The following is a 55,856-nucleotide window of genomic DNA, read 5'->3' on the forward strand; positions in this document are numbered from 1 at the left end:
CCTGGCATTGCCGACCATTCGTAACCGACATCGAAGCTGATCGTCTACGGGCTATGTGTATGAACGTTGATAATCATCTCGCAACTTCCGGAACTCTCGCGCCAGACCGGGCAAACCACCATCAACTCGCCGGCCCCGAAGGAAGATGGCTGGTCGGCGAGGTAAGAGGAAAGCTCGTTCAGAGGGGCCGGGGTGGCGGCTCTCGGGTATCCCGCACTGATCCTTGCTGACGATGGCGACGCGGTACGGGTTCACCGCTGATCTGCCTCCGCGATTGGCCTCAACGCCGGCGGAGCGCTGACCTATACGGCCCGTGTCTTCGACACGATCGCCGCCCTGCCGAAAGAGTATCAAAGGCTAACGAGGGCCGGTCCGCCGGCCCTCGCCTCAGCATCCAAAAGCAAGCGCCTTGAACAAGCCAGGTCCTCGTCATTGAGAGTGATTTTGCGCCGTTTAACGGTCGCATGCATCGGTGCGCGATGCAAATTGATCAACTTGAATGCTTTCCGAGCGCAGCCTCGCCCGACCTCCATCTCAATTGGAGAAGCGACCGACGCAAAGGCGCGCGGCGGCCGGGGCGAGGTTCCGTTTCGGCGCAAATGGACAGGACGTTAGCGTTTCCACGCGAACGTTCACCGCAATTCGCGAAGCTGAAGCGGCGGTGACCCGTCCACGTCGGTACCCAGCTTGTCACTACTCTACATAGTTTGTCAGTTTGTCGAAATACAGACAATTCGCAATCCGGTATAACCGCCATAATGCGATGCGTGTCCGATCCTGGAATGAGGAACCTGCCATGACCCACCTCGACAGCCGCGGCCTTCCCCTCTCGACGACGTCGGACCTCGCGGCCGAGCGCTACCGACATGGGGTCGATCTGCTCCTCTCCACTTGGCCCGGCGCCGCGGAAATCCTGGAGGAGGCAATCGCGGCTGACCCCGACTTCGCTCTCGCTCACGCGGCGCGCGCGCGTCTGCACGCCATCCGTACTGAGCTTGCCTCGGCCAAGGCGCGGATCGCAGCGGCGGAGGAGATCGTTGCCCGGCGCGGAACCGAGCGGGAGCGGAGCCATGTGGAGGTCCTTTCCCTCGCCATCAATGGTCAGCCCGCCAAAGCGTTGGAGCGGGCGCTCGCGCACGCCGACGCTTGGCCCCGCGACATCCTGATTCTCTCGCTGCCGCTCGGTGCCTTCGGACTCCTCGCCTTCTCGGGGATGGCGGATCACGACCAGGCGCGCGTGGATCTCTGTGAGCGCCACGCGCGGCACTTCGACGCCGATGATTGGTGGTTCCTCACCTACCGGGGCTGGGCCCATGCCGAGAATGGCAACGTGACGCTCGGTCGAGCGCTCACGCAACGCGGCTATGATCTGCGGACCGAAAACGCGAACGCGGCGCATGCGCTTTCGCATGCGATGTACGAGGGCGGCGCGGGCGAGGAGGCCGAGAGGCTGATCGCAGACTGGCTGCCTCGCTACGACCGCACCGGCATCCTCCACGGTCACATCGCCTGGCACTCGGCATTGGGCGCCCTGGAGCGAGGTGATCCGGAGAGCGCTCTCGCGATCTACGCGGATTACATTCAGCCTTCGGCTACGGCCGGAATGCCAGTCAACGTGGTCAGCGATACTGCCTCCTTCCTATGGCGGCTCCAGGCATACGGCCACACGGTGCCGGCGGGACTGTGGGCGGCGGCAGCAGCCTATTCCGGCGAATATTTCCAGAAGGCCGGCTTCGCTTTCGCGGATGTCCACATGGCCCTGATCGCGGCCGCGGTCGGCGACAGGGCTGCGGTCGAGCAGCGGGTGCAGGCGTTGACGGACTTGCTCGAGGCAGGAGCCCTGGCCGCGGGGCCAGTCGTGCCGGCGATCTGCCGCGCTGCCTTGTCCTTCGCGAATGAGGACTACGCAGGCTGCGCCCGCACCCTGGAGCCGATTGCGGCCGAGGTCGTGCGCATCGGCGGCAGTGGCGCCCAGCGCGAGTTAGTCGAGGACATGCTCCTCCTGGCCCTGATGCGTAGCGGTGAGGCTGTGAAAGCCCGTGAGCTGCTCGACCGCCGCCTGCACCGACGTCCATCGCCGCGCGACACGCGCTGGCACGCCCTGCTTGCAGCCTGACGATCCCCCTTCGCATGCTGATGCCCGCGTTGCCACAAGGTCACGCAAGTTGGTCGGGGATGCCGATGTTCCAAGGCTCGCGGTAGTTCGGCGGTGGCGTATGCTGGCCATCGACGGCAATACGCTCGACGGAGCAAGCCGCTGGCGGAGATGCTACTTTCGACCGCAAATGGTCGCGACGGCCGTTCCGAGCGGGTGATCAGAATGAACAGGAAGTCGCCAGTATATCTCAATGCTCTGCGCGCGTTTGAAGCTAGCGCGCGTCACGGCAGCTTTTCGGGCGCTGCCGATGAGCTCAGTGTGACAGCAGCGGCGGTTGGGCAGATGGTGCGGGGGCTCGAGGATTGGCTGGGAATGCCACTATTTCAGCGTAGCGCTACCGGGAAAACCAGACTCACTTTAACCGAAAGCGCCGAGCGCGCGCTTCCGGATATCCGAGCGGGACTCGATCTCCTCGGGATTGGACTGGACCGGCTTCGAGAATTGACAACGAGCGGCATTCTGAACGTTACCGTCAGTCCCGCTTTCGCCGCCAAATGGCTGCTACCGCGCATCGATCGCTTCCAAGCGAGGTGCCCGGAAACAGATATCCGGCTCGAAACAAGCTTGAGGCTCGTCGACTATAAGGCGCATGGTATCGACGTCGGTGTGCGCTACGGAGAAGGCTCTTGGCCGGGTCTCGTTGCAGAGAAGCTGATGGAGGAGGAAATCTTTCCCGTCTGCTCCCCTACCTACTCCGATCTGGCCAATTTGACCGAGCCCGCAGATCTCACGCGAACCACACTCATCCACGATCTCTCTGTCGACCCCGCGATCGGTTTCGTCACCTGGGACATGTGGCTGCAAGCTGCCGGTGTGCCTGAGGGGCAACCGCAGAGAGGGATGAGGATCGACAATTCAGCGGCGGTGCTTCAGGCCGCGATCGAGGGGCGAGGCGTGGCTCTGGCACGCAGCATTCTGGCGAACGATGATCTGGCGGCGGGGCGAATCCTGCGTCTGTTCCCCGAAGTCAAAGTGCCTTCGAAGTTGGCCTACTATGTCGTTTATCGGGCGGAATATTCGTCGCTTCCGAAACTCCGGGCGTTCCGGGATTGGCTGATCGATGAGGCGACGTCCCTTCGGTCCTGATTTGAGCATCAGTTAGCATATCTCAGAGTCCCTGGAGAAAGCCCGGCGAAGTTTTTCTTTGCCGCAGGCAAGAAACTCTCATTTGTCAAGGCAGGCTCTCAGCGGCATTTCAAGTGTCCATGGCGCACGTGCTTGCACTGGAAAATCTCCACCGGGACGGCTCCTCATTGAGGAGTCCACTGACCACGTGGGCAACTTATGCTAGGCGACGCTAGAGAGGATGATCATGGCTTATCTTGAAATCACGATGCAGATCGCTGCTGAGAACCGCCGCGCTGCCGCAGGCGTCTATCAGAAGTACAAGGAGCCGTTTCTGTCGCAGATCGCTGGCGCGACATCCAAAGAGCTACTCATCCGCGACGACGACGTTCAGGTTCTCCATGGTTTCAACAGCGTCGAGGACGCAAAGGCCTATCTCGAGAGCGCACTGTTCACCGATGATGTTTTGGCCGGGCTGAAGCCGCTTCTGGCAGCCTCACCGGAAATCCGCATCTACGCCGTGGCCTAAGCCACAGGGAACGGGTCGGATCGCCGGCCCTTCATCTTTGCAATGAGCTCATCTGTGTCACAAATCATTCTGATCGTTGGCGGCGGGCTTGCGGGCCTGACCGCAGCCAGTCTCCTCCATCGAGCCGGTGTCGGCTTCAAGCTTCTTGAGGCTCGAGATCGCCTGGGAGGCCGAATTCTGTCCGTCGACGCCACCGGTGAGCCATCGGGCGACGGCTTCGATCTGGGCCCGTCCTGGTTCTGGCCCGGCTTGCAGCCGGCTATGGGGGACCTCGTCCATCTTCTCGGGCTTCACTACTTCGAACAGAACAGCGATGGCGACGTGATCTTCCAGCGGATGTCCCGCGAAGCCCCTCAGCGCTATCGCGGAATGCGACAGGACCCGCAGTCCATGCGGCTCGTCGGCGGCACGGGCGCGATCATATCGGCGCTTGCCGAAAGCCTGCCCGCACAAAGCATTCAGCTCAGTGCGCGGGTGACACATGTCTCGCTCGAAGGCCAAGAGGTCGTTGTGCAGTATGTCGATGGAAGCGGATCGTCCCATAAGCAGCGGGCGTCGCATGTTTTGTTCGCACTGCCGCCGCGTCTGCTCGAGGCAAAGGTGTTGTTTTCCCCCTCGCTCGACTTCGCGACATCCGAGCGATGGCAGCGAACTCCGACCTGGATGGCGCCCCATGCAAAGTTCTTCGCCCTCTACGACCGCCCATTCTGGCGCGACGCCGGCCTCTCCGGCACGGCGCAAAGCCTGGTGGGCCCACTGGTAGAGATACACGATGCGACAACCGCTTCGGGCCGGGCTGCTCTGTTCGGCTTCGTCGGCCTTCCGGCCGAGCAACGCGCAGCCGTCGGACGCGATGCGATCGTCGCGGCTTCGGTCCAGCAACTCGCGCAGATGTTCGGCCCGCAGGCCGCCAGCCCGCGCGCGACATTGTTCAAGGACTGGACGGACGACCCCTTGACCGCGACCGCCGACGATAGGGCGGGCGGCCATCCCAGTTCCGATCGACGGCCATGGGTCAATGGAAAATGGCGGGATTACATCTCGCTGGCTGGCAGCGAGACCAGCCTGAGCGAACCCGGTTACCTGGCCGGCGCGGTTGAAGCCGCCACTCGAACGGCGAACGAAATCATCAGCAGACTGGGCAGGTCCGAGCGACAGGCGTTCGCCCCGTCGTCCGAAGTATCCCGGGCATAGGGACTGAGAACCATGAAGGCCACCTACCGAGCCATGCAGGTGAAGACGCCCGGCAACCTTGAACTGGTTGAGCGACAGACGCCTGCTCCAAACCCGGGTGAAGTGCTAATCGCCGTTGAGGCCTGCGGCATCTGTGGCGCGGATGCGAGCGACATCGACAATGCCGATCCGGCGCTGCAGCCGCGGGTGCCCGGTCACGAAGTGGTCGGCCGCATCGTTGCCATTGGTGCAAACACGCCGTCTATCTGGAAGGTCGGACAGCGCGTCGGAGTCGGTCGTCTCGGCGGCCATTGCAACGAATGCACCGAATGCCGCCGAGGCCGTTTCAACCTCTGCCGCAATCAGCCCATTGTCGGATCCTCCTGCGATGGTGGCTATGCCGAGATAATGATCGCGCGAGCAACAGGGCTTGTCTCCATTCCGGACGAACTGTCGTCCGAGGAGGCCGCGCCCATCCTCTGCGCCGGCATTGCCACGTTCAACGCGCTGAAGAAATCCGGCGCCGAGCCCGGCGATACCGTTGCCGTTCTTGGCATTGGCGGTCTCGGCCACATGGCGCTGCAGTACGCCCGCAAGATGGGATTTCGGGTGATCGCAGTAGGCCGCGGCGAGGATATCGCCGCGGACGCCGCGAGGCTTGGAGCACATCGATACATCGACACCTACGTGGAAAACCCTGCCGATGCAATCAACGCGATGGGCGGTGCCAAAGCGATCCTGACCACGACCGCCAATCCGACGGCCGTTAGCGCGTTGATGCCCGCGCTTGCTCCGGAGGGGCGTTTGATCGTGCTCGGAGTCGGCAAGGATCCGCTGCCCGTTTCGACGCGATCCCTTGTAGGGGCCGAACGCAGCATAGTCGGATCGATCACGGGCTCTCCCTACGAGAACGAGAAAACGTTGGATTTCAGCGTTCTGACGGGCGTGCGACCGATGATCGAGACCATGCCGCTGGCGCGGGCTGAAGACGCAGTTCAAAAAATGAGGTCCGGTGACGCGAAATTCCGGATCGTGCTCACGATGGGAGACCAGACCGATGCGCATTAATGAAGACCTGACGAAACCGGTGATCGTTCACTCGGCAAAACTCGACTGGATTCCCAGTCCCTCCGCAGGCGTAGATCGCCGCATGCTTTACCGCATCGGCGGCGAGATGGCGCGCGCGACCACGATTGTCCGCTACGCGCCGGGAAGCATGTTTCCGCGCCATGTCCATAGCGGCGGCGAGGAAATCCTCGTGCTTGAGGGCACGTTCCAGGACGAGCATGGCGACTATCCGGCGGGTTGCTATTTCCGTAACCCGCCCGGCACCTCGCATGTGCCGGCGGCGAAAGACGGCTGCACAATCTTCGTGCGTCTCTGGCAATATCGTGAGGGCGACGATGCGCAGATCGTTCGCCAGCCCGGCGAGGGTGAGGCAGCGCCGTTGCGCGACGGGGCCGACGCCGCGCGTATCCTTTTCGACGACGGGAAGGAACGCGTTTCAATCGAGGAATGGCGGCCCGATTCCGCCATTACGATCGAAAATCAGCGTGGTCTCGAATTCCTGCTGCTTTCCGGCAGCCTCGTAATTGGCGCCGAACAACTGGAGCCGCAGAGCTGGGGCCGGCTGCCCGCAGGCGAGCCGCTTAAGGCGACGACCGGACCTGAGGGCGCTGAGATCTGGATCAAGGAAGCACCACTTCAGCACCCGGACGTATTGCAGATTCCCGGTTGAGAGCCGCAGCTGGGATCTCGTAGAGACGGTCACCACATGCGGATGACCGCGTCGCCGGCATGGTGGAAAAATAGTAGCGGAAAATCGCGCATCCCGTTCTGCAAGATCTGGGTCCCAATAGCATAAGCGCCCTGTGCCTGCGTCCAACAGCGCGCCGCCGGGGCAATTCGATTTTTTGGCCAATCAAGACAAGTGCGAATTCCATTCATGAGATATAACCGCGTTGCGTTTGCCACTGGGGCAATGATGGCCGCTGCGATATTCCTGTTCTCCATGAGGTCGGAGGCCGGGCCACTTTGTCCGAAGGGCGATGAGCTGAAGGTGCGTTTGCCGGACCCCGTTTCGGGCCGTCAATATGAGATCTATGTCAGCCTGCCCGCAGACTATGCGATGAACTCCGATAGATCCTATCCCCTGGTAATCATTGCGGATGGCGGCCGGGCGTTTTCGAAGCTCAAGTGCGATGCCCGCACGCTCGAGAACAGCAAGGCCATTAGGCAATCGATCATCGTTGGTCTCTCCTATGCGCTCGGCGATGATCTTCAGGACAGCAGACGTCGCGACTACACACCTGCGGCGCTCCCGAAGGGGGGAAAACTCTATGGGGGCGCCGCCGCCTATCAACGCTATCTTCGTGATGTCGTCCTCCGGTATGTCGAGGACCACTACCGTGTGGCCCCCACGAACCGCATTTTCTGGGGGCACTCATATGGCGGTCTTTTTGGCGCGCACATCCTGCTGACGGAGCCCTCGCTCTTCAAGACCTATGTCCTTGGAAGTCCGTCCTTCTGGTTCGCGAACGAAGCGATATACGATCTAGAGGCGCGCTACGCTGAGACAAACCGGCAGCTTCCAGCGACCGTTTTCCTCTATGTCGGAGGGCTGGAGACCGCACGTTATGATCCTGCAAGAAAGGGAAGAACCCGCGACATGATCTCAGGGATGCAGAAATTCGAAGAGCGACTCCAAGCACGCCGTTACGAAGGCCTTCAAATCTCCTCGATCGTCATCACCGGAAAGGATCATGTCAGCTCTGTAAGGCCCGGATTCGGTTGGGCGTTGAAGGCGGCACTCCGAGATTGACCGATTGCCGCTCCGCGTCTTGAACAGACTGCCAGCAAGCGCATTCACGGCATAACCACGGTCAGTACTCGCGAAGCAACTGAGGAGCGGTCGGTCTCGGCCGCATGGCGCTGTAACTCTTGGGATCTAAGCATCGGCCCGAACAAGAGATGCATGCCTGGAAGGCGCAGACAGGCTGTCGATGCTGACCTTAACGAACGCCGCAATTCAGTCCTAGTCACCGGAAATCCTGCAAACTGCAGCCTTTAGCCGGACAATCGCCTCGTCGACCGTTGCCCGGGCGCAGCCGAGGTTCACGCGCATGTAACCGTGGCCCTCCATGCCGAACTTCTGCCCCTTGTCGAGCCAGAGCCGCGCCTCGGTCAGCATGAATCTTTCCAGTGCTTCGGCATCCAGACCCAACGCCCGGCAATCCATCCATGCGAGATAAAGCGCGTCCGCCGGAAGCACAGTGAGCCCCGCATTCCACCCGTTGATCTCGGCTGCGAAATGGGCGTGGTTGGCGCGGACGTAGGTGATAAGGCTATCAAGCCATGCCTCCCCGTGGATATAGGCGGCTTCGGCCGCAACCATGCCCATTGAGTTCACACGAGGATAAAGGTTGCGTTCCAGCTGGCGCTGGAATTCCGCGCGTAGACGCGGATTGGGGATGAAGGCATTCGCGCACTGCAAGCCCGGCAGGTTGAAGGTCTTCGAGGGCGCGGTGCAGGTGATCGAATTTTTGGCGAACGCCTCGGACAGGCTGGCGAACGGCACATGCCGGCAGGCGGGATTCATGACCAGGTCCTGGTGGATCTCGTCGGAGACGACGAGAATTCCGTGACGGGCGCAGATTTCGCCCATGCTGCGCAGTTCGTCTTCGGTCCAGACATTGCCGGTCGGGTTGTGCGGGTTCGAGAGGATGAAGATCTTCGTGTTCGGACGGATCGCGGCCTCGAACACGGCGGCATCATAGCGGTAGCCAGTCTCGGTCCGGGTGAGCGGCGCACGCGCGGGAAACCGCCCATTGATGAGAACGTCGTCGTGGAAATGCGCATAGACCGGCGGCTGGATCAGAACGGTATCGCCGGGAGCCGAAAAGGCTTGCACGATGGTCTTGAGCGCGGTGATCACGCCGGAGACCGGCACCACCCAATCGGGCGCGACCTCCCAGCCGAAGCGACGCTGCTGCCAGCCGGTCACGGCGGCAATATAGCTGTCACGCGCGCCGAAGGAATAGCCGAAGACACCATGCTGCGCAGTCTCGACAAGCGCATCGCTCACACATTGGGGTGCGCGAAAGTCCATGTCGGCAACCCACATCGGCAGGGGATTGGCAGCCGCCGCTTCCGCCGGAAGGAAGAACCTCGCGCTGTCCCATTTGAGCGAGTTCGAACCGCGACGGTCGGTCGCCTCGTCAAAGTTGATCACCTGAGCATGCATATTCATGAGTACCTCGTCTGAAAACTGTGGGAGCGCTGGGCAAGGCGTCGCCTCAGTGGCGGAGGATCTGGCTCAGGAACAGCCGTGTGCGCTCGGATTGCGGGTTGTTGAAGAAGTCGTGCGGATTGTTCTCTTCGACGATCTGTCCCTGATCCATAAAGATCACGCGATTGGCCACGGCTTGCGCGAACCCCATCTCGTGCGTGACACAGAGCATGGTCATCCCCTCCTCTGCGAGCTCGATCATCGTGTCCAGCACCTCCTTAATCATCTCGGGGTCGAGCGCGGAGGTTGGCTCGTCAAAGAGCATGATCCGTGGCTTCATGCAGAGCGAACGGGCGATGGCCACCCGCTGCTGCTGGCCGCCCGAGAGCTGGCCGGGGTATTTGTTGGCCTGCTCGGGGATCTTGACCTTTTCCAGGAAGTGCATTGCCGTCTCGATCGCTTCCCTCCTGGGGATCTCGCGCACCCAGATGGGGGCGAGCGTACAGTTCTCGAGGATCGTCAGATGCGGGAACAGGTTGAAGTGCTGGAACACCATGCCCACCTCCGAGCGCACCTTGTCGATGTTTTTGAGGTCCGATGACAGCTCGATCCCGTCCACCACGATCTTGCCCGCCTGATGTTCCTCAAGGCGGTTGATGCAGCGGATCATCGTCGATTTCCCCGATCCCGACGGACCGGCGATGACGATGCGCTCGCCGCGTCTCACAGTAAGGTTGATGTCGCGTAGTACGTGGTAGGTCCCGTACCACTTGTTCATGTCCTCGATCCGGATCGCGACCTCCTCGGACACCCTCATGCGGCTGCGGTCGATCTCGGTTTCTAAATTGAGTTCCATCAGGTGGGCCTCCTTAACGGTGGTCGGTTTTCAGGCGGCGCTCGAGATGCATCGAGTAGCGCGACATGGAGAAGCAGAAGATGAAGAAAAGCCCTCCGATGAAGATGAAGAGCTCCCAATAGATCCCCTGCCAATCGGTCGTCGCCCGGATCGAATTGGAAAGCGCGATCGGGTCCAGGAGGCCAATGAACACAACGAGGGTCGTGTCCTTGAAGAGGCCGATGAAGGAATTGACTATCCCGGGGATCGATATCTTGAGCGCTTGCGGCATGATCACGAGCCGCTGCGCCTTCCAGTAGTCCAGCCCCAGTGCTTCGGCCGCCTCGTACTGGCCCCTCGGCAGGGCTGCCAGACCGCCGCGGATCACCTCGGCCATATAGGCGGTGGCGAACAGGGTCACCATGATGATCACCCTCAGGATCAGGTCGAAGTTCGTCCCCGGCGGCAGGAAGTAGTTGAGCAGCAGCGAGGCTGTGAAGAGGAGCGTGATCAGCGGCACGCCGCGGATGAACTCGATGAACACAACGCTGACGGTTTTCACGAGCGGCATTGTCGAGCGTCGTCCCAGTGCCAGAACGATGCCGAGCGGCAGCGATAACGAGATCCCGGTGACCCCGATGACGATCGACAGCAGGAAGCCGCCCATCTCGCGCGAGGTGACGGCGGGGAGCGACAGCGGAAGGAGCTGCTCGAGCACCGTCGTGACCGGGCCGGAGGCCAAGAACCACCAGGCGAGCGCCCCGGCGAATGCCAGCCCGACGGCAACGCCGCTTCCGAGCCGCGTCGTGAGCCGCAAGACGATTCCGCCGACGGTAAATCCAGCGTAGGCCGAGACGGGAAGCCAGAGCGTCCCGCCCCAGATCAGCCAGTACGCGAGGCCTGGGAACACGGCGCTGAACCAGAGCAGCCTGCGCGGCACGGGCGGGAAGAGGATAGGCGCCATCGCCACGAGCATCAGGACGAAAGCAAGCACCGGCCGCCAATACTGGGCCGGCGGATAAAAGCCGAACAGAAGCTGCGTCCAGCGATCACGGATGACCGCAAGGCACGCGCCCTCCGCGCCACCCAGGATCTGGCGGCACTCACTAAGCGAGTTCGCGCTCCAGACGGAGTTGAAGAGCCATGGCGATAACGACCGCGCGATCCAGACCAGCGCGATCAGCGACGCCACGGTCAGGAGCGCACTAAGCCAGTTGTTAAACAGCTTCTCCCGCAAAAGCTTCACAATGCCAAAGTGGTTGGTAGGCGGCTCGCGGGCAGGCAGCATCTCGCGGCGGACAAAGGTAAGGTTTCGGTCGCTCATATCAACGCTCCTTCAGCCCGACCCGGGCATTGTAGACGTTCATCGACCCGGAGATGGTGAGGCTCAGCGATAGGTAGATCAGCATGAGCAGCAGCATGCCCTCGAGTTCGCGGCCGGTCTGGTTGATGGTGATCCCGCCGAACGTCGAGCGCAGGTCCATGTAGCCCACCGCCAACCCCAGCGAGGTGTTCTTGGTGATGTTGAGGTATTGCGAGATCAGCGGCGGCACGATCACCCGGAGCGCCTGCGGCAGGATCACCAGCCGCATCGTCTTCCCCGGCCGAAGGCCGAGGGCGTGAGCGGCCTCCGACTGGCCTTTGGAGATCGCAAGGATGCCTGCTCGCACATTTTCGGCGATGAAGGCGCCGGTATAGATACCGAGCCCGAGCCACATGGCGATCAGCGCATTGCGAAGCTGGAGCCCGCCCTGGAAATTAAAGCCGCGCAGTTCGGGATAGCCGAGATGAAAGCCGAGCGCCCAGAGAAGCAGGAGTGGCGGACCGGAAAGGACGGTGATGGTCTTCCACCAGGTCACCGGTCTGATGCCGGTCTGGCTCTGTACCCGTTCGGCATGCCGCACCAGTGCTCGATGGACGAGCCAACACAAGATCACGACCACGACGATGGCGACGACGCTCAAGCTTGGCTGAATGATCCCGAGATTGAGCGTCCCGAGGTCGCGGGTAAACAGCGGCTCGGGTACGAAGACGCCGCGATTGGTAATGGCCACTGCGCCGAAGATCATGCTGGCCGTGGCATTCTCGCCCTTGAACGCATTCGGCGCGGGCACGGCTTCACTCATGATCGCACCGAAGACCAGGATCCAGAGCAGCAGCGGAATATTGCGGAAGACCTCAACATAGACCGTCATCAACCGCGCAACGATCGGGTTACCGGACAGTCGCAACACGCCCGCAGCGACGCCGATGATCGTGGCCAGAGCACAGGACAGGACCGCGAGGACCACCGTATTCAAAAGCCCGACGAGCGCTGCGCGGCCGTGCGTCATCTGGGTGTCGTAGTTGATGAGCCGCTGGTTGATGTCGTAGCCGGCGGTGCTCCATAGAAACGAGAAGGAGAAATCCTTGCCTAGAAGCGCGAGATTGCGGACCGTGTTGTCCACCAGCCAGGCGATCCCCAGCATGAGGCACATCAGAACGAAGATCTGGATCGTGTAGGAGCGGTAGCGGCTATCGTTGAGCAGCATGCTCAGACGAAAAGCACGGTGCGGCTCGCGGGTGGAAAAAGTGATTGCGTGTGCCATTGGCGAAATCCCTGCAAGTCCGTCGCAACAGTCTTCGCCCGCGCGAAATTCGGGCGGAATGAGCGCTGTCATCGCGTTTCGTCAGGAAAGGCGCGCGGCCTTAAGCCGCGCGCCTCATGGGGTTCTCACCGGAACGGCTGGGAGTACATCAGACCGCCCTTGGTCCAGAGCGCATTGAGCCCGCGCGTGAGACGGATCGGCGTGTCGTCTCCGAGGTTGGCGGCGAAGATCTCGCCATAGTTTCCGCCGGCCGCGATGGCGCGCCTGGCCCAGTCGGCATCAAGTCCCAGCATTTTGCCGAGATCGCCTTCCTTACCGAGAAGGCGGTTGATTTCCGGATCGTCCGAGGCATCTGCAAGCTGGTCCACATTGGCCTTGGTCACGCCCAGTTCCTCGGCGGCAAACAGCGCATTCTGCGTCCAGTGCACGATGTCCGCCCACTGCTCGTCCCCCTGACGGACGATCGGCCCGAGCGGCTCCTTGGAGATGATTTCGGGCAGGATGACGTGGTCCGGCGGGTTCTTGAAGCTGGCGCGGACGGAGGCGAGATTGGAGCCGTCGCTGGTATAAACGTCGCACGCTCCCGCCTGATACTGACGCTCTCCTTCGGCGCTTGAATCAACCGGCACCGGCTCGTAGCTCATCTTGTTGATGCGGAAATATTCGGCCAGGTTGAGCTCGGTCGTGGTGCCGGACTGGATGCAGACGGTGGCGCCGTTGAGGTCCTTGGCGGAGGACACGCCGAGTTCCTTCTTCACCATGAAGGCTTGCCCGTCGTAGAAGTTGGTGCCTGCGAAGGTGAGCTTCAGGTCGGTGTCACGCGAAAAGGTCCAGGTCGTCGCGCGCGACAGCACGTCGATCTCGCCGGAAGCCAAGGCGGTAAAGCGGGTCTGGCCTGTGGTCGGAACAAACTCGACCTTCATCGGGTCGCCGAGCACGGCCGCGGCCACTGCCCGGCAGAATGCGACGTCGAAGCCCTGCCAGACGCCCTTGGCATCGGGAGCGGAAAAACCCGCCGTACCGGAACTGACGCCGCAGTTGAGCTTGCCGCGTGCCTTTACCTCGTCGAGCGTGCCCGCCATTGCCGTGCCGGACAGTAGAGCGACTGCGCTAAGTGTTAGCAGGAATAGAGATTTCTTCATTTTCGTTCCCCATTGGTTTTGTTACCGAACGTGAATTTGAAGCTGTTTCTGTGTTCTGTTCATTCCTCCTGTTTTTGAGTGCCGCATAGACTGACCGCGGCTATTTCCATGCGCGCTTCCGCATCCTTCCTCAGCTTCATCCCGAAGCCCGGCGCGGTCGGCACCTTCAACCGGCCGTCAACCGGCTGAAGGTCTTCCTCGAACAGGTCGCGATTGCACGATTTCAGCGAGAAGGTGTGGCCCGGCGGCCTTGCCCTTGATCTCCCAGAGCGCTGCATCGAGCGCGCTCATCGCGCCAAAGATCACCGGCCCTCCGCCTTGCGCCCAGAAAGAATGGCGCAGCATGTGCTCCCATAGGGTCTCGGTGTCGTTCGGGTCATTGCCCAGCACAAAACGCTCGGCAAGCTTGCGTTTCATCGGACCGGCCGCTTCGGATGCCGTGCCAAAAGCCAATGCAGCCTCGCCTAGTCCGGTGATGCCCTCATCGGTGTGGATGCCCGCGAAGATGGGACGCCAGAGTGCGATACCATTCTGCCCAGAGAGGTCGATTTCCAGGGTCTCGACTTTGGTTATCTTCATTGCGACCACTCCTGCTGGGTTTCATCCGGTTGCTGAGGTTGCGGGGATCGCAGTCATCGCGACCCGCGCACATAAGTCCCGCCAAGCGCGAGAAGGGCCAGCACGAGGGGAATGAAGGACAGCGCGAGGATGGTGTTCCAGCCGTAGGCCGTCAGCAGCCCCCCGGAAAGAAACGAGCCGAGGGTCATCATTCCGAACACGGCGAAGTCGTTGAGCGACTGGACGCGCGCCTTCTCCTCGGGACGATGGCATTCGAGCACCAAGGCCGACGCACCAAGGAAACCGAAATTCCAGCCGACACCGAGCACGATGAGGGTGATCCAGAAATGCGCCACATCCACCCCCGTCAGCCCGACGGCCGCGGAGATGCCCGTCAACACCAGGCCCGTCATGACCACGCGGGGTGCACCGAAGCGCGTGATCAGGCGCCCGGTGAAGAAGCTCGGGGCATACATGGCAACCACGTGCCACTGAATGGCGAGGTTGGAGGACTCTTGGCTCAGACCGCAGAGCTGCATTGCCAAGGGTGCCGCGGTCATTAGGAAGTTCATGAGCAGGTAGGAGACGACCCCGCAGATCACAGCCGTGATGAAGCGTGGCTGCCGGGCGATAACACCAAGGGGGCGGCCGCCCGCGGCCTCCACCTTAGTCGGCGTCGGAAGCCGAACTCCGATCAAAAGCAGCGCCGAGAGTGCCGCCACTGCAGCCTGGGCAAGGTAGCTCGCCGCGAACATGTAGGGCATCCAGAGATACATGGTGTGATTGACAAGCTGCGGCCCGATCACGCCGGCCAGAACACCTCCGGCCATGACGAGAGACAATGCACGTGGGCGCCGTTCAGCCGGAACGCAGTCGGCCGCCGCGAAGCGGAAGGAAAGTACCACTGCGGCGTAGACGCCCCCAAAGAGCGTCGCGGCGCAATAGAGCCAGAAGGAACCGACCACCACCGCGATCGCCGCCAGAACACCGACGAGCACACCGCAGCTTGTCCCGACCAAAAAAGCCGTACGACGACCGTAACGTTGCGCGATCGCGCCTGCGGGCAGTGTCGAGAGCGCCATTCCGACGACGAACATCGATATCGGCATTGTGGCGAGTGCCGGGGTGGGCGCGAGCGTATTGCCGACGATCGCTCCGGTGGAATAGACAACAGCGGAATTCGCGCCGCCGAGCGCCTGCGCAATCGCCAGCCTCGCAAGGTTGCCGCGCGCGGAGTCATAATGGGCTGAGGCAGCAGGTTCGAGGACATTGCTTGCGGTAATTTCTGACATCCGGCTTCACAAGGCATGAGGACATGGGTCCGGCGCGAGGGTTCCCACGTCGGTCGAGAGGCGATTGGCATTTGATGTGAAGGTAAGTTAGCGGAATTCGATTTGGCTGTATTTCAATGGACCGACAATCGATATAGAATAACTGCCAAATTGGAGCGTTACGATGAACTGGCAGCCAATCACGACCCCATCAGGACTTCGCCCTCCTGAGCCGCTCACGGTGCGGGCGCAATCCATCCCGGCGCGACATTACTTCCCGGAGCACTCACATACGTGGCACCAACTGGTCTATGCCATCTCTGGAGTGCTGACGGTCTATACGGAAAAGGAGTCCTTCGTGATCACGCCGGATCAAGCCGTGTGGCTGCCGACCGGCGTCGTGCATCGGGTCGGTTCGCTTCTCGGCGCGGTTTTTCGCAGCCTCTGGATTGCGGATGAGGCCGGGGCGAACCTGCCGAAAGTGCCGACGATCTTCATGATGTCGCCATTGCTGCAGGCCTTGATCGTCGAGGCAACGGAACTTGAGGGGCAGGACGATTGGGATGGCTATGCAGGCCGGGTGACCACCCTCATCCTCGATCAGCTTGTGCGGGTCCAGCCGCTGCCGTCGGCTTTGCCGTGGCCGCGAGGCGCGCCATTGACGACGCTTTGCGAGGCCCTCTATTTGGACCCGACAGATAACCGGAGTCCGGAGGAATGGGGGCAGGCGCTCAACATCTCGCCTCGGACATTGGCGCGCCGCTTCAACACGGAGCTGGGCATGAGCCTGCGTTCATGGCGACGGCGTTTGCGGCTCTTTCGGTCTATCGAGCTTCTGGGCGGCGGCCTGGGTGTGACACAAGTCGCCATGGAGCTTGGCTACGGTTCGACATCCGCTTTTGTGTTTGCCTTCCGCACCGAGATGGGCAGCAGTCCCCAAGCCTATATGCGCAGGCATGTCACCGAGGGTGCGGGATCGACAACGACGACCGCGGGGCGAAACGTTCCGGCGTAAGAACGCTCCGCGGCGCGCTACGCCCCCGCCAGCAATCATAGGGGCGGATCAAACGCCCGGATTTCCGGCAAGTTGCCATCGAAACGCTCTACCTGAACCGTGCTCAGTTGCCCGGTGCAGCCCTGCGCCAGCGCGGAAGTGCCAATGTCGCGGGTCAGGACCATTGGGATTGCCGTGAACGCAGAGCGGCTTCTCCTCGTTCGGATCGGCGGGATCATACCAAGCACCGGTTGAAGACACCGCGCCGGACACCGTCCGAAAGGGCGATGCCGGCGAGCCATGCGCCGCGGTTCGTTGCAGAGCCGGACGATGCGCCGAGCGGCAAGCTGCAGATTTATTCCGAGACGATCGCGAGCTTCGGGGAGGCGGACTGTCCGGGACATCCCACCTGGCTTGGGCCGGTCTATATCCCACTGACACCCTATGTCAGCTCGACTTCGGCGGGCACAGCTTTGCCTCGAAGTAGTATTAGCGCCCGTCGATCTGGCTGTATCTCAACGGAATGACATTCAGCATCGAATATCCGTCAACTGAGCTTGCCCATGCCATGGTAACCAGCACCAAGGCATCGGGGCGCTTGCCAGCGGCGACGATCTTTTCATGAATTCCCTTCGCGAAGCGGCGCGAAGATGTTGTGTAACGCTGGCGGGGCTGCCGGTTTGCTGTCGCCGCCGTTACAAAGCTGGCGTGCAAGGACGTGCGGCTCTTCCTAAATGTGGAAGTCTGCTTTCATCGAGACAGCGGTAGCTGGTTTTTTGCGGCTTGAACTTCTGCTGTCCACCCACCCGTGCCTCTGATGGCGACACCTGGAAGGACCGCTTCGGGCCGAACTCGGCCCTACCAGGCGCCAATTCGAACGTCTTGAAAGTCCGCAATCACGCCGTTCCGGCCGATGATTTCCGGACCAAAGTGTCCAACCCTCTCGCGACGGATGGAACCGGAAAGAGCGACCCCTTGCGGACCTCAGCTCGTTCAGCCAGAGCGGCTGTATCCAAGGCGGGATCAGCCATTGCGGTGACGCGCATTTGTGGACCTCGGGCCCTTTCCTTGGCTTTTCCGCCGCTGCCAGGTGCTCCTCAATGAGGGCAAGGATCCATGCGCGCAACATAGCACAAGCGGTCGCGCTTCGCGTTTCGGAACGCCCCGCCGAAGGACGAAGCTCGCGCGGAACATCGCGGCGTCGCAGCGATTTGGTGTACAAACCGGGAGGCAATCGAATTGTCGTCCATTGCACGCGTTCCTGTTTCGGATAGCACCGTGTCCTCGGACCAGGGGATCAGTGCGGCAGGCCTGAAACGCCGGTCGCTGCCAAGCCGGAGCAGCCCGTTCACGTCGGCCGTCACCAGCGGCACCATCGCAAGCCTGGTGACGACGGCGGCGCTGGCCCTATTCGCCGGATTGGAGCGACGGAGCATTTTCCAGCCAACCAATGCCACGAGCCATTGGCTTCATGGCGAGAATGCCGGCCACGTTAGGGTTGCGGACGCGAAGCACACGTTGCTCGGCTACTGCACTCATCATCTGTCGGCGATCTTCTGGGCTCTGCCCTTCGAAGCATGGCTGGCGGGCGGCCGCTCCAGGAAACCGGCCGTCGTACTGCGGAAGGCGGCGCTGACGGCCGCCGTTGCGTACCTCACCGACTACCACCTGGTTCCGAAGCGGCTGACACCCGGTTGGGAGACCGTTCTCTCGAAGAGATCGATCGGACTGACCTACGCCGCACTGGCGCTCGGTCTGGCGGCGGGAGCCCTGGTGTCACGGAAATCGCAACATCCGAGTCATGGCGCCAAATGAACTTCCTTGCCGGCGCCGACAACAGCGGGCTACCGATCTGTCAAGACGGCCGTATTAAAACAAGGGCGCAAATATACTGATGTCTTAGAGGAGCAGCTCTAACGGAGACCAGTTACCGATACCGGCTCACCATCTTCGCTTCAGCGCGAGAGCGCGGATTGCCAGCTTCGCTGCATGCAAATGACGCCTCAAGGCATGCCGCCATGAAGCAGTTCCTAGCCGAACTCGCATACTCCGCGTGATGCAACGCTGCGCGACAGGCGAGGACGGCACGTGCGTGCAGCGGTCCATGGCTCGGCCACTCATTCTCCAGGAAATCAAGGGCGTCATAGGGCCCGCAGAACTGGCGTCTCATGCCATTTTGTAGCGTTACCCACAGGGGTCCACGCCAAGGCACTTCCTTCATTTTCGGACCTCCTCAAAGGTCGTACTCAGAACCGCCAACCCATCCTGTTCGTTCCCCACACTACAATGATTCTTTGCCCGTGGTCACCCATTCAGGCCCGCCTATCGCGCTGCTGTGTCCGAGCGGGCTCTTTTTTGCCCTAGCGGACTTTGACTCTTTCAAGCAGATCAGCCGGGTTCCTGACGCCTTCCTGGTACAGCGCGATCAGCCTCTTTGCGAGTTCTTCAGCTTCCGGCGCATCGGACTTCAGCTTCGTCCTGGCGAGTTCGTTCTCGAACAGACGTTGGAGGAAATTAAGATCATCCGGACGGATGACGCAGTCGGAATCGCGAAAAGGATACATGACGCGGCCTCCATGGTTGGGGCGAAAGCGTAAAGTATCTTCCCGCCAGCGGCGCCCTTGCCCATAGCCGCTGATGGTAGGAAGAATGCGCCTCAAATGAGGCATTTGGAAGGGGTGCTCACTGGCTGTTTGACCCGGTACAAAGATCGGTTTGGGCAGTTCGCCGTCCGGTCACGGGATGAGGGATGACTGAACCGTGCCCGGCGCGCTTCGCGGCCTTTCTGGGCCTTGAACGCACGAGGAGATACGGGGCGTCATCAGAATGAGGTGCCACCAAAAGATATTATGAGCCTGTGTGTTAGTGCCCGACACTTCGCATTGGCAAGCAGTTAGCCCTTGCCTCACACTCCATCTTGAAGTCGTGATGTTGACGATATATATTCCGATCGATCGGAAGATTTGATCGGCAGGCCCACATGCCCGCAGTTGCGGAAATGCTGAAGGCGAGCGAGGCCGCTGTCGTCTCGCGCGTGAGCCTGCGCGACGTGAACCGCGTCATCGACGAGCGCATTCTACCGGAAGCGTTCGTGTCGCTCGATAACGGGCGGTATGTTCTCGCCGGTGCGTGCTCTTTCATCGCCTTCTATTTCGAGAGCGCCAGGCGCCTCACTTCAGAAGAGCGCCTGTTCGCCATCAAGACCGCTGGCGCCCGACTGACGCGGTCCCGCGCCCTCGCATGGGCTGCGCTGCTGCGTCAGGACTGGACCGTGCGCGACGAATTCCTCACCATCGATCTTTTGCCCTTCGTCAAGGGTACCAGCGAAAGGCTGGACGATCTGGCAGCAGCGCGTGAGGTCGTTTCAATCTCGCCAGAGGTTTTAGGCGGAACGCCGGTTATCAGAGGCACTCGTGTTCCTGTCTACGATGTCGCCGCATCTGTGGCAGCCGGGCATCCAGTCGAGCGTATTCTCGACACCTGGCCAAACCTTGATGCCGAGAAGGTTCGCCTCGCCGTGATCTACGCTGAGGCAAACCCGCTACGCGGGCGGCCGCGCGTATCGGGCGATCTGCCAGAGGGCTCTACTATTATTGCCAACCGCCGTGTCGCCCGCCGCAGGAAGGCGGGATGAAATTCCTGATTGACGAATGCCTCAGCCCGGAACTCGCAAAAGTCGCGTGCCGAAAGAGTAGTTGGAAAGGGCGTGCGGAAACATGACTGTAACAGCAAAGCCGCCAAAGCTTTTGTACAAATATCGGGCTTTCAGGCCGCGCCTTCTCGACGCCGACCGAGGCGGCCGCCGTTTGTGAGGTCGGCATCAACGTCGGTCCACAATAACATCGATAAACGGATCATCGGACCCGCTTTGCCGGTCACCGAAGCCGCACGATCACTGATAACGATCTGCTTCGTCTGAAGCTCTGGTACGGCGTCGGATCGATCCTCTCGGCCCCTCGTGCTCGGCGAAAAGATCGAATATGCTGCCCTGGACGGTGCGTTCTTGGCGCATTGTCGGCTCCGGCGGCTGCGGGTTTGTCTTTAGAGTCAGTGGCTTGATTCTAAAGTGTCCCTAAAACCGCCGGGCCTTGCCCGCACAAAAAGCGATTTCCGCAATAAAGCTTGCTGTTTATGGACGAGCACTAGCTAGTTATCACCTGCTCGATTTGAACCTGCAGTCGTCAGGATTTTACGCCTCGCGTGCAAACTGGCGTTCTTCAGTTGGGATCACCAGCTCGACGTGGCTCACACCCAAGGCTTGAGCCAGCTGGTAAAGAGTAATCACGGTAGGGTTGCGCCGCCCGCGCTCAAGGCCACTCAGATATTGCTGGCTGAAGCCGGAACGAGCCTCGACCTCTTCCTGTGTCAGGCCTTTCTCCCGACGCAGGCGGGCGAAATTCGAGCCGACCAGTTTGCGCATATCCATGCGCCAAAAGATCGTCGTTTACACACTCTAAGTTTATCAACTAAAGTATGTAAAACGCGTTAGCATCGAAATGCCTTTCGATCCACGGCAGCAGCTTAAATGTCGAGTTTTGATTCAACGGCCTTGGCTCGACGCGGGGATGGAGCGGTTTGAGCGATATGCGGAAATTTGGTTCTGGGCGGTGAAATCAGGGAGAAGCGGATGAACGATATTGGCTCATCCGAGGTGAACGACGCAAGAAGGGGGAAAGAGGCGCGCTACAGTGCGATGAACAAGTCAGAGCTTGAAGCACTGGCAGTCTCTGCGGTTCGCAAACACCGCCGACTTCTCGCGGCCGATCAGGCCGTCTACGAAGAGTGGTCGCGCGCAAACGACGATCCGTCGATCTCTGGTTCCGTGCTTCAGACGCTCCAAGACGAATACATCGCGCGCCAAAAGATCTCCGAGGCTCAACAGGAGGAACTCTCGGAAATTCTGGATGCACTCGGCTTCATTCCCGTCGTGCCTGTGGAGGATGAGAACTCGAACTAGATGTCAGACCAGGCCACGATCCTTGGCGAGGGCAACGAGTTGCGGGACCGTCTTTGCATTGAACTTTTTACGAGCATTATCTAAATGGTGCTGCACGGTTCTGGTAGTAATCCCGATGAGCATCGCGGTTTCCAGCGCGTTCTTTCCCCTTATCGCCCACATGACGCACGTCATTTCGCGCGGCGACAGCATTCGCTTGGGACTGACTGCGGTCGTTGCCGCAATGATCTTAAGCTGATAGTGGAGGGCCATCACCACTTGAACCGCCTTTTTGGCATTTAGCAGGCCAGAAATATCCACCTCTCTTTCGCGCGATGCGAAGGTCAGCATCATCGTGGATCCGAAACTTCCCTCGACCGGAATGGTGACGCCGCAACGAATGCCGTGGTCGACCGCCTCGTCGCGAAACCGCCGAAGAGGAGAAGATCCGCGGGTGGGCCAGTCGTCGGCGGTCCAGAAGAAGATTTCGCGTCTGCGCTTTGCTTCAGTCACCACGGGATCGATGCGCGAATATTTGCCGCCGAGGTAGATACCTTGCCAGGACTTGGGATAGGAATTGAATGTCCTGATGTCGAGGCCTTCTGTTTGCAGATAAGCAAACCGGTCATACCCGTGGGAGTGCGCGAAGTTTCTGAGCGCACTTTTGATCATGTACTCGTCTTGCGCGGCTTCCAACATATCGATTAGCGATCGAAGGTTTGGGTCCACTTACATTTCTCCTATCTTCTTGACCCGGCGAGTTCGTTCATTAACGATGGCGCTCAGCCCGATGTGATACGACCTTAAGCCGGTTGGGCCATCGACCACGGCCTGCGATTGGCCGCACGGAAGGACCGGCCGCAGAGTCAGCAGCGCCCGGCAAGCTGCATGTCAAATGGTTCCGGCGGCCATTTCCTTGGCAATATGGTCCGCCTGGCGGATAGCCAGTGCAACGATCGTCAGTGTCGGGTTTTCTGCTCCGCCCGTGGTGAACTGGCTCCCGTCGGATATGAAGAGATTCTTGACGTCGTGCGTCTGGCCCCATTTGTTGACCACACCGTCAGAAGCCTTGTCGCTCATGCGGTTGGTTCCGAGGTTGTGGGTTGAAGGATAAGGCGGCGTCGGGAAGGTGCGGATCGCTCCAATGGCCGAGTAGAGGGCCATCCCTTGCTTGTAGGCATGGTTGCGCATCGCCTCGTCGTTCGGATGGTCGGTGAACCAGACATCCGGGATCGGCATGCCGTACTGATCCTTGAGCTCGCGATGCAGCTTCACCGCATTCTGCTCCTGCGGCATGTCCTCGCCGACGATCCACATGCCCGCCATGTTGGCATAGTTGTCGAGCGCGGAGGTGAAGGATCTCCCCCAAGCTCCCGGATCGAGAAAGGCGGCCAGGAAGGGTAGGCCCAGCGACAGGGTTTCCATCTCGTAGCCCCCGGCGAAACCACGAGACGGGTCGTGCCGCGCCTCGTCTCGAATGATGCCTGCCATCGTGGTGCCGCGGTACATATGCACGGGCTTTTCGAAGACAGCGTAGACCGAGCCAGTGGTGTGCCGCATGTAGTTCTTGCCAACCTGACCTGAGGAATTCGCCAGACCGTCGGGGAATTTAGCCGAGTGTGAATTGAGCAGCAGGCGCGGGCTTTCGATCGAGTTTCCGGCAAGACAGACGATCCTGGCCTTCTGCTCATGCAGTTTGCCCTCCTTGTCGGCATAGACGACGCCCGTCACCTTGCCGGTCTTGTCGTGCTCGATCTTGACCACATGCGCGTTTGGTCGAACCTCTAGCTTGCCGGTTGCCTCGCCCTTCGGGATCTCCGTGTAAAGCGTCGACCATTTGGCGCCCCACTTGCATCCCTGGAAGCAGAAGCCGGTCTGCTGACAGCTCATCCGGTCGTCCCGATCGGCCGAGTTGATGGCCATTCGGCCGGTGTGACATTCCTTGTAGCCGAGCTTGTCGGCACCGGCCTTGAAGACCATGAAGTTGTTGTTGCCCGGAAGGCCTTCGATGTCGTTGGTACGGGTCACACCCATCTTGTCCTCGGCCTTGGTGTAGTAGGGCTCGAGTTCGGCAAGCGTCAGCGGCCAGTCGTTGAGGTTGGCGCCCTCTATCCTTCCGTAGTGCGTGAGGGTCTTGAACTCGTGCTCCTGGAAGCGCAGTGATGCACCGGCCCAATGGGTCGTTGTGCCGCCGACTGCCTTGACGATCCAGGCGGGCAAGTTGGGGAAATCCTTTGAAACGCGCCAGCCGCCGCCGGTCGTGCGATGATCGAGCCATGCAAGCTGGGCGAAACTCTCCCATTCGTCGTTGATGAAGTCCTCGAATTCGATGCGGCTACCCGCCTCGAGAATGAGGACGTCGATGCCCCTTTGCGCAAGTTCATTGCCGAGCGTGCCGCCGCCGGCGCCGGAACCAATAATGACGACCACACCGTCGTCCTTGAGATCATATGGAGCTGCCATGATATCCTCCCGAAAAGTACCCTGCGGCGCACAAGCCTCCGCCTGCCCCCCGCCTCCTCCGGCGCGGGCGCATTTGCTCAAAGCCACTCGATGTCGTTGAAGCCGCGGTCGATGTAGCCGCCCTCAGAGTAGGATTCGCCTTCATAGCCGAAGATCGGCCAGAGCTCCTTTTGATCGTAGAGGCTCACCACAAGGTCGCCCCGTACCGCCTGGAAGAAGGGCGTCGTCTCGATCTCGCGCAGGATCGCGACCCGATCGCGCTCCCACGACAGGCCGCGATAGCCGCCGCTGCCGGCGCGCTTGTCGAGATCGGCGACGCCGTCCTCTATGAGGGCCTTGTGCGACGCATCCTTCGCGGCTCTGGTGTCCTGTCCCTTGATCGCGATCGCATAGAAGCGGTCGGCGAGCTGGTCGTGCGGATAGATGTCGCGGGCGATCAGGATTAGGGTCGCGACAGTTTCCGGACTGAGCGCTGTCGCCTCCAGGCCCCAAGCGTTCTCGGGACTGATGACCGCGCGACCAGAAACGATCAGGGCCGCGCCGACCGTTCCGCGTTTCAGCAATTCACGGCGCGAGATGCCGCGCCGGTTGTCGTAGATAGTCGCCATTGGCCATCCTCCCTTTTGCAATCGCCTGCGAGGCAGGCATCTCAGGCGGCGCCCTCGTCCAGGGGCCACGCCACTATTTGAATCGACCATGACGCTGCAAAACCTCGATCTTGTAGCCGTCCGGATCGGTGATGAAGAAGAAGCGGGCGAAGAGAGCGCCTTCGCGGTTGAATTCGACGATCTTATTGGGGTTCAGGCCGGCAGCCGCGACGCGCCCATGCACGCTATCGAGATCATCCACTGAAACTGCGAGATGGCCGTAGCCGTCGCCAAGGGTATAGGGCTCGGTACGGCCCTTGTTGATGGTAAGTTCGACCTCGAATTCGCTCTCATCATTGCTCATGTAGATAAGCGTGAAGGTGTCGAAATCCAGCCGATCGGCCACCTTGAGTCCGAAGGCCCTGTCATAGAAATCAATCGAACGCGCTTCGTCGAGAACGCGAATCATCGAATGGATTGCTTTTGCCAACGTCGTGCCTCCCCATATGAGGAGACGCTAGCTCGCGATCGAGACGCATTGGTAGCAGCGGATTACCGCAGGCAAAAAAGACCGCCAAAATGCGGTGTCAGGGCGAGAGCGGGGTGAGTTCGCCCACGGCCGATGTTTGACATCAAACGCCGGGGAGGCATACTGGAAATCACAGGAATAGAGGGGGGAAGCATGTGCGAGATCTATGCGGGTCAGAACCCTGAGCGATACCGCCCGATTAACCGTTCCGTTCGCATTGGCGGCCATTCGACGAGCATTCAGCTCGAAGCCGCCTTCTGGGTGCTGATCGACGAAATTGCCGAAAAACAAGGCTTTTCGACTGCCCGGTTTCTGTCGACCCTCTACGACGAAGCGTTGGAGCTCAACGGCTCGATATCGAATTTCAGTTCGCTGCTTCGCACGAGCTGTCTGATCTACCTGATGAATGGTGACAAGGCGCAGTCACAGACATTTCGGGTCGCCGCCGAATAGGCTTCGCTATTCCTGCCGCAAAGCCTGCCTGCTATGGCTTCGTCCGTTCAGCACCAGCGCAACCGTTTCGAGGTCCGGCCAATACCCGGGTTGAAGCAGTTGCACGGGTCGAGTTCGCGATAGTGGGCCACCGCGGCATCCTCGGCTTTGTAGAGATGGCCGACGTTGTGCTCGGCCGGGTAGCGCGCATTTCGCCGGTCCAGCAGTTCGAGGATCTTGTGTTCAGTTTCCAGCCAGTCGACTCCCTTCTTGACGATATAATCCTGATGGAAGACGTGGCAGAAGAAGTGTCCATAGTAGAGCTTTTTCAGGATCAGTTGCTCGACCTCGTCAGGAAGCCTTTCCATCCAATCGGTCTCATTCCTTGGCAACGCGACGTCGAGAGCGACGATACCCCCGGTCGTCGCTCCATGGATGGCGCGGTAGCGCACGGCTGCCCCGGCCGTTGCGAAACGATTGAGGAACGCGGCCGGTCCCTCTTGCGGGGTGCATTCGAAGAAATCGCCGGCTTCGGAAGGGAAAAGGGACGCTAGAAGGCTTCTCGATTCATTTACCGTTGAGCCTGCTGTCTTGATCATCAGATGATGCTGGAACCGGTCGCGGAATTGCTTGAGCCGCGGGGGAAGGTGAGACGGAAAGAGACGGCTGAAAGCTTGCATGACCCGGTCACTCAAGTTCGCCGGCAGGAATGAAAGCCGTTCCGCGAACGCGTCGAACCGGCTCTTCGCGGCAAAGAGCTTCGGCAGGTGTCCAGTCCCCAACGTCTTGATGAGAAGAAAGGTATCCTTGCCATAGCACTCCGCGATGTCGAAGGCATCACGATGAATGTACTCCGCCGCGATAGGTAGTATGGAAAAGGACGAAAGCATGGCGCGCCTGATACGCGTGAGTTCGTCGGGATCGTTAGTGCCGATGTAGAAGACCCGTGCATCCCTGACCGCTTCGAATGTGTCGAGCCGCACCGCGAAGACGATGACCTTGCCCGCTGACCCGGAGACTTCGAACAGCCGCCTTGGATCCGCATTGAACCGAGCGGGCGTGGGAGCATCAATGTTGCGGACGTGATCGGCGTATTCGCGATCTGATGCAGCCTTGCTGCCATCCCACATGACTTGGTCGGGCCGGTACTCCTTTCGGTCCAGGCGGGAAAGCATTTCCTCCGGGTTATCTCCGAGGTCAATACCAAGGTGATTGACCAGACTTAGCCTTCCGTCCGCATCAACTCGGGCGTACAGCGCGAGTTCGGTGTAGGCCGGGCCTCTTTGGATGAGGGATCCGCCGGAGTTATTGCAGATCCCGCCGATCACGGAGGCGCCAAGGCAGGATGATCCAATAACGGAATGCGGCTCGCGTCCGAGCGGCTTCAGCGCCTTTTCGAGTTCGTCCAAGGTCGTTCCAGGAAACGCGACAACCTGCCGACCCTCTGCCAGGAGACGAAGGGACTTGATCCGCATTGTGTTGATGACGACCACGTCGCGGTCATACCCAACACCGTGAGGGGTTGAGCCTCCGGTCAACCCTGTATTCGCCGCCTGAGCGATAACGGCGTTCCCGCCATTCACGCAGGTCTCGAGCACTCTCCAGAACTGCACAAGCGTCCCCGCCAGGACAACTGCGACCGCCTCTCCTTCGCCGAAGCGGTAGCCGCGTGTGAAGCGCCGCTGTCGCTGAGGAGAGCACAGAACAAATCTAGCTCCAACGATCTCCTCAAGCTGGCGGCGGAGCGGTACGCATGGTCGTTTTGTTGCCGCCGCAGGGGCCATCATTTTTTCTCCGATGATGTCAATTCGTCGCCAACGGCCTCGAAGCCTTGCTTCGCCGTTTAGTGCGCTCGGGACAATAAGGCCTGGGCGCTGCTTTGTGGTGGTAACATGTCACCACTGACGCGTGCCGGATACGACAAAGACCCACGCAACTTTCTCGCTGCAATCAAGCTGGCTGCGACACGCATCTGGATCAGGTGGTCATGAGTCTATGCCCTAGACAACACCTCTCTCAAATCGCGCCCTGGGGAAAGGATGGCCGGTCCCGTGCTAGGATGAGAAGGCTAACACCTCGATAGCGAGAGGGGTGCACCAAGGGCCGTGAAAATGATCAGGATTCCGATCATCGTTCACTCCGTCGCGGGGCTGTTGGATGGCGCGTCGTCGATCTGGGGCAACCTGAAACTGTCACTGAACAGCTGACCGAGATCGAGCGTCGAGCGGACGCCAAGGTCATCGAAATGCTGGTCGATAAAGCTTTCGGCCCAGGTCCGTCCGCGCTCCTTGAGATAGAGGAGATAGCTCCATTCGGGCGCAAATTTGCTTGAGGCGCTAAGGTCCTGGACCTCCTCGTGGGCATGGATCAGATGAACGTAGCTGTCCCGATATCGCTCGGACTCCAGCCCTTCCGCCTCGATCAACTCGTGCAGGAGGTGGATGGAACGCAACTCGTTCAGGAGCGCTGCATTGAAGGTCACTTCGTTCAGCCGGTTGATGATTGCCCGGCCGGTCGTCGGCAATTCCTCGCGGATAAGCGGGTTGATCTGGACGATCACGATGTCTCGGGTGGCGCGATCGTCGACAAGCGGATAGAGAGCGGGATTGCCGATATAGCCACCATCCCAATAGGCTTCGCCGTCGATCTCGACCGCCTTGAACATGAACGGCAGGCAGGCGGACGCCATGACGGTGTCGATCGAGAGATCGGGTTGCGTGAACACCTTGGCCCGGCCCGTGCGCACGTTGGTAGCCGTGACGAACACCTTCAGGCTGGAGCACCGATTGACTGCGTCGAAATCGTTTGTGCCGGCGATCAGGTCGCGCAGAGGATTGATGTCGAACGGGTTCAGTTGATAGGGAGAGAACAGCCGCGTAACCTGTTCGAACCAGATATAGGCCGCGGAGTGGTCGAGACTGTAATTGTTCGACATGCGATCCCAAAGGGTGCGCTGCAGCGGAGACCAACGCGCAGCGTCGCTGACTGCCTTCCAGAATCCTGCCAACGCCTCGCGTCCACCTTCCGCCCCACCTTTCTCCAGGCCGTCCGCAAGCACGACTGCATTCATTGCGCCGGCGCTCGTCCCGCTGATACTGCAGATGCGGATGCGATTATCTTTCAACAGCCGATCCAGCACTCCCCAGGTCAAAGCACCGTGGGACCCGCCACCCTGAAGCGCCAGATCTACGCTTTTTTTCAGTTTCACTTGGTCGGACATGGGATTGCCTCGGCTCTCGCGTGTCGACACTTTGATCGCGGTTCACGCGGTGTGCGGTTCCGCCAGGTAGTCGTGAACAACTGTGCCGAGGTCGAGCGTCAGATCCGCAATGAAATGGGCAGCTGAAACGACCTCCAGAACCGGTAGATCGGCAACGGGCGCGAGCGCGTGTGGCCGTAAGTCCAGGCTTGCGGGACCGCCCCATGCGCCCTTCAATATCACGTCCTCCATCTTAAGGCTTACGAGTTCGCAGACGCGCAGACTGCCATCGACATGCGGGATAATCTTCAGCAGGAACGTCGGCTTGCACAGCGAGGCCAGCACCTCGGTGTGGTCGAGTGCCCAATGTTTAAAGCCCATGGTGCCTGTTGCGATCCGGACCGGGCCGTAGTCGAGGGTGCCCACCAGTGTGTCCCTATAGACCTCGACGGCAGGATGCGCGTATTTCTTCGGGAACCCCCACAACTCACGGCCACCAAGAATTGGCGGTCCGTCGTCCAAATACATTGCGTGCGAATAGCCGCCTATCACGTCGTTAAACCGAACGGGAATGACCTGGCCAGATTCAATGTAGCTCCCGAAACCCGCAGAGTCGGGCATTCGAATAAACTCAAACTGTACTAAGGGATCATGGAATTCGAGAGGCTGAGGGACCACGCCGCGCAACCGGTCGGGGTCCGTCCGGTAGGTAATGATAAGGTACTCGCGATCGACGAAGCGATGTGGTCCCCTTGGGCAGGCAGGGCTTGTCAGCGGCATCGAATAGGCTTGGGCACGCACATCTCTGGACTTCAAGGCTACCACCTCGTGGCTCTGCATCCCTAATGAGGATGCTCACACTGCTAAGATCTGCATGCGCCAAGCAAGGGGCATGCCAAATAGTAATATATTGCCTGAATTATTTTTTTAGGATTACCGCAACGGCCGCTGGCCTGTGGACCCATCTGATTTGACCTTTTTGTAAGAATCCCGTCATTCCCGGGTCAACAAACCCGTCGCGAGCCCCCGTTATCTTCGATCAGGGACCGACTGCACGGGGTCGTGCCATCCTCGGAGCTCGTGCCATCCTCGGAGCTAACGCGTGAAATACCTAGAGCGCATGGGGCGGCGAGGATCCCGCCCATTCCATACTGTGATCTCCACGACCTTCGCGATCGAGTTCGGCGCCTTCGAAGAGCTCGTGCTTCCCCACCTGATAGCGAGCGGGGCCAGCAATCTCCTTCTCGTCTCGGATGAACGGATGGCGTCTCTCTACTGTCCGACGGCTCTGAACTTCCGATGCAGTTGGGCCGTGACTACGAGCTGTTTTCGCCTCCGGTCGCGAAGGGGTTGTTTCACCCAAAGGTTGAGCTTCAGATCGGCCGGCGCTCGGGCAGGCTGTTCGTCGGTTCCGCCAATATTACCGCCGGGGGCTTGGCAGGGAACGCCGAAGCGGGCCGGCCTACAGCATGGCCATGGTCTGATCCTTGACCTTGTTGACCGCGCCGGTCTGCGGCTTGACCCTGAACTGAGGCACGCCCTCCAGACGCTGATGCCACCAGAATCCACTGACTGTATGCTTGTTGAAGAGGTTTTCCAGCATGGTGCCGTGGCTGAGGAGAATGACCTGCAACCCACTTGGGGTTAGCAGGACGGGCCAGCGCAGTGCGCAGCAGCTCGACGAGGCACAGCTTGTCTTTGCTGGTGCAGAAGCTGCAGCCGCGTGATCAGCTCGGCTTCACTCAAGCCGTCAAAGTGGATCCCGTGCATCCTCGATCTCCGTTCCCCCCAATGGTCAGGCCGAACATTCGCGAGCGCAATCACCCGCCGACCGCAACCCACAGAAACCGTCGGCAAGCCGTCATCCACCAACATCCGAGCGTAGCAGCCCATTACTACCAATAAACCTTGCAATTTGCTAAGCTGCCAGACTTGAGGAGTGTTCGGCAGACGCTCCGACCAACGAGATCCTTGGGAGGAGGTTCGATGGTCGAAATCATTTCGAGGCGCGACGGCCCGCGACGCGAGGACGCTGAGATCAAGCAGTTGATCGAGCGCAACCGGTCCGTCATAACGCGCATTGCCGATCACATCAGCGGCGGCGCCTATTCAGCCAACAAGACGGCAATTCCGCCAACACAAAAGGCTGAAGGCCTGATTATCCATCACGTAGGTTCAGGATCAGCGTCCTCCGCGGAGGCGTTGCCCTACATCCGGATCAGCTTGAATGGCCGGGTGGTTGTGGTGGACAGGAATACCGGGCGCCAAATCCACTATCTCGGTGAAATCCGACGGAAAAATGGTGTGGAGGTCTTTGTGCTCGCCACGAAGGAGAACGGCTTCATCTCCCCGTTGGACGAGACCTTCACCGACGCGCTTTCGGATTTCGACGGCAGGACCCTTGAGTCGAAATACACCGAAGAGAAACTCGCAGAAGAAATCAGCTCGGCTCTTGGGATCACCACGTAGCTATGGCGCAGCTCAGCCCGGCCCCTTAGTCGTCATCATCGCTCGAAATAGAGGATCTCAAGCAGAGACATAAGCCGACCCAGAAGAAAGGACCAAGCGCACCAGGATGTCGTCAGAAGGAAAGGTCAGAGCACCGCTAATGCTGGCGGGTGATTACGACGAATATGCGACGATGTCCGCCTGGGAAAACCTATTGTCCGGAGAAGCCGGAAAGGCCCGTCGCGAACATCCGGTACGCGGGATCATCCATGATTCCTGGGGGCGTTGCATATCTGGCGGTATCGACGCTCAGCAACACGAAGCCCCCCTCAGCAACAGCAAGGATGACCTCGAATGCCTGACCCGCAATAGCAGCGAGTTGTTGACTGCGGCTCGCCGCTCCTTTGCGGTCGTCGGAAACCTTCTCGACGGCACCGGAGCAATGCTCGTGTTGGCCGACGAAAATGGTGTGTTGATTGACGCGATCGGTGACAAGCGCACAATTCACGATGGAATGGATATCCATCTCGCCATTGGCGGCAAGTGGACCGAGGACGTTGTCGGCACCAACGGAATCGGCACCGCGCTTTGGGCCGGAGAACCCGTCTTCGTGCATGCTGCGGAACATTTCTGCGCCGGCATAAAGTCGTGGACCTGCGCCGGCGCACCGATCCGCGATCCGTTCGACGGACGGATCATCGGCGTGGTTGACCTGTCCGGCCACCCGGACATCTTCCGGCCGCACAACACCGTGCTGGTTGCGGCCGCTGCGCGGGAGATCGAGAAGGCCCTGGCCGACCACCAGAACACCCAACGCACCCGCCTGCTTGAAGCCTTCATCGCCGAAGCACCTTGCTACAGACGCACCGACGGTCTGATAATCATCGACCATCTTGGACGGGCCGTCTATTGCAACAACGTTCCCGCCAACAGGCTGGCCGAATTTCCCGAGCCGCTTTCGACAGGGCGCGGCCGGCGGTTGCTGCCTGCAGCGGGGCCTCGCACAATTGCCGAACTCGCTGCTGCGCTTCCCGACCGGCTGCGCTCTTGCCACGTGAGCCCCCTCACCGTGGACGGTGATTTTCAGGGCGCGGCTCTCGTGTTTCCGGCCGGAGCCAACCAAGTAGCCATTCCTTCCCCCCGGCGCCCACGATGGCCGACGCCCGAAGTGGCCAAGCTGATCGTCGGTCAAAGCGAAGCGATGCATGCCGCTATCGATGTGGCTTGCAGGGTCGCCCAATCGAGCGAAGGCACCTCACTGCTGATCGAGGGTGAAACGGGCGTCGGCAAAGAGCTTTTCGCCCGGCTGGTTCATCTCGTCAGCCGGCGCTCGGATAGTTCGCCATTTATCGCCCTCAACTGCGGGGCAATCACGCGGGAGTTGTTCGGCAGCGAGCTTTTCGGCCACGTCGCCGGTGCATTTACGGGGGCAAGCCGTGAGGGAAAGGCGGGGGCGTTCGAATTGGCCAACGGAGGGGTTCTCTGTCTCGACGAGATCGGCGAGATGCCGCTGGACATTCAACCTTTCCTGCTGCGCGTTCTGGAAGAGCGTGTCGTCTATCGCCTCGGAGACAACCGTGGCCGGCCAGTCGATGTACGTCTGATCGCCTCGACGAACCGCGACCTGAAGCAAGAGGTGGCAGCGGGGCGGTTCCGGCGTGATCTGTACTACCGGATAAGCACCGTTGTTATCAACGTGCCGCCGTTGCGCGAACGGGATGGCGACATCGCCCTCCTGCTCGATCATTTCAACCGTAACATTGCCGAGCGGACCGGCGCCCCGCCGCTTGATTTCGCTGCCGAGGCGTTCGACAGCCTTCTCAACTACTCATGGCCAGGAAACGTGCGCGAGTTGAAAAACGTGGTCGAAAGGCTTCATGTCCTGACGGGAGGCCAACAAGTCGACTTGGCCGATCTACCGAGGGAGATCACGGAGCGTGCTGCGGCCTGGACCGCCTCGCCAGGAGGCGAATCCGGAAGTGAAATGCACTGTCGTATCGCGAATGCGGATGAGAAGTTCCTCCGAGACGCTCTCGAGGCCGAGCATGGCAATCTGAGCCGGGTTGCCCAGAGGCTGGGAATTTCGCGGCCGACCCTCTACCGTAAGCTCGAGCAGTACGGCATCCGTCGCAGCTTCACTTAACTTCAGTGAAGAGACCCACGCGTGATCAGAGCGTCGTCGTCGAAACAACGGGTCCGGAGGAGTCCGGACCCGTAGGCTGCGATTCGTAATCGCGAGACCTCATGTGGCCGGGAAGCGCAAGCGTGATAAGGCGGAGAACCCTCCTTAGCGCCAATCAAACCGATCAGCGTTCATTACCTTATTCCAGGCCGCTATGAAGTCTACCACGAACTTCGCGCCCGAATCCGCTTGTGCGTAGACTTCGGCAATCGCCCGAAGCTGGGAGTTCGAACCGAAGACGAGGTCAACGCGCGTGCCGGTCCACTTCCGCTCGCCGGTCGCGCGGTCGAAGCCCTCGAAAACCTCTTCAGCCTCAGAGGCCGCCTTCCAGACCGTCCCCATGTCGAGCAGGTTCACGAAGAAGTCGGTGGAGAGCGTCTCCGGGCGCTTGGTAAAGACGCCGTATTGGGACTGTCCGACATTCGTGTTCAAGACGCGCATGCCGCCGACGAGGACGGTCATCTCGGGCGCGGTCAGCGTCAGGAGTTGCGCCTTGTCGATCAGCAGCTCCTCGGCCGAGACGGTGAATTCGGCCTTCTGGAAGTTGCGGAACCCGTCCGCGATCGGCTCGAGAACGGCAAAGGAGTCGACATCGGTCTGCTCCTGGGAAGCGTCCGTACGGCCGGGCGAGAAGGGAACGTCCACGTGATAGCCGGCGTCCCGCGCTGCCCGCTCGACGGCCGCGCAACCGCCGAGCACGATCAGGTCGGCGAGCGACACTCTCTTGCCGCCCGATTGCCGGTCATTGAACGCCTTCTGGATGCCTTCGAGGGTTTCGAGCACCACGGCTAGCTGGGCCGGCTGGTTGACCGGCCATTCCTTCTGCGGCGAGAGGCGTATGCGTGCGCCGTTGGCGCCGCCGCGCTTGTCGGAGCCGCGGAAGGTGGAGGCCGACGCCCAGGCGGTCGAGACCAGCTCAGAAATGGACAGACCCGATTCAAGGATCATGCCTTTGAGGGCGGCGATGTCCTGCGCGCCGATCAACTCATGATCGACATCCGGAACCGGATCCTGCCAGATGAGCTCCTCTGCCGGAACTTCCGCGCCGAGATAGCGCGAGCGCGGACCCATGTCGCGGTGCGTCAGCTTGAACCACGCCCGGGCAAAGGCATCCGCGAACTGGTCCGAATTCTCGAGAAAGCGGCGCGAGATTTTCTCGTAGGCAGGATCGAACCGCAAAGCGAGATCGGTGGTCAGCATCGATGGCGCGTGTCGCTTCGACGGGTCGTGGGCATCCGGCACCGTCCCGGCGCCTGCACCATGTTTCGGCTTCCACTGCTGAGCGCCGGCCGGACTTCTCGTCAGCTCCCACTCGTAACCGAACAGGTTCGAGAAGAAGTCGTTGCTCCACTGCGTCGGCGTCGTGGTCCATGTGACTTCGAGGCCGCTGGTAATGGTATCACCAGCCTTGCCGCTGCCAAAGCTGCTCTTCCAGCCAAAACCCTGCTCTTCGATGCCGGCGCCCTCGGGTTCCGGACCGACCAGCGAGGGATCGCCTGCCCCGTGAGTCTTGCCGAAGGAATGTCCCCCGGCGATGAGGGCGACGGTCTCTTCGTCGTTCATGCCCATGCGGCCGAAGGTCTCGCGGATGTCCCGGGCGGCCGCGACGGGATCGGGATTGCCGTTCGGTCCCTCCGGGTTCACGTAGATCAGACCCATCTGCACGGCAGCGAGAGGACTTTCGAGGCCCCGTTCGCCCGTATAGCGCCTTTCCCCGAGCCAGGTGTCCTCGGCTCCCCAATAGATATCCTCCTCCGGCTCCCAGACATCCTCGCGGCCGCCGCCGAAGCCGAAGGTCTTGAAGCCCATGGATTCTAGCGCGCAGTTTCCGGCAAGGATCATCAGATCGGCCCAGGAGATTCGATTGCCGTATTTCTGCTTGATCGGCCAGAGCAGCCGGCGCGCCTTGTCGAGGTTGGCGTTATCCGGCCAGCTGTTAAGGGGCGCAAATCGCTGGGTGCCGGAGCACGCGCCGCCGCGGCCATCGCCGGTGCGGTAGCTTCCGGCGCTATGCCATGCCATGCGGATGAAGAGCGGGCCGTAATGACCGAAATCGGCCGGCCACCAGTCTTGCGAGTCCGTCATCAGGGCATAGAGGTCCTGCTTGACGGCGTGCAGGTCGAGTCTCTCGAAGGCTTCGGCGTAGTTGAATGCGTGCCCTATCGGATTGGACAGGGAGGAATTCTGGTGGAGGATTTTGAGGTTCAATTGGTTCGGCCACCAGTCCCGGTTCGACATACCCCCCAGCGTCGCGTGTGCGTGCACGATCGGACATTTGCCCATGGTGTTCACCTTTGTATCCATATTTCCCTCCAGCGTGATTTCGAGAACGCGCTCATCAGACGAAGCGCACATGAGTTCTTATCCCGGGCCGCCCCTGAGCGGGACGCGCCCATTGCGCCTACGGACGGCCGAGTTTCTCCGCTCCGCCGCCGAGGGCCGGTCCGGCTGTCGGGTCCTCATCCTCGGCAAGGTCGCCGACCAGCGTTTCCGTCGTGAGAATGAGCTTGGCCACCGAGGCTGCATTCTTCAGCGCCGTGCAGGTAACCCGCACGGGATCGATGATGCCGGCGTCGTACATGTTCTGATATTCTCCGAGCGCAGCATTGTAGCCGAAGCCGCCGTTGACGCCGGAGACCCTGGCCACGACGGCTTCAGGATCGCCGCCGGCATTTTCGACAATCCGCCAGAGCGGTCGCGACAGCACTGATTTCACGAGCCGGACGCCCTCGGCGACATCACCTGAGGCCTTTGCAAGGACGGCATCCAGAACCGGCGCGATCTGCGCGAGTGCCGTGCCGCCGCCTGCGACGACGCCATCCTCGACGGCCGCCCTGACCGCGTGCAGCGAATCCTCGATAAGTTGTATCGTCCGCTTCTGCTCGACGGGAGTAACACCGCCCGCATAGAGAACCGCCGTGCCGCCGGACAATTTGGCCAGCCGCTCACGCAATTTGTCCTGCTCTATGTTGGGCGGAGCCACTTCATATTGCCGCTGCACCTGCGCGCGCCGTGCGGCGACCTTCGACGCGTCGCCACCGCCACCGATCACCGAGGTGTGGGTGGCGCTGGTGCGTACGCGCTCGGCGGTTCCGAGATCGTCGTCGGTGACGTCCTCCAGCCTTCCGCCGAGATCACGGGCAATGACCCGGCCCCCGCAAAGGATTGCAAGGTCCTCGAGCATTGCCTTGCGCCAGTGGCCGTATTCCGGGGGGTGCACGACGAGGTATTTTCCGGGACCGTCCCGTCCAAGCAGGGTAACGACCACATCCGGAGACACTTCCTCGGCAATTATGAGAAGCGGCCGGCCAGCCTTTTCTGCGAGCGCGCGGACCGCGTCGAGCGCCTGCGGTTCGCGGACCTTGAGATCCGTCATCAGGATGAACGGCCGGTCAAGCACGACCTCCATCTTCTCCTGGTCCGTGACCATGTGATGGGAGAGATAGCCGCGGTCGAAGGACATACCCTCGACGACATCGAGCGTCGTGTCGGTCGTCACGCTGAAATCGGTGGTAATGACACCCTCGACACCCACCCTTTCATAGGCTTCGGCGACAAGCGCGCCGAGCTTCGGGTCCGTCGCGGCGATATTGGCAACGGCGGCGAGACTCCCGTTCATGGCCGGCTTGGCTGAGGCCCTCAGCGCCTCGACGACGCTGGAGACCGCAAGATCGATCCCCTTGCAGAGATCGACGGACTTTGCACCACGCTCGTTCGCCTCGATCCCTTTCTGGACGAGAGCGTTGGCAAGGACGATTGCCGTTGTGGTGCCGTCGCCAGCGATCTCGTTCGTCTGCATGGACACCTCGCGGACAATCTGCGCGCCCATGTTTTCGAAGCGGTCGTGCAGTTCGATTTCGGACGCGATGCTGACGCCGTCGCGTGTGACCATTGGTGTGCCGATCGGCCGGTCGATCATGGCATTCATGCCTTTCGGCCCGAGTGTGGGCTCGACGGCTGCAGCCAGCTGATAAACGCCGCGGGCGAGTGCGCGCCGGGCCTCAGAATTGTGGATCAAAAGCTTGGGCATAGTTCCTCCTTCCGCCCCGAGGGCGGCTCCTCCATCATTGTCTCGCTTGGCGAGGTTGTCGTATCAGCGCTGCACGTGCCTGCCGGTACAGTTGCGCGGCGGGACGCGGTCGAGAATGAAATCCACCAAGGTCGGTTCTCCGTCGACGACGTCCATTTCCTTGTAGCGGGTTGCCTTCAGTCCACGGCAGAGTGCGCCGTTGAATTCCATGTTGATGCGCACTGCCCTGAGTTCGGCGAGATAAGCGCCGAAGGCATCCGGGGGGATCTCCCGATTGTCCCAGGTGACGAACGCCGGTTCGCAACCTTTTCGCCCGGGCCAACGTTCGATCAGTGCCTCGCGGTATCGCGACTTCATGGCCTCCGCTTCGTCGCCGCCAATCGTCGCGACATCGAAGGAAGACAGGTCCATGCCGAGGATTTCCCTGTCGGTCAGTCCCTGTTTCCGAAGGGCGAGCAGAACCGCCTCCTGCCGCCGCTTGAACGCCTTCAAACGGAAAGTCTCGCGCAGTGCATCGATGTCTTGGTCACTCGACAGCTCGTCGAAAATCTGGCTGAACGGCTTGCCGGCCGCGATACCGCGATTGACCTCTTCGGCGAACATGTGGTCGTGAAGCCGGATCGTGTAGGCAGGAGCCCAGGAGAGCGCGTCGAGCGCCTGGCGGATGCCGTCGAGCATCAGAAAGGCGAAGCTCGGCGAGCACCAGTAGGTGGGCAGCCGGAAATCCACCTCCACCGATCCGTTCTGCATCACATCGGCGCGCTCGACGAAACCCATTTCGGTCACAGGCTCGTCCAGCTCCGGATCGTTGACTCGTGCGAGGCGAGCCCAAAGCTCGGCCCGGCGGTTGTTGAAAGAGGGGGCCGTACTCATGGCCCCTACTCCGCCGCCACGCTGAACGGCGACGCGGCAAGCGCCGCCTTCCTCGCGGCAACGTCGATGTCGTAAAGCCGGGCGGCGTTCAGGCCGAGTATTTTTTCCTTGATCTCGGGCGTCAGTTCCAGGCCGCGTTCGCGGGCAATATCCTCGGGCAGGTCGAAGGCCCAGAACTTCTCGACCAGCCAGCGCGGCTTCCAGATGGCGTAATCCGAGCCGAAGAGGAGCTTGTCAGGTCCAAGCCAAAATAAAAGTTCCGCCATCACCTCGGCGAAGTAGCGCGGCCTCGAATGAATGAACGGCATCGCAACCGCGAGCCCGCCATAAACATTCGTCTCCTGCACCGCAATCCAACAGAAATCGTCGAGCCGCGGCAGCCCGCAATGTTCAATGATCCAGTTGAGGTTCTGGAAGTCCGTGGCCGCATAGTCGACGTCGTGGACGTCGAAGGCATCCTTGCTCAGCGGAATGATCGTCGGGCCCTTGTGGACATGGACGTTTTTGATGCCGAGCTTCTCGCACAGCTCGAAGCACTTGTAGGCTTGGGGGTCGGTGAGCTTCCATCCCCTGGAGGCGCCGTTCCATTCGGCCGTGTACATCTTCACGCCCTTGACGTCGTACGTCTCCTTCATGAAATGGATGTACTCAAGCGCCTTCTCCCCGTCCCGTGGATCGAAGGAACCGTTTACGATGAAGCGGTCGGGGTAGAGCTTGGCCATCTCGGCGTTTCGCTCGATGGTGTTGAAGCCGTTCTTGTAGAAGTCCTTGAGATAGGTGGACTGCACGATCGCGACGTCGTCGGGACCCTCGATGAACAGGTCGCGATAGAGGTCGTCGGCCGTGTATTTCTCGAATTTTTCCTTCGGCCAGAGCTGTTCTGCGGGGCTCAGCGCCGTGTGGTAGGCGTAGAAGCAATCCACGAACTGCTTGCCATGAATATTGCGCTGGTTTTCGGGGCTTCCGTCCCAGAAGTGGGTGTGCCCATCGACCACGAAAATCTCTTTGCCGTCCGGTGTCTTGTACATGACTTCCTCCTCAGTTCATGTGTGATGGTAACGGTGCGCCGGCGGCGCACCGTTTTCTCGCGGTCCTGGTCAGATGTATTCGAACACCTCGTCCATATCGCCGAACAGGATTACCGTGTTGTCGTCGATGCGGACCATCCGCCCGTAGTGGGTGGACGTGTTCACCTCGAAGATCTCCGCCGTCATCTCGCGGCCGAGGAACTCGCTGATTTCATCCATCTTGAAGATCAGCTTGCCGTTGCCGTCGATGCGGATCATCGCCGGCTGGTAGGTGACGATGACGCCCGGCTTCTGGCCCATGAACTCGGCGATGGCACGCGCCTCGACGGAATCGTTCATGGTGACCCCACACTGATGCGAGATCGTCTGCTCGAAGGTGATGTCCTTCATCGATTTGAAGATATTGGAATTCGAAGCGTCACGTGCTGCTGTTGACATGTGCGTTCTCCCTGATGTCAGCTGTTGAGATCGAGTTCGCCGAGGATTTGCCCGATCCGCTCCTGGGATTGTGCACGGATGTCGTCGAACGAGATCGGCTTGGAATGCGGCATCGACCAGATCGGCTGCAGGCCGAGGGCGGCCTTGTCGGCAAGCGCCCGATGCTTGGAAAGCCAGCTGAGGAAGAGCTGTCGGTTGTGGGCGCCGTGCACCTCGTCCTGAGCGAGCAGGTAGATGAGGTCGATGGTGTTCGCGAGATTGCGTTCGTAGTCGGCCTCAGCCGCCGAGATCACCGGCGGGGTGATGAAATCGTGGTTGGCTGCCGCTGACTGCATCAGGAAGCCGGAGCGGAACAGTTCGCCAACCAGCGGTTCGAAGACGATGTTGATCGCGAAATACTGCTCGAGATAGTCCGCCGAGCCCATGATCGTCTCGACCGCCTCGCGCGTGCCCTGCCAGATCCGGTCTTCGAGCCAGGCCTTTTTGCCGAGCGCGTCGTCCCATCCCGGGATGTCCATGCCGATTTCGGCGAGATAAAGTGTGATGTCCTGGGCAAGCCGCAGCTTGTAGGAAGAATTGGTCAACGTGGCATTGTTGATCATCTGGGTGTAGCCATAGCGTTGCGCCTGCATCAACGAGGTTCCGAGACCGAATTCCGCGTGCTTCCAGGCGCCGAGATGCGATTGCAGGATCTTCACCCAAACCTTGTCATAGGTCTTCGGCGCACCGGACTTCCGGCCGTTGGCAATGACGCTCTGCACCATCGTCTCGATCTTCGACTGCCGCTGATAATGGGTGCGTTCCCATTCCTGGTCGGGGGCACGGAAGGCGTGCCAGTTCGAGCTGAGCGCGGCCGTGTTGTCCTTCACGTAGGCGCCCTTGCCGTTCGAGAAATTGATAATCCAGTTCTGGATCAGATACCGTTCGGGATCGGGCTGGACGTCGACTGTGACGTCCTCATAGTGGGTGGCACGCTGGCCGCGTGGATCGTAATAACGGTACTTGCGGCTGTCGGAATCCGCGAATACGGCGGCGCCGGCCGCTCCTGAACCGACTGAACTCGAAATCGCTGGCATGGTTTCTCACTCCCTTGTTGCCGTTGCTAAAAATGTCCCGCCCGGGCACTCCTCAATGGCCCGGTGTGGCGCTGGACGACGTGGTGAACTTGTCGAAGAAGATCCGCTCCGCTTCGAACCCGTTCATGAACAGGACAGGTTGCAGCGCGTCGATCATTGGCGGGGGTCCGCAGGCATAGACATCGCCCTGCCCGTCCACCCCCAATTCCTTCAGCGTGGCATCGACGCTTTCATGCACGAAGCCCCGCGAGCCCTCCCAGGAGGCGTCGCCGTTGGCATGCGACAGCACGGGGATGAAATTCACGCTGGGGTGGCGCGCCGTCAGATCGGCGATCCGATCGAGATGGAAGAGATCCTCGCGCGTCCGGGCGCCGTAGAAGAAATAGACCGGTCGTTCTTCGCCGCTCTTCAGGTGATCGTTCAGGATCGACCAGATCGGCGACATCCCCGAACCGGCGCCAACGAGCACGAGTGGTCCATCCCGCCCCTCACGCCGGAAGCAGGTACCGTAGGGTCCTTCTATGGTGACTTCGGCTCCGACCCGGATTCCTCCGGAATCGAGCTCTCCCGAGAATTTTCCTTCGGGGTATTTCTTGATGATGAAGGAGAGCTTTTCGGCTTCGTCCGGCGTATTTGCCATGGAGAACGAGCGCGTAATCGTCTCCCCTTTTTCCGTTGTGACTGTGATGTCGACATATTGACCGGCCCAGAACTTGATCGACGAATCGAGTTCGATCTCAATCCCGCGGATGTCGTGTGTCAGCCGCTCGATATGGGCGATCCGTCCGTGATAGGTCTTGACCGCGGTCGACTTTGAGAGGACCTCCTCATCATAGTTGAGCAGTTCCACTGCCATGTCGGAGTAGGCGAGCGTGCGGCACAGGAGTATGTGGCCGGTGTCCTTCTCCATGTCGTTAAGTGCAAAAGTCGAATATCTGAGCATGTCGACCTCGCCCTCCAGCAGCACGCATTTGCACGCAGAACACTGTCCTTCCTTGCAGCCGTGCGGCAGCGCTATGCCCTGGCGAAATGCCGCATTCAGAACCGTCTCGCCGCTCTCGACCTCGAATTCGACGCCGACCGGCTCCAGACGCACTGTGTGAGCGTCACTCATGTTACTAGCCTCCCAATTGCGAATACCTTCACTCGTATTTCCGGCTTCTGGCCGAGCGCGCCCCGGTAGCCGGCGGTCGCATTCTTCCAGTCGTCGGCCGGAGCATTTGCCCCGGTGACGATGAAGACGGTCGCGGCAATGGCTGCCCAGAGCGCAACGGCGATGGGCAAGATGTAGCGAGCGCGTGACATTTGAGGCCACCCAGCCTTTGTGCGGGCCGGCCGAAGCCGGCCCGCGCTGCCATCAATTGAAGGGCCGCACCTGGAAGCCGGCGCGGTATTCGGCGAGATGCTTCTCGCGGGCGTCCGGGGTCATTTCGCGCAGCAGGGTCAAAGGCGACTGCAGCGTGTGGCCACGAACGTCGTCGAGGGTCCACATCTCCTTGTCGTCGAACCGCAGATGCGGTTGCGGAACGAGCGTCTTGCCGTCGGAGCGGACGAAATTGAGATCCTTGATCGCATCGGCGAGATCCCAACCGTGATAGAGGGTCTCCCACTCGCGCTTGCCGCTGAAGCGGCCCATGGCCGGGGTCGGACGCCCCTGGTACTCGTCGGAGAAGGCCTCCACCGCCGTCCAGCGATCGATCTCGTGTGCGAAGGTGTGGAGTTGCCCGTCGATCACGTCGGTGACGATGTCTTCGCGCACGACGCATGGCACCAGGCTCGACCAGCAGCGATGCGGATAGACGTAGCCGACATCCTCGTTGAAGGTGATGACCTTCTCGCCGCGATGGCTGAGCTTGTCGTACCACTTCCAGAAGTCGCCGAACTGGGCATACCAGCCCGGATACTTATGCTCGAACCACTCGAAGTCCTGCTCGCGCTGGGCTTCGATGCGCCAAAAATTGACCGGCCAGCCGACTGCGAAGAACTGCGCGATCTTGTGGACGTAGAACTTCTCGGTGATGCGTTTCCACGCAGTCTGGACGTCGTCGTGGTGGATCTTGATGCCGTATTTCTCGAGCGGCAGCATGTAGGTGCGGTAGTAGTCCTCGAAGATCCAGCGATGCCACATCTCCGCATAGGATTCCTTCGACTTGTCGCGGTTGGTGGTACCGTATTCGATGAAGGTGCCGATGGCGGCGTCGACGATCGCGTGGTTCTGCCAGAAGGCGTAGCGCATGTCGCGCTCGAGGAGCAGATGGTTGTCCGGTTCCTTCAGTGCCGCCATCAGCAGCGAGTGACCGTTGCCGATGTGCCGGCTCTCGTCGGATTGCACGGAGAGGAACACGGTCGGCAAGGCGTAGTCGCCGTTGCGGGCCGCTTCCGACGGCATCGCGACGAAGAGCGTGTTGGTGAATGCGGTCTCGGCGACGACGGTGAGATACATACAGGCGGCCGTCATCGTGTCGCCGGTGATGAAGCCCTCGCCGAACTGGCGGCCGATCGTCGTGGCGTAGCACTTGCCGAAGGCTTCCTCGGTGATGTCGAAGCCGGCGGGATCGATGTAGTTCTCCATGTACCACTTCTTCAGATTCATCTGGATGGTGGAATGGCGAAACTCGTCGACCATCTGCATGGTGAAGCCGGTTCTGAGATCCTCACCGGGGGCAAGGCGGGCGACCATTGCCATCGAGCGCGCGGCCGAAATTTCCGGGAAGGGAATGATCGCCAGGAAGAGCTTCATCCACTCCACCCAGCGCGGCTCGACATTGCGGAACATGTCGCCACGCAACGCTGCGTCGAGCGCGCCATAGACGCGGTTATCCTTTTCCTCCTGCATCGGGAAATAGGATCTGAGCACCTGCTTCATCGGATCGCGAGGCGCCTTGGTGATCTTGTAATCCGTCGGGAAGGTCATCGCTTCCTGGACATAGGTCGGATTCCAGCCGAGATCGGATATCTTCTTCGTCGCCTCACCGACGGATATTCCGCGCTGCGAGGTTATCTTGTTGAGCGTCAACGACGTCATGATGCAAAGCCTCCACGATTTGCGCCGCAGACCCCTTGGCCTGGGCGGAAGCGGCACATCGCCGCGGTTTGAGTTCAAGCGGGCACAGCGGCACGCCTCCTCAGCGCAACCGCTCCGCCGTAGTGGTTCGCGGCAAAGGTGCTCGTGGGTGGAATGTCGCCAAATCGCGGGCGCTGGCCACGCGACGATTGGCGTCTGAACTCCCTTTCCCCACTCCTTCGTTCTTGTGGCACCGCGTCGAGGCGGTGGGCTTCTTATACGAAAGGATGAAGCAAGGGCCGTGCCAAGTCGAAAAATCCGCGTCGCAACATTGATCTTGGGGATCTTCGCCAGACGTTCCAGAGAATGTGTAAATAATCGCGTTACAAATGTAATTTACATATGTAACGCTTTACACAACTCCTGATATTTGGAAAGAATACTTTTAACTCACAATGATTCAAAGTTGAAAACTTAAATTTCTCTCCCATAATTCTTTACGGATTGAATTTGCCGAATATGGGAGGATCTGTGATGTCGAAAGAGAACAAGGGCCGGCAGGGCCTTGGGCCGGTCACCGGCCACGATAGCAGCGTGACCGGTGACCTGGTGCGGCTGATGCCTCGCGACCTGGTCTTCCAGATACGCTTCCTCGGCGAGAGCCAATACCGGCTGCAACGCTATTTCCAGGCGTTCATGGAATCTGAGATGGCCGCCCGCGGCCTGACGCCGGAAACACACCCGATGATCGGGTCATTCATCGAAACCCATGCCACTCTTCTGCGGGACTTCGTCTTTGCGGGTGTGTCTCTGTCTCACCAGTTCCGCCTGGAGGAAATCGAGCGCTTGCTTGGCGACAAGGCGAACCTCCTGCGCGTGGATCTTTGGGATCAGTTGAGGAGCCATATCGAGATCGCGGAAAGGCAGTTCCAAAGCCAGCTTTCCGACCTGCCGGAACAGCTTTCTGCCTGGGAAAAGCCTGGGACAGCGCCGGGCGCAAAGCCATGACCGCCACCTCAGTGTCTATTGCCGAAGGGCTGCCAGGCCCCGAGAACGCCAGCCGGATCCTCGCGAAGCGCCTTGTGCACATCAGCCATCAGGGCCGCCGCCATCTCGCCGCCAAGCGCATTGAGCGCATCCTGCGCCGCCGCCGTCGCATCGGCATCTCCGACGTCCGCCGCCCGCGCCATCACCTTAACACAGGCATGGTCCGGACCCAGGCGCCTCGCAACGGCATCTCTCAATGCCGCGAAGAATGTCTTTCCTGCCGTTTCGAACATCTGGTCCACCTTTTGCCTCACCTCTCGGCGCACGGCACTAACGATAGGAGGTTCGGGTGAGCAAGCAAGAGCCATCATCTTCCAATTTGCTGCATCGGCGCCTGGCGCTCGTGGCCGAGCTCGCGGGTCTCAACGCCGAACAGCTGAAACTGACACAAGCGCTGGCAGGCACCGAAATGGAGCTGCTGCGCCTCGAGCTCGAAGCCGATGCCAAGGGCGCGGAGCCACAACTGGTGCAGAACTTGCATGGCGAGCAAGAGAAGGCGTCGGCGATGAGAGCGCGACTAAGGACCTGCGAAGAACACATTGCCAACGCCGAGGAGGCCATGGCGGAAATCGACCGCCTGCTGGAGGAGAGCGCAGGCGGCTGAGGGAGGAGCGAAATGAACCAGGAGAGTGCCCGCAACCTGACAATATTCGACCTGCTCGCGCGAAGCTGGCAACGACGAGCGACGGTCATGGACTTGCGTTTCAACGCCGACGGCACGGCGGTCGCCTTCGCCGGCGCTGACGGCAGTTTGGCGATCGCTCCGCTTGCCGACGCGGAATCGCCCGAGAAACGCATTCGCGTCAGCGCCGATTTCGGCCAGGCGACGATCCGGCCCCGCAAGGCGCCGCCGCCGCCGTTGATCGAGACGGCGACGCTTGGCGATCGCACACTTCCTCTTGCCGCTGGACCGGCGGATCGTTTCATCGTCGCGAGCGGCGCGGGCGAACTCCTGTTTGTCGACGCCAGCGGCGAGATCGAAAGCGCCGGAATACGGGTGAGCGGCCCCGTCATGGCGCTTGACCACTGGGCGGCAAACGGAATTACCGCCATGAGCGACGGCGTGGACCTTTTTCTTTCGCACCACCGCAGCCCACCCGTTCGGCTGGAACCGGAGAATTGCGGGGTCGCCGCGATTGCGCTGTCGCCGGACGGACTTCACATTGCGGCCGGCACGGCAAACGGGCTGCTCCTTTGGGAAACCTCGGAGGCGACGGATCCGCAGAGCATCCACCTTCCCGCTCGACCGATCGCGATAAGATGGAGCGGCGACGGCCGCTGGCTGGCCTGTCCTCTCGGGCGGCAGGGCATTGGACTCGTCGAAGTCGCCACGAAACGGACGGCGGTCCTGCAGGATTTTCCCGTGCCCGTGGAGTCAAGCTGCTGGAGCGGGCCGTCCAATGCGTTGATCGCCTCAGGAGCATTCCGCATCGCGGCCTGGACGATGGAAGCGCCCCCGCTGGCCGACAGCAGGTCGGGCGCGCTGATTGCCGGCCGATCGGGGCTCGTCGCCGTCGACCGCGTGGCCGCCCATCCCACGAGAAATCTGGTCGCCGCCAGCTATGCCAGTGGCCAGATCGTCGTCGCCCGCATTGGCGGCGCGGACGAATTGGTGGTTCGCCACGCCGGAGAAGCGGTCACCGCGCTCGAGTGGTCGGCCAACGGAAGCCATCTCGCCATCGGTACGGCGGACGGGACTGCGGCAATTGTCACCTTCCCGCCGCAAATCTTCAAATCATGAGGAGGAAACCATGCAGACCGAACTGACCCCTGAGGACAAGAGCAAGGACGAGTTTTTTGCACGCCTCGCCAGCCTTTCGGAAGAAATGATCGCAAAGCACGGCAAGGAGTTCAGCATGGGCGCGCTGGTGCTGGCGGCACGCTGGATCGCGGAGGGCCGGACAGCCGCGAACAAGACATCCTAAGCAAGGCTGGCCTTCGTCTGACGTCGAGCGCGCCGGCGCGAAGCCAACCGGCGCCGCTTGCCGCACTTCACCGTCCGCTCTCATGCAGAAGACAGAGGGTTCTAAGCACTGAGGCAAAATTCGGCAGGTCCTCGTACATGTGGGCGGCTTCCTCGTGCAGGACAGAAATGAGCTTCGGCGTTGTCACGCCCTCGGCGACCGCCATCGCATCAAGGACCTGCCAGAAGGCGGACTCCAGACAGATGCTCGTCGAATGACCCGCAATCCTCAGCGGCCGGCTGATTTTCCGGAAAGGCTGCGGACCGCTCGCAGTAAGGGTTTTGCACATGCTACTTCCTTCGGGATTCGATAGCGGCCGATCGACCTTTGGTCGAAAAGGCGACCGCCGCCCGGACGTCAAAGGCGCAGGCGGAAGGCTGAGCGCTCTTCCGCCTGCACAGTGCGGCTCAAGGGATGAGAACGGCCCGCCCATGGATGCGACCGTTGTTCAGATCCTGGAGCGCCCGATTTGCGTCGGCAAGACGGTATTCGACCGTTGTCAATTCGACGAGGCCCCGATCGGCGAGCGCCATCAACTCAACCAGTTCGGCCCACGTGCCGACCAGGTTGCCAACGATGTTCTTCTCGGTGATGACCATGTCGACGGTCGGGACGCGAATGTCCTCGCCGTAGCCCACGACGTAGTAGCTGCCCATCGGCCGCGTCATGGCGAGCCCTTTGGTCGTCGTGCCTCTCTCGCCGACAAAATCGATGACGGCTTCGGCACCCTGCCCACCGGTCATTGCGAGCACGGCCTCGACCTCGTTCCCATCAGCCTTGACGAGTTTGTCGGCCCCGATCTTGCCGGCGAGCGCAAGGGAGTCATCCGATTTGTCGACGACGATGACATCGGCGGCACACATTGCCTTCAGGCACTGGATGCCGATATGGCCGAGGCCACCGGCGCCGATCACGACGCAACTTTCTCCCGGCAGAAGATGGCGCGTTGCCTTCTTCACCGCGCGATAGGCGGTCAGCCCGGCGTCGGAATACGGCGCGACATCCTTCGGCGCCAGCGTCCGCGGAAGCGGCACGATGTTGCGCTCCGAGGTGCAGAGATATTCGGCGTAGCCGCCATTGCAATCGAGACCCGGAAATTTTCCCGGGCCGTGCATGTCAAATCCGCGTCGGCAGGCAAGGCAGGTTCCTCCGGAAATCTTCGGATGGACGATGACCGGATCACCGACCTTGATGCCCTCGACTTCCTTGCCGACCTCTTCGACCCATCCGGCATTCTCATGTCCCATGATGAGCGGAAGGAGCTGGTCGCCGCCCGGGTCCATGTGCGGTCGCCAGACGCCCTCGATTATGTGCAGGTCCGTGCGGCAGACGCCTGCGCCACCTATGCGCACGATGACGTCCGTCGATTTGTTGATTTTGGGATCGGCGACCTCCTCGAGCGAGACCCACTGGTCCGTTTTCAGGTCGTCGTCGTATCGGTTGAGCACTTGAGCCTTCATCACTGTCTCCTCCTTGCCGGGCAAAGCCCTCCGGCTGCAAGGGGGAATGAGCAAGCGTCGTGCCATTCGCCTTTGACGCGGGGATTCAAGGATTTGCGTGGCCTTCGCATCGCGCAACGCGTCCACCCACTGAACAGCGCCCGCGTCGCCTGTTCAGTTTCTGGTTAAGAGCGCAGGGCACTCGCCGGCAGCCTTAGCGCGGTTACGAGAGGAGGAAAGCCATGCAGCATGTTTCCGGACTCGAGCGGGCACGCGCCGCTCTCGAACAGGGTGGCCGGATCCCAGCCGCCGCAGTGACACCGCTCGTTGCCGAAAGCTGGCAACGGTGTCGAGACCTCGGCCTCGATCCCTCGGGTATTCCACGCGACGTCGTCATTCCCTTCGGCGACGTGCGCCACAGACGGGATGCGAATGCGGTGCTGAGATCCTTGGCGCTTGCAGAAATGCAGCTCCTCCACACGCAGATCGCAGGTTCGAATTTCATGATCGCGCTTGCGGACGCCGACGGTGTCGTGCTCGACACGATCAGTGACGCGCATTTTGCCGAGAGCTCTGTCGGACGTTCCATCATTCCCGGCAGCATGTGGGGGGAAAGCGAGCGCGGGACCAACGCGCTCGGCCTCGTCGCGCGGGAACGTCAGCCGGTCGCCGTCTATGGACGCGAGCACTACTTCAACTGCCATGGGCACCTGAGCTGCATGGCCGCCCCGATCCTGGATACCAACGGCGAGGTCCTTGGCCTGCTGGATGCCTCCTGCTCGAACGAAGCACGTCAGCAGCATACGCACGCGCTCGTGCGTATGGCGGCCGCGCAGATCGAGAATGGGCTCATCTTTCGCGAGAAAGCCGGCAATTTCATCTTCGCCTTCCATCCGCGCGCGGAATATCTCGATACCCTGTCCGCAGGCCTTATCGCCGTCTCGGGCGACGGCACCGTAGTGTTGGTGAACCGACCGGGCATGGCGCTTCTTGCCGGGCTGCCGGCAGCGCACGGCGTGCATTTCGACCGTCTGTTCGAGGCCGGCTTCGGCGCGGCTATGGATGGGCTGCTGGGCGGCGGGATCATCCGCGTTCGCGACCGGGCCGGCAGCGGCGTGTTCATGGTCTGCCGCCAAATCGGTGAGGGCATGGCGATGCGCGCCAGGGCACGGGCCGCCCCCTCCGTACCGACTCTTATCTGCGATCCCGACGAGCCGGACTTCGTCTGCGAGGATCGGTTGCTCAAGCGCGCCATGGCCGAACTGGCCGAAGCCGCAGCGCTTCGCATGCCGGTCCATATTTTTGGGGAGACCGGTACCGGCAAGGAGTTGATGGCCCGCCATCTGCATAAGGTAAGCCGGCGAAAGGGTGAATTCGTCGCCCTCAATTGCGGCGCGATACCGGAGCCACTGTTTATCGGGGAGATTTTCGGTCACGAGCGCGGCGCCTACACGAATGCGCGTGACGACGGTGCGCCGGGGCTCGCGCGCGCCGCCGATGGCGGCACACTGTTTCTTGATGAGGTTGCAGACATTCCGCTTGCCTCCCAAACGGCGCTTCTTCGCTTTCTCGATTCGATGGAAGTGCGTGCCGTGGGCGGACAGAAGGTCCACAAAGTCGACGTTCAGATCGTTTCGGCCACAAATCGGAACCTGCACGACATGGTGAAGGACCGGGCGTTTCGCGCCGATCTGCTCTACCGGCTCAACGCCATCACGATAAAGCTGCCCGCCCTAAGCGAACGATCCGATTTCCCGCTCGTCGTGCAGCACTTGATGAAGAGGCTTGCGCCTCAGACGGCAATCACGGACGCGGCTATTGCTCGCCTCGCGCAGCGCGCCTGGCCCGGCAACATCCGCGAACTGAACGCGGCTCTCCAGCGGGCGCTCGTTCGACGGCAGACGGACTATCTCGATGAGGATTCATTCGATGAATCGGATGAGGATGCTGTAATCGATTGCTGCATGAGCTGTCTGGACAATACCCTCAGCAGGCGGCGATGCTCCGAAATCCGCACCACTTATCGGCAGACCGGAAACAATGCGTCTGAAACTGCACGTTTGCTCAGGCTCTCTCGAACGACGGTCCACAAGCACATCCGATGACGGTATGTTTCCGAATGGCGCTTCGCGCGCGATCTGTCGAGGGAAGCCGCAACTAGCGGACCGGAGATCGTCCGCTGCAATGCTCACCCGCGTCAACCAGCGGCAGATGGGAGGACCCAGATCTCTGGCACTGCGCCGCTAATTTGCACGATAGCCGGACGGAAAGATGATGTCCTGGTCGACGAGGACATTGAACTTGTAGCCCGGCCGAATACGGATGGTCGGCTGCACATTCAGATTCTTCGAGATCGTCTGTTCTACCACCTGGCCGAAACCTTCCGCGAAATTCCGCCTGGCGGCGTCTGAGGCTGTCTCCTGCGTGCTACGCGTCGAACTCTGAGGCATCGACATGTCGATCCCTGTCCCGATCAGCGCGGTCAACGCGGCCGATCCGAAAGTCCGCCAGAGATGCCGGTCGACCCTGTCAGCAAAGCCGCCATAGCCTTCGGCGTCGGTACCCGCCATGCCACCGATTTGCAGAGTCGATCCGTTTGGAAAAATGAGATCTGTCCAGACGACCAATACCCGATCCTGCCCGAAGGAAATCTTCGAGTCATATCGGCCGAACAGCTTGGCGCCTTGCGGGATGAGGACCCGATAGCCGGTCGCGCTGTCGTAGACGTTCTGGCTGACCTGCGCAGAAATGCGCCCGGGTAGGTCGGAGTTGAGGCCGGTGATCAACGTGGCTGGAATGACCGAGCCGCGCTTCAGCTCATAGGGCGACATTTGAGGCATGATCTTGTTCGGAAGATAACCGAGATCCTTGATATCCTGATTGAAGTAATCCTCCTTGGACATCTGGCCGTTTTGACCGGCATTCTGCCCCATGAGCCCGGAATTCATCGCAGCGGCATAGAGGTCCGAGGCGCTGTTTGCTGTCGCCGGTGTATTCTGCTGACTGGCGTCCGCAGCATTTCCCGCCTTCTCGACATCGGAGATATCGACCTTCAAGGGCGATTCGAGTGCCGTGGCGCGCGCCTGTAGGCGCGCCATCCGCTGGCGCTGAGCCTCGCGAATATACTGCTCGTCCTGCTCGCGCTTCAGTCGGGCCTTCCATTCCTCTTCGGACTCCAACCTGGGGCGTCGTTCTTCGCGCGCCGCCGGCCGGCGATCGACAACCGGCTCCTGTTTCCCGACCTTCTGCTCGGTGACAGGCGTCGGCTGGAAGGTCTCGCGTTCGACCGGCTCGCCGATAATGCCGTCCGTTACACCGCGTTTGAGTTGGTCGCCGAAACTGGTCGCGGGCGGGTCCGACGCGCTTTCGATATCATTGCTTCGATTGAAGACGAGACCCCGCCATGAGAGGCCGATCACGATGATACCGACGAAGAAAACGATGACGATGATGGCGACAATGATCGGCACGCGATTGAGGCGACGCATGCCCTTCTGATCGTCTGCCTGGCTTGACGCGCCGAGTTGCAGCGACTGCACCATGTGTCTCCTCCCGTCAGCTCCGTTGCATGATCGAAAGCGGGCTTGCTGGTATGGCGCCATCGGACGTCGCCGTATAGGCCCTGCCAAGAGCAATTGACGGCGTCGAAAGTCTTGCGAGCACCTGACCCTCGACGCCATCGATCGAGTAGGCGAGTTCGATCGGCTTGACGTCTCGTCCGACTTTCCCGTCGGTAATGACCGTGTAGCCCCAGCCCTTCAGGGCCGCCTCGAGCGCCATCGCGAACTCCGACGTGTCCTTGTTCATCTTGATGGTTGTCGTGCCGGCGGGGCCGATTTGCTCGGCAAGCCGGCTTGCCATGTCACCCGCGATGGCGCTCGCAGCGGGCCCGGTCGCCGGCATAGGGGTAGCCTTGGCGGTCAAGCCCACGTCGTGGCTTTGGCAACCGGAAAGAAGACCAGTAACGAGAAGTAAAAGGAAGAGTTTCTGCATAGGTCAACCTCCCCGCCGGATGGTGATCTGCTGCTGGCGCCAGCCTACACCGGAAACGAGGATCGCCTTGTCGACCGCATAGTCGACGATCATCATGTCGTTCTTCATGCGATAGTTGACGATGCGATTCTGCCCGCCGGAGACGACGAACAGCACGGGGGCATCCTGGCCAGAAATGGACCTCGAAAACTGAATGTAGGTTTTCACCCCGTCCGAATAGACCCGCTTCGGTCTCCACGGCGCGTTTCCACTCACGGAGTAGGAGAAGTTGAGCTTATCCGGCGCGGTTCCGGGAATACCTCCTGTTTCGAGGCGCGCGTTGATGTCGGCGAGCTTTGTGGAAACATCCTCGGGATATTCGAACCCTACGCGTGCCATGTATTGGCTCGGGTGGGATTTGAGCTGAATGTGGTATGTGCGACGCGATGTCGTAACCACCATGGAAGTGACGAGACCAGGTTCCGAGGGCTTGACAATCAGATGGACCGCTTGTCCACCGGTCGCGCCTGATGTCGCCGGTTCGACCTTCCAACGAACGGTGTCGCCAACCAGGACGTCGCGGACGATTTCTCCGCCCTGCAGCTCGATATCGCAGACCTGCAGCGGAGAGCAGACGACGGACGGCTGCGTTTCCCCGTATAGGAAAATGACCTTTCCATCCGGCCCCGTGGTGACGAGGCCTGGCGTTCCACGCCATTTGCTTGACAATTTAGTGCCCCGCACCTCGTTTGTGGTCATGCTTTGTGCGTGAGCGCTCGCCGCAAAGACGAGTCCGGCCATGCACCCGGCGGCTGCGATCAATCCATTTCTGTGCATTGCCCGAATCCCCTGCCCTTAAAGTTGTGCCGTCCAGTCGAAATCCCGGACGTAGAGACCGATCGGATTGAGGCGGATGGTTGCCTCGTCCTGCGGCGCGGTCAGCGCGACCGTTAGGATCCCACGAAACCGGCGTGTGCCAATTTCCTTGCCCTTTCGATCCCGCTCGTACTCGGTCCAGTCGATCTGATAAGTCTGGTTCGAGAGCGCCACGATGTTGTTTACCTCGATGGCGACCGTTGCGGTCTTGGCCTTCTCGAAAGGCGAATTGCCCCGAAACCACGCGTTGATCTTCTCCGTCGATGGCTCGGACGTTCGAAGAAGCGCATATGTGCGGTCGATATATTGTTTCTGGACGACGGCATCGGGCGTGATCGAACGGAAGCTGGTTACGAAATTGCCGAGAGTCGCACGTACCACGCGCACATCCGCATATTCGATCTGTTCAGGGAAGCCGGCTGTCACCGACGTTCCGAGTTTGTCCACCTCGACGATGTAGGGCACGAGCTTCACCTGGGTACTGAGATACATGGCATATCCGAAGCCGATCACGGCCATGGTCAGGCCCAGAATGCCGACGAAACGCCACGCCGCGGCGGCTCGCACATAGGATCCGTAACGTTCCGTCCATTCCTGCCGCGCGGCGAGATAGGGATTTTCGGGGACGCGATTCGCTGCCATCGATCCATCACTTTCTCGTTGCTGTTAGTCTTTGCGTTCGGGGCGAGGCTTGTGCCCGCTGTAACCACCGCGGCTCTCATCGAGCTTGGCGTTGGCAAGTCCTAGAATGGAACCTGCATAAGCGCCGGGCGAGCCGATCGCCTTCTCTTTTGCCGCGGAACCGGCAGCTTTGCCTCCCGATCCAAACCCGGCGCCGATTCCTCGAAGAGCTGCACCAGCGAACGATGAGCCAGCCGCTCTGGCGGCCTGACCTGCCGCAAAACCGGCTCCTGCCACGCCTGCCGCGAGGAACCCTGCGCCAGCGGAGAAGGATGCCGCTTGCCCGCCGTGACGGATCGTTTCCATGCCCCCGGTCACCGATGCACCTTGGACAACGCCCTGAATGATATTCGGCACGTAGATCGCAATGATGAAGACGACCACGGCGATCCCGGCAATCGCAAGTGCGGTCTGGAACTGGTCGCCGACTTGGGGCTCATTCGCCAATCCGATGAGGACTTCCGATCCAATGCGGGAAATCATGACCAGTGCCATGAGCTTCATGCCCACTGAGAAGGCGTAAACCAGATAGCGGACGGCGAAGTCTTTGGTGAACGACGACCCTCCAAGGCCAAGCATGATCATTCCGGTAAGTAGGCCGAGATACATCTCAACCATGACGGAGACGAAGATTGCCGCGACAAGAGAGAACGAGATGACCACGACCACCATCGCGAAAGCGGCCGAGATAGCGAGTGCATTATCCTCAAAAAGGCCGAACTGAATTTTTTCGGACATCTTGGTTGCAACAGCGAGCCCGGCGTTGAAGACGTCCGCCGGCGAGGCGGTGCCGCCTCCGGCGCCAATCTGGAAGAGACTGTCGACCACGGCCTTGGCGAAGGTCGGCCCCTGCGCCAGCACGAAGGCGAAGAAGCCGACGAACATGATGCGCCGGACGAGCTCGGCAAACCAGCTGTCGAGGGCCGCAGCCTGAAGGGCAAGCCAGACCGCTGCGATGCCGATCTCGATGGTAGCAAGAATCCAGAACAATGACTTCGCGGCGTCCATGACGGTGGTTTCCCACCCTTTCGCAGCAGTCGTGATCTGGTTTTGAAGGGACGTCAGCACCGAACCCTCCTGGGCCAATGCGGGCTGCGCGGCCAAGGCGGCGAAACCGGCAAACAGTATCGCGGCGGCAAGAGCCCGGAGTTGGTTCGCGTTCATAGGTTCACCATTCGACTTTCATCTGACCGCCCAACGTGGGGTACTCTCTCGACGAGCCGAAGAACGTCGCACGGCGCTCTTGTGCTGCTTGCTTCTCGGAGATGATGAACCAGACGCCGGCACTGCCGATCGTCGCCGCCATTGCGATGAGGACCAGTTTCGCTCTCACCATTCCACCTTCATTTTTTCACCGCCGGAAGTGGATGGCGCGGTAGCACCGAAGAACTTCTCCCGCCGTGCCTGAGCGAGGTCCTTGTCGGTCTGCTCGGTCTGAAGCCAGGTACCCATCATCGTCATCTGCTGTGAGACGAGGCCGCGGAGCTTCTGCATTTGCGCGACCTGCTGCGTGGCGATCTGATGGCCGACCTGCAATGCCTTCATCTGCCCGTTGGCTGTCTCTGACATCGACCGTAAAGAGGACATTGTGGTTTCCTCGTTGTCGAACTGATCGGCCGTGAGGCTTGCTGCGTTCAGCGTGCTGGCAATCGTATCGCGGTTGGTGTCCGACCAGGTTTGATAGATCGAGGAGAATGTCTCATTGCTCGGCAGGTTGGCCTTGAGGGTGGCATAGCTCTGGAATCGCTGCTGCAGCACATCATCAGCGTTGCCCATGGAAAAAGCGATGCTCTGGCCCTGATCGACGATGCTGCGGAGCTGATTGAGATCGCTCTCGACCTGCCCCCACATGTGCGATGGGAGCGTCGCGGTGTTCTGGAGCACGTTTTGATAGATGTTCAGCTGCGTCTCGATCTGTTGCGCGAGCTGGCTGATCTGGGTGAGCTGGTTCTGGATCTGCTCGCCAGATTTCCCGACCAGCGCTACGAGCTCACCATTGTTGAGCACCTGTGTCCACTCGGTCGCCGCACCTGTAGCAGTGCCGGCATTTGCCGGTGTTACTGCGACGATCGTCAGGGCGACGGCTGCCAGACCGGCAAGCAATTCATTCG

General features: G+C 60.7%; 58 protein-coding genes and 1 pseudogene (2 of these 59 only partly in view). 20 read left to right on the forward strand and 39 right to left on the reverse strand.

Features of this window, described 5'->3' with window-relative positions:
• The first annotated feature begins 796 nt into the window (after positions 1 to 796).
• The 7 genes from AYK65_RS19050 to AYK65_RS19080 all read left to right on the forward strand — a co-directional run bounded on the left by AYK65_RS19050 (position 797) and on the right by AYK65_RS19080 (position 7,746).
• The gene (locus tag AYK65_RS19050) at positions 797 to 2,116 is read left to right on the forward strand and encodes a tetratricopeptide repeat protein (RefSeq protein ID WP_081159564.1); all 1,320 of its coding nucleotides are present in this window, start codon (positions 797 to 799) and stop codon (positions 2,114 to 2,116) included.
• Between the two features lie 204 nt (positions 2,117 to 2,320).
• The gene (gene gcvA / locus AYK65_RS19055) at positions 2,321 to 3,244 is read left to right on the forward strand and encodes a transcriptional regulator GcvA (RefSeq protein ID WP_081160165.1); all 924 of its coding nucleotides are present in this window, start codon (positions 2,321 to 2,323) and stop codon (positions 3,242 to 3,244) included.
• Positions 3,245 to 3,470: 226 nt separating this feature from the next.
• Positions 3,471 to 3,752: a hypothetical protein gene (locus AYK65_RS19060; RefSeq protein ID WP_244560024.1), complete on the forward strand. Its 282-nt coding sequence runs from the start codon at positions 3,471 to 3,473 to the stop codon at positions 3,750 to 3,752.
• Between the two features lie 42 nt (positions 3,753 to 3,794).
• The gene (locus AYK65_RS19065) at positions 3,795 to 4,946 is read left to right on the forward strand and encodes a flavin monoamine oxidase family protein (RefSeq protein WP_081159568.1); all 1,152 of its coding nucleotides are present in this window, start codon (positions 3,795 to 3,797) and stop codon (positions 4,944 to 4,946) included.
• A 12-nt stretch (positions 4,947 to 4,958) separates the two neighbouring features.
• On the forward strand, positions 4,959 to 5,993 hold the full coding sequence (locus AYK65_RS19070) for an alcohol dehydrogenase (protein ID WP_081159571.1): 1,035 nt from the start codon (positions 4,959 to 4,961) through the stop codon (positions 5,991 to 5,993).
• Positions 5,983 to 6,663, forward strand: coding sequence for a cupin domain-containing protein (locus AYK65_RS19075; RefSeq protein ID WP_081159573.1), 681 nt, complete (start codon positions 5,983 to 5,985; stop codon positions 6,661 to 6,663). The genes AYK65_RS19070 and AYK65_RS19075 overlap by 11 nt, the downstream gene beginning before the upstream one ends.
• Positions 6,664 to 6,909: 246 nt before the next feature.
• Positions 6,910 to 7,746 carry an alpha/beta hydrolase gene (locus AYK65_RS19080; protein WP_172402025.1) on the forward strand — a complete coding sequence of 279 codons (837 nt, stop codon included), beginning with the start codon at positions 6,910 to 6,912 and terminating at the stop codon, positions 7,744 to 7,746.
• Between the two features lie 213 nt (positions 7,747 to 7,959).
• Here AYK65_RS19080 and AYK65_RS19085 read toward each other — a convergent pair whose 3' ends face one another.
• From AYK65_RS19085 to AYK65_RS19115, 7 genes are all read right to left on the reverse strand, one after another.
• Positions 7,960 to 9,174: a MalY/PatB family protein gene (locus AYK65_RS19085; RefSeq protein ID WP_081159577.1), complete on the reverse strand. Its 1,215-nt coding sequence runs from the start codon at positions 9,172 to 9,174 to the stop codon at positions 7,960 to 7,962.
• Between the two features lie 46 nt (positions 9,175 to 9,220).
• Positions 9,221 to 10,009: an amino acid ABC transporter ATP-binding protein gene (locus tag AYK65_RS19090; RefSeq protein WP_139793242.1), complete on the reverse strand. Its 789-nt coding sequence runs from the start codon at positions 10,007 to 10,009 to the stop codon at positions 9,221 to 9,223.
• 13 nt (positions 10,010 to 10,022) lie between these two features.
• Positions 10,023 to 11,312 carry an ABC transporter permease subunit gene (locus AYK65_RS19095; RefSeq protein ID WP_081159582.1) on the reverse strand — a complete coding sequence of 430 codons (1,290 nt, stop codon included), beginning with the start codon at positions 11,310 to 11,312 and terminating at the stop codon, positions 10,023 to 10,025.
• 1 nt (position 11,313) lies between these two features.
• The gene (locus AYK65_RS19100; protein ID WP_139793243.1) at positions 11,314 to 12,576 is read right to left on the reverse strand and encodes an amino acid ABC transporter permease; all 1,263 of its coding nucleotides are present in this window, start codon (positions 12,574 to 12,576) and stop codon (positions 11,314 to 11,316) included.
• Between the two features lie 125 nt (positions 12,577 to 12,701).
• Positions 12,702 to 13,718, reverse strand: coding sequence for an amino acid ABC transporter substrate-binding protein (locus tag AYK65_RS19105; RefSeq protein WP_081159585.1), 1,017 nt, complete (start codon positions 13,716 to 13,718; stop codon positions 12,702 to 12,704).
• Positions 13,719 to 13,895: 177 nt separating this feature from the next.
• Complete coding sequence (locus AYK65_RS19110) at positions 13,896 to 14,297, reverse strand: enolase-like domain-containing protein (protein ID WP_081159588.1); 402 nt, start codon at positions 14,295 to 14,297, stop codon at positions 13,896 to 13,898.
• 53 nt (positions 14,298 to 14,350) lie between these two features.
• On the reverse strand, positions 14,351 to 15,568 hold the full coding sequence (locus tag AYK65_RS19115; protein ID WP_139793244.1) for an MFS transporter: 1,218 nt from the start codon (positions 15,566 to 15,568) through the stop codon (positions 14,351 to 14,353).
• Between the two features lie 163 nt (positions 15,569 to 15,731).
• On the opposite strand from AYK65_RS19115, the gene AYK65_RS19120 reads away from it, so the two are divergent.
• The gene (locus AYK65_RS19120; protein ID WP_081159591.1) at positions 15,732 to 16,562 is read left to right on the forward strand and encodes an AraC family transcriptional regulator; all 831 of its coding nucleotides are present in this window, start codon (positions 15,732 to 15,734) and stop codon (positions 16,560 to 16,562) included.
• Between the two features lie 468 nt (positions 16,563 to 17,030).
• On the opposite strand, the gene AYK65_RS19130 is transcribed toward AYK65_RS19120, so the two are convergent.
• On the reverse strand, positions 17,031 to 17,255 hold the full coding sequence (locus AYK65_RS19130; RefSeq protein WP_081159594.1) for a hypothetical protein: 225 nt from the start codon (positions 17,253 to 17,255) through the stop codon (positions 17,031 to 17,033).
• A gap of 564 nt (positions 17,256 to 17,819) precedes the next feature.
• Between AYK65_RS19130 and AYK65_RS19135 the strand changes: the two genes are divergently transcribed.
• A complete protein-coding gene (locus tag AYK65_RS19135; RefSeq protein WP_244560025.1) occupies positions 17,820 to 18,356 on the forward strand; it encodes a hypothetical protein in 537 nt (178 codons plus the stop codon).
• A gap of 112 nt (positions 18,357 to 18,468) precedes the next feature.
• On the opposite strand, the gene AYK65_RS19140 is transcribed toward AYK65_RS19135, so the two are convergent.
• Positions 18,469 to 18,762: a DUF982 domain-containing protein gene (locus AYK65_RS19140; RefSeq protein WP_081159597.1), complete on the reverse strand. Its 294-nt coding sequence runs from the start codon at positions 18,760 to 18,762 to the stop codon at positions 18,469 to 18,471.
• A 139-nt stretch (positions 18,763 to 18,901) separates the two neighbouring features.
• The gene (locus tag AYK65_RS19145) at positions 18,902 to 19,105 is read right to left on the reverse strand and encodes a hypothetical protein (protein WP_081159599.1); all 204 of its coding nucleotides are present in this window, start codon (positions 19,103 to 19,105) and stop codon (positions 18,902 to 18,904) included.
• 416 nt (positions 19,106 to 19,521) lie between these two features.
• On the opposite strand from AYK65_RS19145, the gene AYK65_RS19150 reads away from it, so the two are divergent.
• Together AYK65_RS19150 and AYK65_RS33090 are read left to right on the forward strand one after the other, a co-directional pair.
• Positions 19,522 to 20,175 carry a DUF433 domain-containing protein gene (locus tag AYK65_RS19150; protein ID WP_081159602.1) on the forward strand — a complete coding sequence of 218 codons (654 nt, stop codon included), beginning with the start codon at positions 19,522 to 19,524 and terminating at the stop codon, positions 20,173 to 20,175.
• A gap of 122 nt (positions 20,176 to 20,297) precedes the next feature.
• Positions 20,298 to 20,510 (forward strand): annotated as a pseudogene (locus tag AYK65_RS33090) (DUF433 domain-containing protein); the annotation flags it as partial.
• 220 nt (positions 20,511 to 20,730) lie between these two features.
• Here AYK65_RS33090 and AYK65_RS19160 read toward each other — a convergent pair.
• Positions 20,731 to 20,967, reverse strand: a complete 237-nt coding sequence (locus AYK65_RS19160; protein WP_081159603.1) for a helix-turn-helix domain-containing protein — start codon at positions 20,965 to 20,967, stop codon at positions 20,731 to 20,733.
• Between the two features lie 201 nt (positions 20,968 to 21,168).
• On the opposite strand from AYK65_RS19160, the gene AYK65_RS19165 reads away from it, so the two are divergent.
• Positions 21,169 to 21,498: a transcriptional repressor TraM gene (locus tag AYK65_RS19165; protein WP_028002720.1), complete on the forward strand. Its 330-nt coding sequence runs from the start codon at positions 21,169 to 21,171 to the stop codon at positions 21,496 to 21,498.
• Positions 21,499 to 21,501: 3 nt separating this feature from the next.
• Here the strand turns inward: AYK65_RS19165 and AYK65_RS19170 are convergent, their stop codons facing one another.
• The 4 genes from AYK65_RS19170 to AYK65_RS19185 all read right to left on the reverse strand — a co-directional run bounded on the left by AYK65_RS19170 (position 21,502) and on the right by AYK65_RS19185 (position 25,017).
• Positions 21,502 to 22,206 carry an autoinducer binding domain-containing protein gene (locus AYK65_RS19170; RefSeq protein ID WP_081159606.1) on the reverse strand — a complete coding sequence of 235 codons (705 nt, stop codon included), beginning with the start codon at positions 22,204 to 22,206 and terminating at the stop codon, positions 21,502 to 21,504.
• A 162-nt stretch (positions 22,207 to 22,368) separates the two neighbouring features.
• Positions 22,369 to 23,940, reverse strand: coding sequence for a GMC family oxidoreductase (locus tag AYK65_RS19175; RefSeq protein ID WP_081159608.1), 1,572 nt, complete (start codon positions 23,938 to 23,940; stop codon positions 22,369 to 22,371).
• A gap of 77 nt (positions 23,941 to 24,017) precedes the next feature.
• Positions 24,018 to 24,548, reverse strand: coding sequence for a Twin-arginine translocation pathway signal (locus tag AYK65_RS19180; protein ID WP_081159611.1), 531 nt, complete (start codon positions 24,546 to 24,548; stop codon positions 24,018 to 24,020).
• A gap of 73 nt (positions 24,549 to 24,621) precedes the next feature.
• Entirely contained in the window at positions 24,622 to 25,017 is a 396-nt protein-coding gene (locus AYK65_RS19185) for a VOC family protein (protein ID WP_081159613.1), read from the reverse strand.
• A 192-nt stretch (positions 25,018 to 25,209) separates the two neighbouring features.
• Here AYK65_RS19185 and AYK65_RS19190 point away from each other — a divergent pair, with 192 nt between their 5' ends.
• Positions 25,210 to 25,509 (forward strand): ribbon-helix-helix domain-containing protein, encoded by a 300-nt coding sequence (locus AYK65_RS19190; protein ID WP_081159616.1) that lies wholly within the window; start codon positions 25,210 to 25,212, stop codon positions 25,507 to 25,509.
• A 47-nt stretch (positions 25,510 to 25,556) separates the two neighbouring features.
• On the opposite strand, the gene dld is transcribed toward AYK65_RS19190, so the two are convergent.
• The 4 genes from dld to AYK65_RS32480 all read right to left on the reverse strand — a co-directional run bounded on the left by dld (position 25,557) and on the right by AYK65_RS32480 (position 30,320).
• Positions 25,557 to 27,275, reverse strand: a complete 1,719-nt coding sequence (gene dld / locus AYK65_RS19195) for a D-lactate dehydrogenase (protein ID WP_139793245.1) — start codon at positions 27,273 to 27,275, stop codon at positions 25,557 to 25,559.
• Positions 27,276 to 27,622: 347 nt separating this feature from the next.
• Positions 27,623 to 28,708: a patatin-like phospholipase family protein gene (locus AYK65_RS19200; RefSeq protein WP_081159618.1), complete on the reverse strand. Its 1,086-nt coding sequence runs from the start codon at positions 28,706 to 28,708 to the stop codon at positions 27,623 to 27,625.
• A gap of 42 nt (positions 28,709 to 28,750) precedes the next feature.
• Positions 28,751 to 29,503, reverse strand: coding sequence for an acetoacetate decarboxylase (locus AYK65_RS19205; RefSeq protein WP_081160178.1), 753 nt, complete (start codon positions 29,501 to 29,503; stop codon positions 28,751 to 28,753).
• 646 nt (positions 29,504 to 30,149) lie between these two features.
• Positions 30,150 to 30,320, reverse strand: coding sequence for a hypothetical protein (locus AYK65_RS32480; RefSeq protein ID WP_172402026.1), 171 nt, complete (start codon positions 30,318 to 30,320; stop codon positions 30,150 to 30,152).
• Between the two features lie 413 nt (positions 30,321 to 30,733).
• Between AYK65_RS32480 and AYK65_RS19210 the strand changes: the two genes are divergently transcribed.
• Both AYK65_RS19210 and AYK65_RS19215 read left to right on the forward strand, forming a co-directional pair.
• Positions 30,734 to 31,156: a hypothetical protein gene (locus tag AYK65_RS19210; RefSeq protein WP_244560026.1), complete on the forward strand. Its 423-nt coding sequence runs from the start codon at positions 30,734 to 30,736 to the stop codon at positions 31,154 to 31,156.
• Positions 31,157 to 31,295: 139 nt separating this feature from the next.
• Positions 31,296 to 33,278 (forward strand): sigma-54-dependent Fis family transcriptional regulator, encoded by a 1,983-nt coding sequence (locus AYK65_RS19215; protein WP_081159623.1) that lies wholly within the window; start codon positions 31,296 to 31,298, stop codon positions 33,276 to 33,278.
• Positions 33,279 to 33,422: 144 nt separating this feature from the next.
• On the opposite strand, the gene katG is transcribed toward AYK65_RS19215, so the two are convergent.
• The 9 genes from katG to AYK65_RS19260 form a co-directional block, all read right to left on the reverse strand.
• On the reverse strand, positions 33,423 to 35,621 hold the full coding sequence (gene katG / locus AYK65_RS19220) for a catalase/peroxidase HPI (RefSeq protein ID WP_081160181.1): 2,199 nt from the start codon (positions 35,619 to 35,621) through the stop codon (positions 33,423 to 33,425).
• Between the two features lie 97 nt (positions 35,622 to 35,718).
• A complete protein-coding gene (groEL, locus tag AYK65_RS19225; RefSeq protein WP_081159627.1) occupies positions 35,719 to 37,347 on the reverse strand; it encodes a molecular chaperone GroEL in 1,629 nt (542 codons plus the stop codon).
• Positions 37,348 to 37,410: 63 nt separating this feature from the next.
• On the reverse strand, positions 37,411 to 38,220 hold the full coding sequence (locus AYK65_RS19230; protein WP_081159630.1) for an iron-sulfur cluster assembly protein: 810 nt from the start codon (positions 38,218 to 38,220) through the stop codon (positions 37,411 to 37,413).
• A gap of 5 nt (positions 38,221 to 38,225) precedes the next feature.
• Complete coding sequence (locus AYK65_RS19235) at positions 38,226 to 39,248, reverse strand: amidohydrolase family protein (RefSeq protein ID WP_081159632.1); 1,023 nt, start codon at positions 39,246 to 39,248, stop codon at positions 38,226 to 38,228.
• A 69-nt stretch (positions 39,249 to 39,317) separates the two neighbouring features.
• Entirely contained in the window at positions 39,318 to 39,686 is a 369-nt protein-coding gene (locus tag AYK65_RS19240) for an MmoB/DmpM family protein (protein ID WP_028002706.1), read from the reverse strand.
• Between the two features lie 17 nt (positions 39,687 to 39,703).
• Positions 39,704 to 40,762, reverse strand: coding sequence for an aromatic/alkene monooxygenase hydroxylase subunit beta (locus AYK65_RS19245; RefSeq protein ID WP_081159634.1), 1,059 nt, complete (start codon positions 40,760 to 40,762; stop codon positions 39,704 to 39,706).
• 52 nt (positions 40,763 to 40,814) lie between these two features.
• Positions 40,815 to 41,876: an NADH:ubiquinone reductase (Na(+)-transporting) subunit F gene (locus AYK65_RS19250; protein ID WP_081159636.1), complete on the reverse strand. Its 1,062-nt coding sequence runs from the start codon at positions 41,874 to 41,876 to the stop codon at positions 40,815 to 40,817.
• Positions 41,873 to 42,067, reverse strand: a complete 195-nt coding sequence (locus tag AYK65_RS19255; protein ID WP_081159639.1) for a hypothetical protein — start codon at positions 42,065 to 42,067, stop codon at positions 41,873 to 41,875. The genes AYK65_RS19250 and AYK65_RS19255 overlap by 4 nt, the downstream gene beginning before the upstream one ends.
• Positions 42,068 to 42,119: 52 nt before the next feature.
• On the reverse strand, positions 42,120 to 43,790 hold the full coding sequence (locus AYK65_RS19260; RefSeq protein WP_209439326.1) for an aromatic/alkene/methane monooxygenase hydroxylase/oxygenase subunit alpha: 1,671 nt from the start codon (positions 43,788 to 43,790) through the stop codon (positions 42,120 to 42,122).
• Positions 43,791 to 44,300: 510 nt separating this feature from the next.
• Here AYK65_RS19260 and AYK65_RS19265 point away from each other — a divergent pair.
• Positions 44,301 to 44,774, forward strand: coding sequence for a hypothetical protein (locus AYK65_RS19265; RefSeq protein WP_081159641.1), 474 nt, complete (start codon positions 44,301 to 44,303; stop codon positions 44,772 to 44,774).
• An 8-nt stretch (positions 44,775 to 44,782) separates the two neighbouring features.
• On the opposite strand, the gene AYK65_RS19270 is transcribed toward AYK65_RS19265, so the two are convergent.
• Entirely contained in the window at positions 44,783 to 45,046 is a 264-nt protein-coding gene (locus tag AYK65_RS19270; RefSeq protein ID WP_081159644.1) for a hypothetical protein, read from the reverse strand.
• 56 nt (positions 45,047 to 45,102) lie between these two features.
• On the opposite strand from AYK65_RS19270, the gene AYK65_RS19275 reads away from it, so the two are divergent.
• The 3 genes from AYK65_RS19275 to AYK65_RS32485 are packed head-to-tail and all read left to right on the forward strand — an operon-like array spanning position 45,103 to position 46,738.
• Positions 45,103 to 45,417, forward strand: coding sequence for a hypothetical protein (locus AYK65_RS19275; protein WP_139793246.1), 315 nt, complete (start codon positions 45,103 to 45,105; stop codon positions 45,415 to 45,417).
• 12 nt (positions 45,418 to 45,429) lie between these two features.
• Complete coding sequence (locus AYK65_RS19280; RefSeq protein ID WP_081159649.1) at positions 45,430 to 46,554, forward strand: WD40 repeat domain-containing protein; 1,125 nt, start codon at positions 45,430 to 45,432, stop codon at positions 46,552 to 46,554.
• A gap of 10 nt (positions 46,555 to 46,564) precedes the next feature.
• Positions 46,565 to 46,738 (forward strand): hypothetical protein, encoded by a 174-nt coding sequence (locus AYK65_RS32485; RefSeq protein WP_167333622.1) that lies wholly within the window; start codon positions 46,565 to 46,567, stop codon positions 46,736 to 46,738.
• Between the two features lie 67 nt (positions 46,739 to 46,805).
• Here AYK65_RS32485 and AYK65_RS19285 read toward each other — a convergent pair whose 3' ends face one another.
• Entirely contained in the window at positions 46,806 to 47,066 is a 261-nt protein-coding gene (locus tag AYK65_RS19285; protein WP_081159651.1) for a ribbon-helix-helix domain-containing protein, read from the reverse strand.
• Between the two features lie 118 nt (positions 47,067 to 47,184).
• Entirely contained in the window at positions 47,185 to 48,237 is a 1,053-nt protein-coding gene (locus tag AYK65_RS19290) for an NAD(P)-dependent alcohol dehydrogenase (RefSeq protein ID WP_081159653.1), read from the reverse strand.
• 221 nt (positions 48,238 to 48,458) lie between these two features.
• Between AYK65_RS19290 and AYK65_RS19295 the strand changes: the two genes are divergently transcribed.
• Positions 48,459 to 50,321 (forward strand): sigma-54-dependent Fis family transcriptional regulator, encoded by a 1,863-nt coding sequence (locus AYK65_RS19295; protein ID WP_081159656.1) that lies wholly within the window; start codon positions 48,459 to 48,461, stop codon positions 50,319 to 50,321.
• 138 nt (positions 50,322 to 50,459) lie between these two features.
• Here AYK65_RS19295 and trbI read toward each other — a convergent pair whose 3' ends face one another.
• Entirely contained in the window at positions 50,460 to 51,758 is a 1,299-nt protein-coding gene (gene trbI / locus AYK65_RS19300) for an IncP-type conjugal transfer protein TrbI (RefSeq protein ID WP_081159658.1), read from the reverse strand.
• 13 nt (positions 51,759 to 51,771) lie between these two features.
• Positions 51,772 to 52,209, reverse strand: coding sequence for a conjugal transfer protein TrbH (gene trbH / locus AYK65_RS19305; protein WP_081159661.1), 438 nt, complete (start codon positions 52,207 to 52,209; stop codon positions 51,772 to 51,774).
• Positions 52,210 to 52,212: 3 nt separating this feature from the next.
• On the reverse strand, positions 52,213 to 53,025 hold the full coding sequence (gene trbG / locus AYK65_RS19310; RefSeq protein WP_081159664.1) for a P-type conjugative transfer protein TrbG: 813 nt from the start codon (positions 53,023 to 53,025) through the stop codon (positions 52,213 to 52,215).
• 18 nt (positions 53,026 to 53,043) lie between these two features.
• On the reverse strand, positions 53,044 to 53,706 hold the full coding sequence (locus tag AYK65_RS19315; protein WP_081159666.1) for a conjugal transfer protein TrbF: 663 nt from the start codon (positions 53,704 to 53,706) through the stop codon (positions 53,044 to 53,046).
• A 24-nt stretch (positions 53,707 to 53,730) separates the two neighbouring features.
• Complete coding sequence (gene trbL / locus AYK65_RS19320; RefSeq protein ID WP_081159669.1) at positions 53,731 to 54,909, reverse strand: P-type conjugative transfer protein TrbL; 1,179 nt, start codon at positions 54,907 to 54,909, stop codon at positions 53,731 to 53,733.
• Between the two features lie 4 nt (positions 54,910 to 54,913).
• Positions 54,914 to 55,081, reverse strand: a complete 168-nt coding sequence (locus AYK65_RS19325) for a TrbJ/VirB5 family protein (RefSeq protein WP_081159671.1) — start codon at positions 55,079 to 55,081, stop codon at positions 54,914 to 54,916.
• Positions 55,075 to 55,856 carry the 3' portion of a P-type conjugative transfer protein TrbJ gene (gene trbJ, locus AYK65_RS19330; RefSeq protein WP_081159674.1) on the reverse strand. Its footprint extends 22 nt past the window's final position, so only the last 782 of its 804 coding nucleotides appear in the window; its start codon lies beyond the right edge, outside the window; the stop codon is at positions 55,075 to 55,077. The genes AYK65_RS19325 and trbJ overlap by 7 nt, the downstream gene beginning before the upstream one ends.
• A protein-coding gene (locus AYK65_RS19335; RefSeq protein ID WP_081159676.1) for a conjugal transfer protein TrbE crosses the window boundary here: on the reverse strand, positions 55,850 to 55,856 show its 3' portion. Its footprint extends 2,450 nt past the window's final position; only the last 7 of its 2,457 coding nucleotides appear in the window; its start codon lies off the right edge, out of view; it ends in the stop codon at positions 55,850 to 55,852. The genes trbJ and AYK65_RS19335 overlap by 29 nt, the downstream gene beginning before the upstream one ends.

The sequence above is a fragment of the Ensifer aridi genome (assembly GCF_002078505.1).
Taxonomy (GTDB): Bacteria; Pseudomonadota; Alphaproteobacteria; order Rhizobiales; family Rhizobiaceae; genus Sinorhizobium; species Sinorhizobium aridi.

Coding starts and splice junctions, on each gene's coding strand:
- AYK65_RS19050 (WP_081159564.1), top strand. CDS start 797: ATGACCCACCTCGACAGCCGCGGCCTTCCCCTCTCGACGACGTCGGAC.
- gcvA (WP_081160165.1), top strand. CDS start 2,321: ATGAACAGGAAGTCGCCAGTATATCTCAATGCTCTGCGCGCGTTTGAA.
- AYK65_RS19060 (WP_244560024.1), top strand. CDS start 3,471: ATGGCTTATCTTGAAATCACGATGCAGATCGCTGCTGAGAACCGCCGC.
- AYK65_RS19065 (WP_081159568.1), top strand. CDS start 3,795: ATGAGCTCATCTGTGTCACAAATCATTCTGATCGTTGGCGGCGGGCTT.
- AYK65_RS19070 (WP_081159571.1), top strand. CDS start 4,959: ATGAAGGCCACCTACCGAGCCATGCAGGTGAAGACGCCCGGCAACCTT.
- AYK65_RS19075 (WP_081159573.1), top strand. CDS start 5,983: ATGCGCATTAATGAAGACCTGACGAAACCGGTGATCGTTCACTCGGCA.
- AYK65_RS19080 (WP_172402025.1), top strand. CDS start 6,910: ATGGCCGCTGCGATATTCCTGTTCTCCATGAGGTCGGAGGCCGGGCCA.
- AYK65_RS19085 (WP_081159577.1), bottom strand. CDS start 9,174: ATGAATATGCATGCTCAGGTGATCAACTTTGACGAGGCGACCGACCGT.
- AYK65_RS19090 (WP_139793242.1), bottom strand. CDS start 10,009: ATGGAACTCAATTTAGAAACCGAGATCGACCGCAGCCGCATGAGGGTG.
- AYK65_RS19095 (WP_081159582.1), bottom strand. CDS start 11,312: ATGAGCGACCGAAACCTTACCTTTGTCCGCCGCGAGATGCTGCCTGCC.
- AYK65_RS19100 (WP_139793243.1), bottom strand. CDS start 12,576: ATGGCACACGCAATCACTTTTTCCACCCGCGAGCCGCACCGTGCTTTT.
- AYK65_RS19105 (WP_081159585.1), bottom strand. CDS start 13,718: ATGAAGAAATCTCTATTCCTGCTAACACTTAGCGCAGTCGCTCTACTG.
- AYK65_RS19110 (WP_081159588.1), bottom strand. CDS start 14,297: ATGAAGATAACCAAAGTCGAGACCCTGGAAATCGACCTCTCTGGGCAG.
- AYK65_RS19115 (WP_139793244.1), bottom strand. CDS start 15,568: ATGTCAGAAATTACCGCAAGCAATGTCCTCGAACCTGCTGCCTCAGCC.
- AYK65_RS19120 (WP_081159591.1), top strand. CDS start 15,732: ATGAACTGGCAGCCAATCACGACCCCATCAGGACTTCGCCCTCCTGAG.
- AYK65_RS19140 (WP_081159597.1), bottom strand. CDS start 18,762: ATGAAGGAAGTGCCTTGGCGTGGACCCCTGTGGGTAACGCTACAAAAT.
- AYK65_RS19145 (WP_081159599.1), bottom strand. CDS start 19,105: ATGTATCCTTTTCGCGATTCCGACTGCGTCATCCGTCCGGATGATCTT.
- AYK65_RS19150 (WP_081159602.1), top strand. CDS start 19,522: ATGCCCGCAGTTGCGGAAATGCTGAAGGCGAGCGAGGCCGCTGTCGTC.
- AYK65_RS19160 (WP_081159603.1), bottom strand. CDS start 20,967: ATGGATATGCGCAAACTGGTCGGCTCGAATTTCGCCCGCCTGCGTCGG.
- AYK65_RS19165 (WP_028002720.1), top strand. CDS start 21,169: ATGAACGATATTGGCTCATCCGAGGTGAACGACGCAAGAAGGGGGAAA.
- AYK65_RS19175 (WP_081159608.1), bottom strand. CDS start 23,940: ATGGCAGCTCCATATGATCTCAAGGACGACGGTGTGGTCGTCATTATT.
- AYK65_RS19180 (WP_081159611.1), bottom strand. CDS start 24,548: ATGGCGACTATCTACGACAACCGGCGCGGCATCTCGCGCCGTGAATTG.
- AYK65_RS19190 (WP_081159616.1), top strand. CDS start 25,210: ATGTGCGAGATCTATGCGGGTCAGAACCCTGAGCGATACCGCCCGATT.
- dld (WP_139793245.1), bottom strand. CDS start 27,275: ATGATGGCCCCTGCGGCGGCAACAAAACGACCATGCGTACCGCTCCGC.
- AYK65_RS19200 (WP_081159618.1), bottom strand. CDS start 28,708: ATGTCCGACCAAGTGAAACTGAAAAAAAGCGTAGATCTGGCGCTTCAG.
- AYK65_RS19215 (WP_081159623.1), top strand. CDS start 31,296: ATGCTGGCGGGTGATTACGACGAATATGCGACGATGTCCGCCTGGGAA.
- katG (WP_081160181.1), bottom strand. CDS start 35,621: ATGGATACAAAGGTGAACACCATGGGCAAATGTCCGATCGTGCACGCA.
- groEL (WP_081159627.1), bottom strand. CDS start 37,347: ATGCCCAAGCTTTTGATCCACAATTCTGAGGCCCGGCGCGCACTCGCC.
- AYK65_RS19230 (WP_081159630.1), bottom strand. CDS start 38,220: ATGAGTACGGCCCCCTCTTTCAACAACCGCCGGGCCGAGCTTTGGGCT.
- AYK65_RS19235 (WP_081159632.1), bottom strand. CDS start 39,248: ATGTACAAGACACCGGACGGCAAAGAGATTTTCGTGGTCGATGGGCAC.
- AYK65_RS19240 (WP_028002706.1), bottom strand. CDS start 39,686: ATGTCAACAGCAGCACGTGACGCTTCGAATTCCAATATCTTCAAATCG.
- AYK65_RS19245 (WP_081159634.1), bottom strand. CDS start 40,762: ATGCCAGCGATTTCGAGTTCAGTCGGTTCAGGAGCGGCCGGCGCCGCC.
- AYK65_RS19250 (WP_081159636.1), bottom strand. CDS start 41,876: ATGAGTGACGCTCACACAGTGCGTCTGGAGCCGGTCGGCGTCGAATTC.
- AYK65_RS19255 (WP_081159639.1), bottom strand. CDS start 42,067: ATGTCACGCGCTCGCTACATCTTGCCCATCGCCGTTGCGCTCTGGGCA.
- AYK65_RS19265 (WP_081159641.1), top strand. CDS start 44,301: ATGTCGAAAGAGAACAAGGGCCGGCAGGGCCTTGGGCCGGTCACCGGC.
- AYK65_RS19270 (WP_081159644.1), bottom strand. CDS start 45,046: ATGTTCGAAACGGCAGGAAAGACATTCTTCGCGGCATTGAGAGATGCC.
- AYK65_RS19280 (WP_081159649.1), top strand. CDS start 45,430: ATGAACCAGGAGAGTGCCCGCAACCTGACAATATTCGACCTGCTCGCG.
- AYK65_RS32485 (WP_167333622.1), top strand. CDS start 46,565: ATGCAGACCGAACTGACCCCTGAGGACAAGAGCAAGGACGAGTTTTTT.
- AYK65_RS19285 (WP_081159651.1), bottom strand. CDS start 47,066: ATGTGCAAAACCCTTACTGCGAGCGGTCCGCAGCCTTTCCGGAAAATC.
- AYK65_RS19290 (WP_081159653.1), bottom strand. CDS start 48,237: ATGAAGGCTCAAGTGCTCAACCGATACGACGACGACCTGAAAACGGAC.
- AYK65_RS19295 (WP_081159656.1), top strand. CDS start 48,459: ATGCAGCATGTTTCCGGACTCGAGCGGGCACGCGCCGCTCTCGAACAG.
- trbI (WP_081159658.1), bottom strand. CDS start 51,758: ATGGTGCAGTCGCTGCAACTCGGCGCGTCAAGCCAGGCAGACGATCAG.
- trbH (WP_081159661.1), bottom strand. CDS start 52,209: ATGCAGAAACTCTTCCTTTTACTTCTCGTTACTGGTCTTCTTTCCGGT.
- trbG (WP_081159664.1), bottom strand. CDS start 53,025: ATGCACAGAAATGGATTGATCGCAGCCGCCGGGTGCATGGCCGGACTC.
- AYK65_RS19315 (WP_081159666.1), bottom strand. CDS start 53,706: ATGGCAGCGAATCGCGTCCCCGAAAATCCCTATCTCGCCGCGCGGCAG.
- trbL (WP_081159669.1), bottom strand. CDS start 54,909: ATGAACGCGAACCAACTCCGGGCTCTTGCCGCCGCGATACTGTTTGCC.
- AYK65_RS19325 (WP_081159671.1), bottom strand. CDS start 55,081: ATGGTGAGAGCGAAACTGGTCCTCATCGCAATGGCGGCGACGATCGGC.